41 protein-coding genes (1 of these 41 running past the window's edge) are annotated in these 47,239 nt (G+C 71.6%); 17 read left to right on the plus strand and 24 right to left on the minus strand.

What is annotated here, in order from left to right:
• On the minus strand, positions 1 to 248 hold the beginning of the coding sequence (gabT, locus tag AB0N29_RS17505) for a 4-aminobutyrate--2-oxoglutarate transaminase (RefSeq protein ID WP_364868645.1). Its footprint begins 1,102 nt before the window's first position; only the first 248 of its 1,350 coding nucleotides appear in the window; it begins with the start codon at positions 246 to 248; its stop codon lies off the left edge, out of view.
• 98 nt (positions 249 to 346) lie between these two features.
• On the opposite strand from gabT, the gene AB0N29_RS17510 reads away from it, so the two are divergent.
• Complete coding sequence (locus AB0N29_RS17510; protein WP_364868647.1) at positions 347 to 1,234, plus strand: LysR family transcriptional regulator; 888 nt, start codon at positions 347 to 349, stop codon at positions 1,232 to 1,234.
• Between the two features lie 9 nt (positions 1,235 to 1,243).
• On the opposite strand, the gene AB0N29_RS17515 is transcribed toward AB0N29_RS17510, so the two are convergent.
• The 3 genes from AB0N29_RS17515 to AB0N29_RS17525 all read right to left on the minus strand — a co-directional run bounded on the left by AB0N29_RS17515 (position 1,244) and on the right by AB0N29_RS17525 (position 7,392).
• A complete protein-coding gene (locus tag AB0N29_RS17515) occupies positions 1,244 to 2,611 on the minus strand; it encodes an SLC13 family permease (protein ID WP_364868649.1) in 1,368 nt (455 codons plus the stop codon).
• A 153-nt stretch (positions 2,612 to 2,764) separates the two neighbouring features.
• A complete protein-coding gene (locus AB0N29_RS17520) occupies positions 2,765 to 4,723 on the minus strand; it encodes a helix-turn-helix domain-containing protein (protein WP_364868651.1) in 1,959 nt (652 codons plus the stop codon).
• Positions 4,720 to 7,392, minus strand: coding sequence for a DNA translocase FtsK (locus AB0N29_RS17525; RefSeq protein ID WP_364868653.1), 2,673 nt, complete (start codon positions 7,390 to 7,392; stop codon positions 4,720 to 4,722). The genes AB0N29_RS17520 and AB0N29_RS17525 overlap by 4 nt, the downstream gene beginning before the upstream one ends.
• A gap of 247 nt (positions 7,393 to 7,639) precedes the next feature.
• On the opposite strand from AB0N29_RS17525, the gene AB0N29_RS17530 reads away from it, so the two are divergent.
• Positions 7,640 to 10,528, plus strand: coding sequence for a M4 family metallopeptidase (locus tag AB0N29_RS17530; protein WP_302266979.1), 2,889 nt, complete (start codon positions 7,640 to 7,642; stop codon positions 10,526 to 10,528).
• A gap of 161 nt (positions 10,529 to 10,689) precedes the next feature.
• Here AB0N29_RS17530 and AB0N29_RS17535 read toward each other — a convergent pair whose 3' ends face one another.
• From AB0N29_RS17535 to gcvT, 9 genes are all read right to left on the minus strand, one after another.
• A complete protein-coding gene (locus AB0N29_RS17535) occupies positions 10,690 to 12,375 on the minus strand; it encodes a ribonuclease J (RefSeq protein WP_364868656.1) in 1,686 nt (561 codons plus the stop codon).
• 13 nt (positions 12,376 to 12,388) lie between these two features.
• Positions 12,389 to 13,312: a 4-hydroxy-tetrahydrodipicolinate synthase gene (dapA, locus tag AB0N29_RS17540; RefSeq protein WP_364868658.1), complete on the minus strand. Its 924-nt coding sequence runs from the start codon at positions 13,310 to 13,312 to the stop codon at positions 12,389 to 12,391.
• Positions 13,313 to 13,321: 9 nt separating this feature from the next.
• Positions 13,322 to 14,269 (minus strand): LLM class F420-dependent oxidoreductase, encoded by a 948-nt coding sequence (locus AB0N29_RS17545; protein WP_364868660.1) that lies wholly within the window; start codon positions 14,267 to 14,269, stop codon positions 13,322 to 13,324.
• Positions 14,270 to 14,343: 74 nt separating this feature from the next.
• Positions 14,344 to 14,838, minus strand: coding sequence for a dihydrofolate reductase (locus tag AB0N29_RS17550; RefSeq protein ID WP_364868662.1), 495 nt, complete (start codon positions 14,836 to 14,838; stop codon positions 14,344 to 14,346).
• A gap of 7 nt (positions 14,839 to 14,845) precedes the next feature.
• Positions 14,846 to 15,655, minus strand: a complete 810-nt coding sequence (locus tag AB0N29_RS17555; RefSeq protein ID WP_302266985.1) for a thymidylate synthase — start codon at positions 15,653 to 15,655, stop codon at positions 14,846 to 14,848.
• A 27-nt stretch (positions 15,656 to 15,682) separates the two neighbouring features.
• Positions 15,683 to 16,507, minus strand: a complete 825-nt coding sequence (locus tag AB0N29_RS17560) for a PhzF family phenazine biosynthesis protein (RefSeq protein WP_364868665.1) — start codon at positions 16,505 to 16,507, stop codon at positions 15,683 to 15,685.
• 22 nt (positions 16,508 to 16,529) lie between these two features.
• Entirely contained in the window at positions 16,530 to 18,026 is a 1,497-nt protein-coding gene (locus AB0N29_RS17565) for a hypothetical protein (protein ID WP_364868667.1), read from the minus strand.
• Between the two features lie 24 nt (positions 18,027 to 18,050).
• Positions 18,051 to 18,308, minus strand: a complete 258-nt coding sequence (locus tag AB0N29_RS17570; RefSeq protein ID WP_302266988.1) for a hypothetical protein — start codon at positions 18,306 to 18,308, stop codon at positions 18,051 to 18,053.
• Entirely contained in the window at positions 18,308 to 19,420 is a 1,113-nt protein-coding gene (gcvT, locus tag AB0N29_RS17575; RefSeq protein WP_364868669.1) for a glycine cleavage system aminomethyltransferase GcvT, read from the minus strand. The genes AB0N29_RS17570 and gcvT overlap by 1 nt, the downstream gene beginning before the upstream one ends.
• Positions 19,421 to 19,459: 39 nt before the next feature.
• On the opposite strand from gcvT, the gene AB0N29_RS17580 reads away from it, so the two are divergent.
• Complete coding sequence (locus AB0N29_RS17580; protein WP_364868671.1) at positions 19,460 to 20,971, plus strand: leucyl aminopeptidase; 1,512 nt, start codon at positions 19,460 to 19,462, stop codon at positions 20,969 to 20,971.
• Positions 20,972 to 21,002: 31 nt separating this feature from the next.
• Here AB0N29_RS17580 and AB0N29_RS17585 read toward each other — a convergent pair whose 3' ends face one another.
• The 3 genes from AB0N29_RS17585 to AB0N29_RS17595 form a co-directional block, all read right to left on the minus strand.
• Entirely contained in the window at positions 21,003 to 21,464 is a 462-nt protein-coding gene (locus AB0N29_RS17585) for a hypothetical protein (protein WP_364868673.1), read from the minus strand.
• A 73-nt stretch (positions 21,465 to 21,537) separates the two neighbouring features.
• Positions 21,538 to 22,827: an HNH endonuclease gene (locus tag AB0N29_RS17590; protein WP_364868675.1), complete on the minus strand. Its 1,290-nt coding sequence runs from the start codon at positions 22,825 to 22,827 to the stop codon at positions 21,538 to 21,540.
• 393 nt (positions 22,828 to 23,220) lie between these two features.
• Positions 23,221 to 23,544 carry a hypothetical protein gene (locus AB0N29_RS17595; protein ID WP_302266992.1) on the minus strand — a complete coding sequence of 108 codons (324 nt, stop codon included), beginning with the start codon at positions 23,542 to 23,544 and terminating at the stop codon, positions 23,221 to 23,223.
• A 154-nt stretch (positions 23,545 to 23,698) separates the two neighbouring features.
• On the opposite strand from AB0N29_RS17595, the gene lpdA reads away from it, so the two are divergent.
• The 3 genes from lpdA (at position 23,699) to AB0N29_RS17610 (ending at position 27,994) form a co-directional block, all read left to right on the plus strand.
• The gene (gene lpdA, locus AB0N29_RS17600; RefSeq protein ID WP_364868678.1) at positions 23,699 to 25,078 is read left to right on the plus strand and encodes a dihydrolipoyl dehydrogenase; all 1,380 of its coding nucleotides are present in this window, start codon (positions 23,699 to 23,701) and stop codon (positions 25,076 to 25,078) included.
• A 31-nt stretch (positions 25,079 to 25,109) separates the two neighbouring features.
• Positions 25,110 to 27,014: a 2-oxoglutarate dehydrogenase, E2 component, dihydrolipoamide succinyltransferase gene (gene sucB / locus AB0N29_RS17605; protein WP_364868680.1), complete on the plus strand. Its 1,905-nt coding sequence runs from the start codon at positions 25,110 to 25,112 to the stop codon at positions 27,012 to 27,014.
• A gap of 89 nt (positions 27,015 to 27,103) precedes the next feature.
• Positions 27,104 to 27,994: a TIGR01777 family oxidoreductase gene (locus AB0N29_RS17610; RefSeq protein WP_364868682.1), complete on the plus strand. Its 891-nt coding sequence runs from the start codon at positions 27,104 to 27,106 to the stop codon at positions 27,992 to 27,994.
• Between the two features lie 3 nt (positions 27,995 to 27,997).
• Here the strand turns inward: AB0N29_RS17610 and AB0N29_RS17615 are convergent, their stop codons facing one another.
• From AB0N29_RS17615 to AB0N29_RS17625, 3 genes are read right to left on the minus strand one after another with little or no spacing between them, the layout of a single operon-like run.
• Positions 27,998 to 28,624: a maleylpyruvate isomerase family mycothiol-dependent enzyme gene (locus tag AB0N29_RS17615; RefSeq protein ID WP_364868684.1), complete on the minus strand. Its 627-nt coding sequence runs from the start codon at positions 28,622 to 28,624 to the stop codon at positions 27,998 to 28,000.
• A gap of 22 nt (positions 28,625 to 28,646) precedes the next feature.
• The gene (locus tag AB0N29_RS17620; protein WP_302266998.1) at positions 28,647 to 29,159 is read right to left on the minus strand and encodes a GNAT family N-acetyltransferase; all 513 of its coding nucleotides are present in this window, start codon (positions 29,157 to 29,159) and stop codon (positions 28,647 to 28,649) included.
• A gap of 32 nt (positions 29,160 to 29,191) precedes the next feature.
• On the minus strand, positions 29,192 to 29,689 hold the full coding sequence (locus AB0N29_RS17625) for a hypothetical protein (protein ID WP_364868687.1): 498 nt from the start codon (positions 29,687 to 29,689) through the stop codon (positions 29,192 to 29,194).
• Positions 29,690 to 29,750: 61 nt separating this feature from the next.
• Here AB0N29_RS17625 and lipB point away from each other — a divergent pair, with 61 nt between their 5' ends.
• The 3 genes from lipB to AB0N29_RS17640 are packed head-to-tail and all read left to right on the plus strand — an operon-like array spanning position 29,751 to position 32,422.
• Entirely contained in the window at positions 29,751 to 30,479 is a 729-nt protein-coding gene (gene lipB, locus AB0N29_RS17630; protein ID WP_302267001.1) for a lipoyl(octanoyl) transferase LipB, read from the plus strand.
• A 54-nt stretch (positions 30,480 to 30,533) separates the two neighbouring features.
• Positions 30,534 to 31,469, plus strand: a complete 936-nt coding sequence (locus AB0N29_RS17635; protein ID WP_364868690.1) for an ATP-binding cassette domain-containing protein — start codon at positions 30,534 to 30,536, stop codon at positions 31,467 to 31,469.
• On the plus strand, positions 31,466 to 32,422 hold the full coding sequence (locus tag AB0N29_RS17640) for a hypothetical protein (protein WP_364868692.1): 957 nt from the start codon (positions 31,466 to 31,468) through the stop codon (positions 32,420 to 32,422). Before AB0N29_RS17635 ends, AB0N29_RS17640 begins: the two co-directional genes overlap by 4 nt.
• A 22-nt stretch (positions 32,423 to 32,444) precedes the next feature.
• On the opposite strand, the gene AB0N29_RS17645 is transcribed toward AB0N29_RS17640, so the two are convergent.
• Positions 32,445 to 32,933, minus strand: coding sequence for an SRPBCC family protein (locus AB0N29_RS17645; RefSeq protein WP_302267005.1), 489 nt, complete (start codon positions 32,931 to 32,933; stop codon positions 32,445 to 32,447).
• A 76-nt stretch (positions 32,934 to 33,009) separates the two neighbouring features.
• Here AB0N29_RS17645 and lipA point away from each other — a divergent pair, with 76 nt between their 5' ends.
• Positions 33,010 to 33,954 (plus strand): lipoyl synthase, encoded by a 945-nt coding sequence (gene lipA, locus AB0N29_RS17650; protein WP_302267006.1) that lies wholly within the window; start codon positions 33,010 to 33,012, stop codon positions 33,952 to 33,954.
• A gap of 50 nt (positions 33,955 to 34,004) precedes the next feature.
• A complete protein-coding gene (locus tag AB0N29_RS17655; protein ID WP_302267007.1) occupies positions 34,005 to 34,754 on the plus strand; it encodes a DUF4191 domain-containing protein in 750 nt (249 codons plus the stop codon).
• Positions 34,755 to 34,911: 157 nt separating this feature from the next.
• On the opposite strand, the gene AB0N29_RS17660 is transcribed toward AB0N29_RS17655, so the two are convergent.
• Together AB0N29_RS17660 and AB0N29_RS17665 are read right to left on the minus strand one after the other, a co-directional pair.
• On the minus strand, positions 34,912 to 35,820 hold the full coding sequence (locus AB0N29_RS17660; RefSeq protein ID WP_302267008.1) for a hypothetical protein: 909 nt from the start codon (positions 35,818 to 35,820) through the stop codon (positions 34,912 to 34,914).
• Between the two features lie 160 nt (positions 35,821 to 35,980).
• Complete coding sequence (locus tag AB0N29_RS17665) at positions 35,981 to 36,400, minus strand: RDD family protein (RefSeq protein ID WP_302267009.1); 420 nt, start codon at positions 36,398 to 36,400, stop codon at positions 35,981 to 35,983.
• 204 nt (positions 36,401 to 36,604) lie between these two features.
• Between AB0N29_RS17665 and glnA the strand changes: the two genes are divergently transcribed.
• Positions 36,605 to 38,029, plus strand: coding sequence for a type I glutamate--ammonia ligase (gene glnA, locus AB0N29_RS17670; protein WP_302267010.1), 1,425 nt, complete (start codon positions 36,605 to 36,607; stop codon positions 38,027 to 38,029).
• Positions 38,030 to 38,286: 257 nt separating this feature from the next.
• Here glnA and AB0N29_RS17675 read toward each other — a convergent pair whose 3' ends face one another.
• Together AB0N29_RS17675 and AB0N29_RS17680 are read right to left on the minus strand one after the other, a co-directional pair.
• Positions 38,287 to 38,784, minus strand: a complete 498-nt coding sequence (locus AB0N29_RS17675; RefSeq protein ID WP_364868698.1) for an abortive infection system antitoxin AbiGi family protein — start codon at positions 38,782 to 38,784, stop codon at positions 38,287 to 38,289.
• A 204-nt stretch (positions 38,785 to 38,988) separates the two neighbouring features.
• Positions 38,989 to 40,296 (minus strand): site-specific DNA-methyltransferase, encoded by a 1,308-nt coding sequence (locus AB0N29_RS17680; protein ID WP_364868700.1) that lies wholly within the window; start codon positions 40,294 to 40,296, stop codon positions 38,989 to 38,991.
• 125 nt (positions 40,297 to 40,421) lie between these two features.
• Between AB0N29_RS17680 and AB0N29_RS17685 the strand changes: the two genes are divergently transcribed.
• From AB0N29_RS17685 to AB0N29_RS17705, 5 genes are all read left to right on the plus strand, one after another.
• The gene (locus AB0N29_RS17685) at positions 40,422 to 41,279 is read left to right on the plus strand and encodes a Dam family site-specific DNA-(adenine-N6)-methyltransferase (RefSeq protein WP_364868702.1); all 858 of its coding nucleotides are present in this window, start codon (positions 40,422 to 40,424) and stop codon (positions 41,277 to 41,279) included.
• Entirely contained in the window at positions 41,276 to 43,120 is a 1,845-nt protein-coding gene (locus tag AB0N29_RS17690; RefSeq protein ID WP_364868704.1) for an AAA family ATPase, read from the plus strand. The genes AB0N29_RS17685 and AB0N29_RS17690 overlap by 4 nt, the downstream gene beginning before the upstream one ends.
• 68 nt (positions 43,121 to 43,188) lie before the next feature.
• The gene (locus tag AB0N29_RS17695; RefSeq protein ID WP_364868706.1) at positions 43,189 to 44,439 is read left to right on the plus strand and encodes a hypothetical protein; all 1,251 of its coding nucleotides are present in this window, start codon (positions 43,189 to 43,191) and stop codon (positions 44,437 to 44,439) included.
• Positions 44,440 to 44,632: 193 nt separating this feature from the next.
• Entirely contained in the window at positions 44,633 to 46,057 is a 1,425-nt protein-coding gene (locus tag AB0N29_RS17700) for an ATP-binding protein (RefSeq protein ID WP_364868708.1), read from the plus strand.
• A 680-nt stretch (positions 46,058 to 46,737) separates the two neighbouring features.
• Positions 46,738 to 47,190: a hypothetical protein gene (locus AB0N29_RS17705; RefSeq protein ID WP_364868710.1), complete on the plus strand. Its 453-nt coding sequence runs from the start codon at positions 46,738 to 46,740 to the stop codon at positions 47,188 to 47,190.
• Positions 47,191 to 47,239: the final 49 nt, after the last annotated feature.

Genomic DNA, 47,239 nt, shown 5'->3' on the forward strand with positions numbered 1-47,239 from the left:
CGCGGGGCGCTGTTGCCCACGGTCGTGACGGCGATGCCGGAGCCCAGGTCGATGAGGTGGTTGCCGTCCACGTCGACCACCACACCGCCCCCGGCCCTCGCGGCGAAGACCGGCATCGTGGTGCCGACGCCGGCCGCGACGGCGGCGGTCTTGCGCTCCATCAGCGCGCGCGAGCGGGGGCCGGGGAGGTCGGTGACGAGCGCCCGGTGCTGGGTCACGCCGGCGGTGCTCGGGGGCTGGGTGGTCATGGCGGTGCCCTTCTGTCGGTGGGGCTCCAGCCTCCGCCCGGGCTCGTATGCTGTCCAATACTTGTTCCTTCTCGTTCCCATGCCCAGGAGGCATCGCTGTGGAGCTGCGCCACCTGCGGTACCTGGTCGCCGTCGCCGACCACGGCACGGTCAGCCGCGCCGCCGAGCGCCTCTTCGTCACCCAGCCCGGGCTCTCCCGCCAGCTGCGCCAGCTCGAGCAGGAGCTCGGCGTCGCTGTCTTCGAGCGCTCCGCGGGCCGGTTGACGCTCAGCAGCGCGGGTCGCTCCCTGGTGCCGCTGGCCCGGGACCTGCTCGAGCGCGTCGACGCCTTCGGGGTCGCGGCGACGTACTACGCCGAGGGGCGGCTCGACCGGGTGGTGATCGGCGCGCCGACCGTCACCCTGACCGACGTCGTCGCGCCCTTCATCGCCACCCTGGCGCCCGACGACCCCACCACGGACGTGGTCGGGGCGGACGGGCTGTCGACCGCCGAGGTGCTCGGTCGCGGGGCGGACCTCGCGATCGGCACCGCGCGCCCGGCCGCGCCGTACCGCTCCCGGCCGCTCGCCGTGCTGCCGGTCTGGGCCTACGTGCCACGTGACCACCGCTGGGCCCGGCGGCAGCGGGTGACCGTGGGCGACCTGGTCGGCGAGCCCGTGATCGGGCTGCCCGCGGCCTTCACGGCCCGCCAGGCCCTGGAGGCCGCCGTGGTCGGGGCGGGCGTGGCCGGCGGGACGTTCGTCGAGGCGGCCAACGGCACCGTCGCCCAGGCGCTGGCCGCGGCGGGCCGCGGGGTCGCGGTGGTGTCCGACGACCCCCGCTACGACCTGGTGCCCCTGGCCGTGGAGCTCCCGGACCGCGGCACGCTGAGCGTCCGCCTGCTGGCCGTCTGGGACTCCCGCCACGTCGCGGCGCCGACCCTGGAGGCCCTCTCGAGCCGGCTCAGTGCCTTCGTCTGCGACCGGTACGGCGTCCCGCCGGCCTGACCGGCGCGGTCAGGTGGCCGCGGCGACCAGGCTCGCCACCAGCACGAGCGGCAGCGAGACGACCGCACCGAGCGAGGTGGCCAGGGTGAGCGTCTTCAGGCTGCCCTTGGTGGACAGGTCGAGCAGCGTGGTGAACATCCAGAAGAAGTTGCTGTTCACGTGCAGCGCGAACATCGCACCGGAGGCGATGGCCAGGGCGATGACGACCGGGTCGACCCCGAGCGAGCCGACGACCGGCGCGATGATGCCGGCCGCGGTGATCGCGGCGACGGAGACCGAGCCAATCGCGAAGTGCAGCACCGCCGCGATGAACCACGCGAGCAGGATGCTGAGGACGACCGGTGCGTTCTCGTCCGCCGCGAACAGGTCGGTGAGCGTCGCGTCCAGCCCGCTCCCGGCGATGACCGCACCCAGCGAGCCGCCGACGCCGGTGACCAGCAGGATCTCGCCGGTCGTGTGGAACCCGGACGTCAGGACCTTGCCGACCCCGTCCGCGCCCAGCGACGGGCGGACCATGAAGAACGCGATCAGCAGGCCGAGGAAGAGCGCGATGTTGGCGTCGCCGAGGAACGCGAGCGCCGCGGGGAGGTCGCCGACGACGTCGACGATCGCCGCGGACGCGATCAGCACCAGCGGCACCAGGATCGGCAGCAGGCGCACGAGGAGCGGCAGCCGCGCCGCGCTCTCGGCGTGCGGGACCTCCTCGGCCTCCACGTCCGGGTCGTCCCCACGGGCGACCACGTCGGGGTCGAGGTCGGTGTCCTCCTTCCACAGCCCCCAGCCCAGCAGCAGCCGGAAGAGGACCGTGGTGATGAGGGCGGTCGCCAGCCCGATCGGCACGCCGTAGAGCAGGTAGGTGCCCAGCGGCACGTCCATCAGCCCGGCGATGGCGACCGCGGCGAGGCCCGGCACGACGAACACGTAGCCGGAGAAGATGCCGATGCCCATCGCGCCCGCGAGCCACGGCAGCCCGTGCCGACGGTCCACCGCCGCCGCCGACTCCTTGGCCATCGGCGCTGCCAGCACCACCTGCACGTCGACGTAGATCGACGGGAAGATCGTCGAGAGCGTCGCCGCCATGGCGTACGGCAGGCGTCGGCCGACCCGGCGGGCCAGCAGGTCGACGAGGTCGCGGAACGTGCCCATCGAGTGCAGCAGCGCGCCGATGAGCACGCCGAAGCCGATGAGCAGGCCGACCTCCGCCATGATCTCGCCGAAGCCGCCGGTGATCTCCCCGACGGTGCCCTCGGCGCCCTGCCCGGTGGCGAGGCCGAGGTAGACGCTCGCGACGAGCAGCGAGATCACCGGGTCGATCCCGAACCGGATGATCAGCAGGATCGCCGCCAGGATCGCGATGGCGGAGTGCACGATCTCCATGGGGTTCCGTTCTGTGGGGCGCGGTGGGGCCCGGGGATCGTCCCACGCGGGTCCGGGTCCGTGCCGGAGGACCTGCCGCGCGTCGGGCCGGGACGCACGACGGCGCCGGGGGCGTCAGCCCCCGGCGCCGTCGGCCTTGCCGCTGCGCGTGACCTAGTCGGCGGCCGGGGCGACGAAGGTGCCCTTGGCCGGCTGGCCGGTCTCGCCGACCGCCTCGGGCTCGCCGCCGGCGACGCCGACCTCCAGCGAGCCGTCGGAGGACTGCACCCGCACGGGCGGGGCGACCTTGAGCTCCTTGGACTCGCCGAAGGCGAGGTCCCCGGAGAAGACGATCTCGTTCGAACCGTCGCGGACCACGACGTTCGTCCCGCCGCCTGCCGCCGTCAGCAGCACCGACACCGGCTTGCCGACCTGGCTGCTGCCGTTGTCGATCCCGCGCGACCCGTTGAGGACCAGCGCCTCGCCGTTGAGGTCGACCGGGCTGTCCATCACCAGGCGCGCGACCGACCAGGCCAGCACGAGCGCCATGACGGCGGCGACCAGGACCGACCAGTTCGGCCCGCCGCGGGTCCCCCGGATCGACCCGTTCGCGCCGGTGGCCAGCTCGGCCTCGAAGACGCGGCGCGGGTCGATGGGGGCGTCGGCGTACCGCTCGTCGTACGACGCCAGCAGCGGCGCCACGTCGACGCCCAGCACGCGGGCCAGCGTCCGCAGGTGGCCGCGGGCGTAGAAGTCACCGCCGCACGGCGCGAAGTCGTCGACCTCGATGGACTCGATGACGTGCGGGCGGATCCGCGTGCGGTCGGCGAGCTGGTCGACGCTGAGGCCGATCCGCGCGCGCGCCGCGGCCAGCTCCGGGCCGATCACCGGGTCGGCGGCCGGCTGCACCGGCGCCTCGATCGCGAACCCGTCGATGACCACCGGCGTCGGCGTGGCCGCACCCGCACGGGCGCCCCACACCTGGGTGTCCTCCACGAGGTCGACGCTGCCCGGTCGCCGCAGCTCCCGCGCCTCGGGCAGGGTCCGCGACACCGGGGTGACGCCGTCGCCGAGGTCGAGCGCGTTCGCGCCGTGGACCGCGTCCAGGGCCAGGCCGTCGTGGACGGTCTCGGCGCGGACGGCGGTCACCGGCGACCGCAGCGGGGTGGGGGTCGGGCTGGCCTGCGGCTGGTCGGCGGACTGGTCGGCGGGGTCGGCAGGCAGGTCGAGCGCGAACGGCGCGACCGGCACCGGCTCGGCCGCGGGCACGACCGGGCCGCCGTCGGACGACCGGCGCGAGAGCCGAGCGGCGATCGCACCGATGCCGCGCGCCAGGGCCGGTCGCGGGTCGTGCAGCCGCGGCCCCGCGGGCTCGCGGTCCTCGTCCTCCTCGTGCGCCTGCTCCGCCGCCGGCTCCGCGGGGACGACCGGCTCGCTGACCGGCTCGTGCGGGACGGGCTCCCGGGCGACGAGTGCGTCCTCCTCGACGTGCCCAGCGACGTCCCCGGCCTCGGCCTCGGCCGGCTCCGCCGCCCCGTCCTCGTCCTCGGCCTCGTCCTCGGCCTCGTCCAGCGGCAGCGTCGGGTCGAGCTCGACGACCTCGGTCCGGCCGTCGGTGAGCGCGAGCAGCGCCGACGTGAGGTCCGGGTCGGTGCTGGTGACCCGCGTCGACATCGACAGCGGCACCGAGAGCACCTGCTCGGCGCCCTCCGGCCCGGTGAGCACGACGTCGAGACGGCCGTCGTGGAGCATCCCGCGCCGCGGGAGGTGCTCGATGGAGAGCAGCGAGTCCCAGGTCATGCCGTGCCAGGCCCGGCCCTCGCGGATCCGCACCCCGTGGCCGTCGGCGACCAGGAGCGGACCGCGGGAGTCCAGCAGCCCGAGCAGGTGGACGGCGGCCAGGCCGCCCATGACGAGGAAGAGCACCCAGTCCAGCCAGGCCCCCGTCCCGGTCGCCCGGGCGAGGTAGGCGATCGCGACGGCCGAGGCGAGGCCGCCCACGACCGCCGACAGGGCCGCGTTGCGCCGGACGACGATGCCGTCCTCGGGACCGGTGGCCGCCGGGTCCTCGAACCCGCCGTACTGGTCGTCGAGCTGGAGGTCGTCGTTGTCGAGCACGTTCGATCCGTTCACATCTCCCCCTGCAGGGTCGCGATCACGCCGTCGATCTCGTCGGGCTTCACGAGCACGTCACGGGCCTTGGAGCCCTCGCTCGGACCCACCACCCCACGGCTCTCGAGGATGTCCATGAGCCGGCCCGCCTTGGCGAACCCGACCCGGAGCTTGCGCTGCAGCATCGAGGTGGACCCGAACTGCGTGGAGACCACGAGCTCGATGGCCTGGATGACCAGGTCCATGTCGTCGCCGATGTCGTCGTCGAGCTCGCGCTTGGCCGCGGCCGGAGCGGTGACGTCCTCGCGGTACGTCGGCTCCAGCTGCGCCTTGCAGTGCTTGACCACCAGCGCGATCTCGGCCTCGGTGACCCACGAGCCCTGCACGCGCACCGGCTTGGAGGCGCCCATCGGCAGGAACAGCCCGTCACCCTGGCCCACCAGCTTCTCCGCGCCCGGCTGGTCCAGGATGACCCGGCTGTCGGCGAGCGAGGAGGTCGCGAACGCCAGCCGCGAGGGCACGTTGGCCTTGATCAGGCCGGTGACCACGTCGACCGACGGGCGCTGGGTGGCGAGCACCAGGTGGATGCCGGCCGCACGCGCGAGCTGGGTGATCCGGACGACGGCGTCCTCGACGTCGCGCGGGGCGACCATCATCAGGTCCGCGAGCTCGTCGACGATCACCAGCAGGTACGGGTACGGCGTGAGCTCGCGCTCGCTGCCCGGGGGCACCTCGACCTTGCCCGCCCGGACGGCCTTGTTGAAGTCGTCGATGTGGCGGAACCCGAAGTTGGCGAGGTCGTCGTAGCGCATGTCCATCTCGCGCACGACCCACGCCAGCGCCTCGGCGGCCTTCTTGGGGTTGGTGATGATCGGGGTGATCAGGTGCGGGACGCCCTCGTAGGCGTTCAGCTCGACCCGCTTGGGGTCGACCATGATCATTCGCACCTCGTCGGGCGTCGACCGCATCAGGATCGAGGTGATCATCGAGTTGATGAACGACGACTTTCCCGAGCCGGTGGCACCGGCCACGAGCAGGTGCGGCATCTTCGCCAGGTTCGCGACGACGAAGCCGCCCTCGACGTCCTTGCCGAGGCCGGCCACCATCGGGTGGTGGTCGCCGCGGGCGGCGCCGGAGCGCAGCACGTCGCCGAGGGAGACGATCTCCTTGTCGACGTTCGGGATCTCGATGCCGATGGCGGACTTGCCGGGGATCGGGCTGAGGATGCGCACGTCGGCCGAGGCCACCGCGTAGGCGATGTTCTTCGACAGCGCCGTGACCTTCTCGACCTTGACCGCGGGGCCCAGCTCGACCTCGTAGCGGGTGACCGTCGGGCCGCGGGTGTAGCCCGTGACCTGGGCGTCGATGGCGAACTCCTCCATCACCTGGGTCAGCCGGTCGACGACCGCGTCGCTGGCCTTGGAGCGGGCCTTGTGGACCGATCCGGGCTTGAGGACGTCGTTGCCCGGCAGGGAGTAGACGACGTCGCCGGAGATCGCCAGCTGCTCGGCGCGCTCGGGGAGCGGCGTGTGCGGGGGCGGCTGGATGTCGCCGCGGGCGAGCTCGCCGGTCGCGTCGGAGACGGCCTCGGTGAGCACCGTGGCGTCGGGGTCGGAGAGGTCGGGGAACGAGGGGACCTCGTCGGCGTAGGGGTCGAAGACCTCCGCGCCGGCGTCGGCCTCGGGCTCCTCGACCGCCGCGGCCTTGCGGCCACGACGCTTCTTGACCTCGCGGTCCTCCAGGACCGGCGTGTCGTACGCCGGGTCGCCCATGTCCGGGTCGATCTCGTCGTCCTCGGGCGCGCCGCGGCGGCGGCGCGCGGACCCCTCGTCGGCCGGGTCCTCGACCCCGCGACCGAGCAGCCGGTCGCGCAGGTCGGCGAGCCGCTCGGGCACGAGGTAGACCGGCGTCGAGGTGATCACCAGGACGCCGAAGGCGGAGAGCAGCAGGAGCAGCGGGACGACGACGTACGCCGTGCGCAGCAGGTCCAGCAGCAGGGAGGAGACGACGAACCCGATCGCCCCGCCGGCGCCCTGGAGGTCGCTGGCGTCGCCGGCGACGGGCTGCGGGTTGCCGTTGGCGATGTGGACGATGCCGAGCACGCCGAAGGCGAGCGCGGTCCAGCCGATGACCTGGCGGCCTGCGGGGCCGTTGCTGATCGGGTCGCGCATCGTGCGCAGGCCGACGTAGGCCACGGCCATCGGGACGAACCAGCCGACCTTGCCGACCGTGCCGGAGACCGCGGTGCGGGCCAGGTCCATGACCCCGCCCGGGACCTGGAACCAGACCGCTGCGGCGACGACCAGGGAGAGGCCGAGGAGCAGCAGGCCGACGCCGTCGCGGCGGTGCTCGGGGTCGATGTCGCGGGCGCCGTGCCCGATGCCGCGGGCGACGGCGCCGACGCCGTGCGCGACGCCGAGCCAGACGGCGACGAGCCCCCGGGCGAGGGCCTGGAAGAGACGGGCGACCGGCCCCGGCCCCGAGCGGACCGCCCGTGGGGCCGGGCGGGCCGCCGGGCGGGCAGGCTTGCGGGCCACGGGACGCTTCTTGCTCGCGCTCGCGGCGGGTCGTCGGGTGGGCGTACTCCGGGATCGGGTGCTCGAACTCCCACGGCCGCTGCTGCTGGCTGACCTGGACGTGGACGTGCTCTTGCTCCGCGACCCCGGCGGGGAAGACGTACGGGTCGCCATGGTGGTCAACCTACTTCGGCGTCACACCAGTCACAGGGACCACAGGAGTGCGTGTCGTCCCCGCCCGGCCGGCCCGTCCGGGGCGCCGGGTGGACCGCCGTCACGCCGCGTGCACGCCTTGCGGCCTGATCACGGAACGGCGACGAATTGTCCGGCGCCTCTGGACCTGCGCGGGGAGCCGTCCCTAGGGTGCCCGGGTCGGCCCGGAGACGTGGCCGGCGCCACCCATACTCGGAGGGTTACCTAAGTGAAGATCCTGAAGACGGGGCTGAGCCTCGTTCTGCTGGGTGCCGGCGTCGCCGCCGTTCCCACCCAGCCGGCCACCGCGGCGGAGCCGATCGCTCCGGCGGACGGCCGGTCCCTCGTGCAGCGCCTCAAGAGCGACGCCGAGGGCGCGGTCCGGCTGGCCACCGAGCCAGCCACCGGAAAGATCGGCTTCGCGCGCGCCGCGCGCGGCGGCGACCTGCTGCCCGACGTCCGCGCCTCCGGACGCGCCGGCGCCGTCGAGAAGGCGAACGCCTTCCTCGACCGCCACGCCCGCGTGTTCGGCGCCACCGCCGACCAGCTGCGCGAGTCCTCGGTCCAGGAGACCGCCCGCGGGTGGGCCGTGCGGTTCGACCAGACCTACCGCGGGCTGCCCGTCTTCGGCGGCCAGCTCGTCGCGAGCGTGGACGACGACGGCGACCTCACCGCGGTCAGCGGGTACGTCGCGCCCGACCTGCGCCTGGGCACCACGCCGCGCACCAGCGCGGCCGAGGCCGGGCGCCGCGCCGTGGCCACGGTGCGGGAGGACCCGCCCGGCGAGACGCCGCTCGACCTGTCGGGGTTGCGGGTCACCGACAACACCCTCTCGGTGTACCGGATGGGCTCGGTCAAGGGCGAGACCGGTCCGGCGCGCCTGGTCCACGTGGTCGGCGTCGGCAACGGCACCACCGTGCGCGAGAAGGTCTTCGTCGACGCGCTCACCGGCAAGTTCCTCAACCGCTACTCGATGATCCACACCGCGCTCAACCGCGAGCTGCGCGAGGCGAAGCTCGAGAGCGACGGCGGCACGCCCGACGACGTCAGCGACGACAAGATCTCCTACACGACCGTCTACCGCGAGGGCGACCCGCTGCCCGGCTCGCTGGACGAGGACCAGCTCAACGAGGTCAACGGCACCGGCGAGGCGTACTGGTTCTTCAAGAACACCTTCGGCCGGGACTCCTTCGACGGCAAGGGCGCGAAGATGGTGACGGTCAACAACGACCCGACCATCGCCTGCCCCAACGCCAACTGGAACGGCAAGACGACCAACTACTGCTCGGGCGTCAGCTCCGACGACACCGTCGCCCACGAGTGGGGCCACGCCTACACCGAGTACACCTCCGGGCTGGTCTACCAGTGGCAGTCCGGAGCGATGAACGAGGCGTTCTCCGACATCTGGGGCGAGACCGTCGACCAGATCAACGACCGCTACAACGAGACCCCGGACGTCAAGCGGGCCGACGGCCTCTGCTCGGCCTACACCGGCGCCATCCCGGTGCTCACCATCACCGCCCCGGAGTCGATCGCCAAGGAGTGCGCCACGGGCGGCACGCTCGGTGAGATCGACGGGCCGATCACCGGCCAGGTGGTCGCCCCGACCGACGCCGAGGAGGAGGGCGGCACCACGACCGACGGCTGCTCGCCGTACGCCGACGCGTCCGCCGCCGCGGGCAAGATCGTCCTGGTCGACCGCGGCCTGTGCACGTTCGTCGAGAAGGCCCAGGTCGCCAAGGCGGCCGGTGCGAAGGCCGTCATCATCGGCAACCGCGAGGAGGCCCCGATCGGCTTCACCGACGCCGACAAGAGCCTCCCGCCGACGGTGTCGATCGGCCTGACCGACCGCGAGACGATCCGGAAGACCCTGGCCGACGGCCAGCCGGTCGAGGTCGAGATCATCGACGCCGGCGGCGACCGGTTCGACTCCTACCGCTGGCTCTCCGGCGAGGGCGACCCCGCCTTCGGCGGCGCGATCCGCGACATGTGGAACCCCACCTGCCTCGGCGACCCGGCCAAGGTCTCCGACGCGGAGTACAAGTGCTCCACCGACGACAGCGGCGGCGTGCACAGCAACTCCGGCGTGGTCAACCACGCCTACGCCCTCCTGGTCGACGGCGGCACGTCCAACGACGTCACCGTGGCCGGTCTCGGCCTCGACAAGGCGGCGAACATCTTCTGGCAGACCCAGGTCGCGCACCTGACGCCCACGTCGAACTTCGTCGACCTGGCCGACGGGCTCGAGGCCTCCTGCACCGAGCTGGTCGGCAAGGACATCAACCGGGTGTCCACCGACCCCGGCGGCACCTCGCAGCCCGCGGCGGAGATCGTGGCCGGCGACTGCGCGTCGGTCTCGGCCGTCGTGGCCGCCACCGAGCTGCGCAAGGACCCCACGCAGTGCAACTTCCGCCCGCTGCTGCGCAAGGGCGGACCGGCGACCTGCGGCGGGGGCACGACCTCGAAGGTGCTCTACAAGGAGGACTTCGAGGACGGCCTGGCCGGCTGGAAGAAGTCCGAGCGCGTGGCGTTCAAGGGTGGCAAGGGCATCCCGTGGCGCGCCAGCCGCGAGGTCACCGGCAACCGGTCCAAGGTCGCCTTCGACCCCAGCGACGACCGCGGCACCTGCACCTACGACCGGTTCGACCGGTCGAGCGCCAACGCGATCACCAGCCGGGCGATCCGTCTCCGTGGCGGCGGCACGGGCATGCGCCTGCAGTTCCGGCACTACGTCGCCAGCGAGCTCGACGTGGACGGCGGCAACGTCAAGGTCAAGCTCGGCTCGGGCAAGTGGAAGGTCGTCAAGCCGGCCGCCTACCTGTTCAACGCGCCGAACACCACCCTGCTGACCAAGGCCGAGGGCAACACCAACCCGATGGCCTCCCAGCCGGCCTTCTCCGGCACCGACGGCAACGTCGCCGGCGGGTCCTGGGGCCGCTCGATCATCGACCTGAAGAAGATCGGCGCCAAGCCGGGCACGAAGATCAAGCTGCGCTTCGAGATGGGTCGTGACGGCTGCGGCGGCCTCGAGGGCTGGGCCGTCGACGACGTGAAGATCGTCGCCTGCGGGAAGAAGGGTGGCACCAAGGGCCGCCAGGAGGCCTCCGACGTCCGCTGACCCAGCGGCAGGAGCAGCACCCGCAGCACCGCAGAGGCCCCGCCCGGAGCGATCCGGGCGGGGCCTCTCGCCGTCCTCAGGACGTCCGGCCGTCGTACGCCGCACGCTCGGCCAGGACGTCGTCCACGTGGGTCTCGGCAGGCCCTCGGCTCGTCGCGGCCTCAGGACTCGATGACCACCGGGATGATCATCGGCCGCCGGCGGTGCGTGCCGCTGACCCAGCGGCCGATCACGCGCCGTACGGTCTGCTGCAGCTGGTAGGTGTCGGTGTTGCCCTCGGCGACCGCCCGGTCGAGCGCGTCGATGATGGGCTGCTTGATCTCGTCGAAGTCCACGGCGTCCTCGACGAAGCCCCGGGCGTGGATCTCCGGCCCGCCGGAGACCTTGCCGCTGACGGAGTCCATCACCACGATCACCGAGATGAACCCCTCCTCGCCGAGGATCCGGCGGTCCTTGAGGTCGGACTCGGTGATGTCGCCGACCGAGGAGCCGTCGACGAAGACGTAGCCGCACTCGACCTTGCCGGTGATGCTGGCGACGCCGTCGACCAGGTCGACCACGACGCCGTCCTCGGCGACGACGACGTTCTCCACGCCGGTCGCCCTGGCCAGGTCGCGGTTGGCCAGCAGGTGCCGGATCTCGCCGTGGACGGGCAGCACGTTGCGCGGCTTGACGATGTTGTAGCAGTAGAGCAGCTCGCCGGCGCTGGCGTGCCCCGAGACGTGGACGAGCGCGTTGCCCTTGTGCACGACCCGGGCACCCCAGCGGGCGAGGCCGTTGATCACGCGGTAGACGGCGTTCTCGTTGCCCGGGATGAGGCTCGAGGCGAGCAGCACGGTGTCGCCCTCCTCGAGGTGGACGAAGTTGTGGCTGCGCTGGGCGATCCGGCTCAGCGCCGACATCGGCTCGCCCTGGGAGCCGGTGGAGATCAGCACCTGGTGCTGCGGCGGGAGGTCGGCGAGGTCCTTGGTGTCGACCAGCGTCCCCGGCGGCACCTTGAGGTAGCCCAGGTCGCGCGCGATGGCCATGTTGCGGACCATCGAGCGGCCGACGTACGCCACCTGGCGCTCGTGGGCGTGCGCCGCGTCGAGCACCTGCTGGACGCGGTGCACGTGGGAGGCGAAGCAGGCGACGATGATGCGCTGGGAGGACTCGCGGAACACCTGGTCGATGACCGGGGTGATCGACTTCTCCGCCGGGGTGAAGCCGGGGGTCTCGGCGTTGGTGGAGTCGGTGAGGAAGAGGTCGACGCCCTCCTCCCCCAGCCGGGCGAACGCCCGCAGGTCGGTGATTCGGCCGTCCAGCGGCAGCTGGTCCATCTTGAAGTCGCCGGTGTGGAGCACCATCCCGGCGCCGGTCCGGATCGCCACCGCGAGCGCGTCCGGGATCGAGTGGTTGACCGCGACGAACTCCAGGTCGAAGGGACCGAAGCTGATCCGGTCGCCCTCGGAGACCCGGTGGTGCACGGTCTCGCGCAGGCGGTGCTCGCGCAGCTTGGAGTCCAGCAGCGCTAAGGTGAGCTCGGAGCCGACGAGCGGGATGTCGCCGCGCTCGCGGAGGAGGTACGGCGTCGCGCCGATGTGGTCCTCGTGCCCGTGGGTCAGCACCAGGGCCTCGATCCGGTCCAGCCGGTCCCGGATCGGGCCGAAGTCCGGCAGGATCAGGTCGACGCCGGGATGGTGGTCCTCGGGGAACAGCACGCCGCAGTCGACGACCAGCAGGCGGCCGTCGTACTCGAAGACGGTCATGTTGCGGCCGACCTCGCCGAGGCCGCCGAGCGGGATGACCCGGAGGCCTCCCTGCGGCAGTACCGGCGGTTCGGACAGCTCAGGGTGCGGGTGGCTCAAGCGCGTCGGTCCTTCACGTGAGTAGACCGGCGGCCACGAGGCCGACGCGCAGCGCGGCCACCTCGTCGTCGTCCAGCTCCACGAGGGGAGAGCGGACCCGCCGGTTGTCGAGGACGCCGAGGAGCTGGAGCGCTGCCTTGGCGGTGGTCGCTCCGTAGTTGGCGACGCCCATGACGGCGTCGATCGCGGGGAGCATCCGCGTGTAGACCTGGAGCGCCGTGGCGGGGTCGCCCGCGGCGTAGGCGTCGACCATCGCCCGGAGCTGGTCGCCCGCGACGTGGCCCACGACGCTGACGAAGCCGACTGCGCCGTGCGCGAGCCAGCCGAGGTTCGCCGCGTCGTCGCCGGAGTAGACCGCGTAGCCGAGCTCGCGGATGCGCACGCCCCGGGCGAAGTCGCCGACCGCGTCCTTGACGGCCACCACGCCGTCCCAGGCGATCGCCTGCTCGTAGGTCTCGAGTGCGATCGTCGAGCCGGTGCGGCCCGGGACGTCGTAGAGCATCACGGGCAGCTCGGCGGCGTCGACGACCTGGCGGAAGTGCTGGAGGATGCCGCGCTGGCCCGGCTTGTTGTAGTACGGCGTCACGAGCAGCACGCCGTCGGCGCCGTTCTTGCGCGCCTGGTGCGCGAGGCCGACCGACGTGCGGGTGTCGTTGGTGCCCACGCCGGCCACGAGGTGGATGTCGGCGCCGACCGCGTCCCGCACGGCCGCGAGGGTGTCGCCGTCCTCCTCGGGCGTGGTGGTCGGGGACTCCCCCGTCGTGCCGGAGACCACGAGCCCGTCGTGCCCGTGGTCCACCAGGTGCCGGGCGATGCGCTGGGTCGCCTCGAGGTCGACCGCCCCGTCGGGGGTGAAGGCCGTCGCCATCGCGGTGAGGACGCGGCCGAAGGGCGCTGCGGGGGTCGCTGCCGGGGTCGAGGTGGCCGAGTCGGTCATGGGTCCAGGCTATCGCCCGACGTGCGGCATCACGTCGCGCGCCACCAGCCGGAGGTGGTCGAGGTCCGTGAGGTCGAGCACCTGGAGGTAGACCCGCTCGGCGCCCAGCGCGGCGTACCGCCCGATCTTGTCGACGACCTCCTGCGGCGTGCCGGCCAGGCCGTTCTCCCGCAGCTCGTCCTTGTCGCGGCCGATCGCGGCGGCCCGGCGCTCCACCTCGGCCTCGTCGGCGCCGACGCAGAGGACGAGCGCGTTCGACCAGGTCATGGTGGCCGGGTCGCGGTCGGCGGCCTCGCAGGCGGCACGGACGCGGCCGAACTGCGCCTCGGTGGTCGCCTCGTCGACGAACGGCAGGTTGAACTCGTCGGCGAAGCGCGCCGCCAGCGCCGGCGTGCGCTTCTTGCCCAGGCCGCCGATGAGCACCGGCGGCCCTCCCCGGCGACCGTCGGTCTGCACCGGCTTGGGCAGGCCGGGGCTGTCGGTGACCTGGTAGTGGCGACCCTCGAAGGAGAAGCCGTCGCCTCCCAGCGGGGTCGCCCAGAGGCCGGTGACGACCTCGAGCTGCTCCTCGAACCGGTCGAAGCGCTCACCGGTCGGGGGGAACGGGATGCCGTACTTGGTGTGCTCGGCCTCGAACCAGCCGGCACCGATGCCCAGCTCGACCCGGCCGCCGCTCATCTGGTCGACGCCGGCGACGCTGATCGCGAGCGGCCCGGGGTGGCGGAACGTCGCGCTCGTCATCATCGTGCCGAGGCGGATCGTGCTGGTGTCGCGGGCGAGCCCGGCCAGCGTCACCCAGGCGTCACTGGGGCCCGGCAGGCCCTCGGTGCCCATGCCGAGGTAGTGGTCGGAGCGGAAGAACGCCCCGAAGCCGAGCTCCTCGGCGGTCCTGGCGACGGCGAGGAGGTCGTCGTACGTCGCACCCTGCTGGGGTTCGGTGAAGACACGCAGCTCCATGCGCCCAGCCTCCCAGACGCCTCCAGGTCAGCCGCCCCCGAGCCCCGCGACGGCGCCGAGGAGCGGCCGGCCGGCTAGCGGCGGTCCCCGGACCGCGCGCGGAACACCCGGTCGTACCCCTCGTGGTGCTCCCGCGCGGTCTCGGGCCACTCGGCGGCGTCGTACGCCGGGAAGTGCGCGTCACCCCGCGGCTCGAGGTCGATCTCGCTGAGCACGAGCTCGTCGGCGTGCGGGAGCAGCGCGGCGTACACCTCTCCCCCGCCGGCGACCATCACGTCGCCGGGCAGCGTGGCGGCCAGGTCGAGCGCCTCCTCGACGCCGTGGGCCACGAGCACACCCTCGGCGCTCCAGGCCGGGTCACGGGTCAGCACGACCGTGGTCCGGCCCGGGAGCGGCCGGCCGATCGACTCGTAGGTCGTCCGGCCCATCAGCAGCACGTGCCCGAGGGTCAGCTCCTTGAAGAGCCGCTGCTCGCCCGGCACCTTCCAGGGGATGTCGGGTCCGTCGCCGATCACGCCGTTGCGCGCGACCGCGGCGACCAGGACGACCCGCTTGCCGCCCGGCGTCACAGGAGCGTCATACGGCGATCGGCGCCTTGATGCCCGGGTGCGGGTCGTAGCCGGCGACCTCGATGTGCTCGAGCTCGAAGGCGTCGAGCTCGGTCACCGTCGGGTCCAGCACCAGCCGCGGGAGCGGCCGCGGCTCGCGCGTGAGCTGCAGCCGGGCCTGGTCGAGGTGGTTGAGGTAGAGGTGCGCGTCGCCGAGCGTGTGGACGAAGTCGCCCACCTCGAGCCCGGTCACCTGGGCGACCATGTGGGTCAGCAGCGCGTAGGAGGCGATGTTGAACGGCACGCCGAGGAAGACGTCGCCCGAGCGCTGGTAGAGCTGGCAGGAGAGCCGGCCCGGGCCGTCGGCCTGCGGTGCGACGTAGAACTGGAACAGCGCGTGGCACGGCGCGAGGGCCATCTCGGGGATGTCCGCGACGTTCCAGGCCGAGACGATGTGCCGTCGGGAGTCCGGGTCGCGCCGGACCTGCTCCACGACCTGGGCCAGCTGGTCGACGTGGCGGCCGTCCGGCGTGGGCCAGGAGCGCCACTGGTGCCCGTAGACGGGCCCGAGCTCGCCGTCGGCGTCGGCCCACTCGTCCCAGATGCTGATGCCGCGCTCCTGGAGCCACCGGACGTTGGTGTCGCCGCGCAGGAACCAGAGCAGCTCGCCGAAGACCGAGCGGGTGTGCACCTTCTTGGTGGTCACCAGCGGGAAGCCCTCGCTGAGGTCGAACCGCATCTGGTGCCCGAAGACGCTGCGCGTGCCGGTGCCGGTGCGGTCACCCTTCTCGACGCCGTCGTCGAGGACCCGGCGGAGGAGGTCGAGGTACTGCTGCACGGAGGCGAGCCTAGACCGCCGCGGCGCTCACAGGTCGATCGTCCCGAGGACGGTGGTCCGCGTGGCGCCGCCGACGCGGACGACGTCGCCGTCGCGGGCCACGTGCACCCGGCCCCGGCGCCCGACGGCGGTCCCCTGCGCCGCGACGTACGACGCGGGGAGGGTCGTGCCGGCGAGCCACCGGCCGAGCCCGGCGTTGAGGCTGCCGGTGACCGGGTCCTCCGGGACGCCGTACTGCGGGCAGAAGGCGCGGACCTCGACGGCGACCGGCCCGTCGGCGTACGTCCCCACGACGCCGATCTTGAGCTCGCCGAAGGCGGCGAAGTCCGGTCGCAGGTCGAGCACCGCCGCGGCGTCGCGCAGGAGCACGCCGACCCAGCCGGGGCCGTTGTCGATCCACGCCGCGTCCACCAGGTCGTCGCGGTCCAGCCGCAGCGCGGTGGCGATCGCGTCGAGGTCGGCGGCGTCCACCGGCCCCGAGCGGAGCAGCGGGGGCGCCTCGAAGGCCAGCACCTCCTCGCGGCGCAGGCGCACCAGTCCCGCCCCGCACTCCTGGACCAGCTCCGCGCCGGCCGGCGCTCCCCCGGCCTCCAGCCAGGCGTGCGCGCTGCCGAGGGTCGGGTGGCCGGCGAAGGGCAGCTCCCGGCCCGGCGTGAAGATCCGCAGCCGGTAGTCGGCCGCCGGGTCCGTCGGGCGGAGGAGGAACGTCGTCTCCGAGAGGTTCGTCCAGCGGGCCAGCGCGGCCATCTGCTCGTCGCTGAGGCCGTCGGCGTCGTGGACCACCGCGACGGGGTTGCCGAGCAGCGGCTCGGTGGAGAACACGTCGACCTGGCGGAACACACGGCTGCTCACGGCGCCGACCCTAGGCCGATCCTCAGGACGTCGCGAGCAGGGGCGCGCTGCCGACCCCGTAGGGGCCACCGTCGAGGGTGGCGTCGACCCGGCAGGCCCCGCGCCCCGGCCCGGGCACCCGGCAGGTCACCAGCTCGACGGCCTCCGGTGACCGCCTCAGGAGGTGGGTGAGGGTGCGGCCGGACGCGCCGAAGGCGGACGCCAGCACGACCGCGTCCACAGCGTCCCCAGCGTCCCCGGCGTCCCCGGCGAGGCCGGTGGCAAGCACGCGACCGCTGGCCGCGTCGCGCAGGCGCAGCGCAGAGGCCGGCCCGCCGACGGTCGTCGGCGCGGTGAGGACGTGGCGACCGTCGGGCGAGACCTGGCCGGCGCGCCCGCGCACGGTGAAGCCGACGCTGAAGAACGGCTGCTGCATGCGCAGCCGGCGGCCGTCGAGCCGGGTCAGCACCGTCCCGGCGGCGCGGTCGAGGAGGACCGGTGGCTGCTCGATCGCCGAGACCGCGCTGCCGCCGAGCCACCGGACGTCCCCGAAGGAGGAGGTGAGCAGCACCGCGCCGCCGTCCACCGCGACCACCCGGCCGGAGTCGGCGTCGAAGATGTCCAGCGTGTGCCGGCCCACGTCGCGCCCGGCCGCCAGGTCGTGGAGGACGACGTCGTGCTCCGGCTCCACCCAGGCGACCAGCGCCGACCCCGGCTCGACGGCGAGCCCGCTGCCCGGCACCTGGCGGCCGAGGACGGTCCGGCCGCCGTCGAACCGCACGTGCACGACGCGGTGGTCCTCGTCGGTCACCACCGCGCCGTCCGGGACCTCGACCAGGTCGATGACGCCCGGGAGCTCCACGGACGTCCGCGGCAGGTGCAGCACGCCGTCGGCCCACCACGCGAGCGGTGCCGGGTTCGCCTCCCTCCGCACCGTCACGGCCGGGAGCCGTTCCTCCCGGTCCGGGTCGGGCGGGTCGCCCCGGACCACACCGAGGAGGTACGTCGCGGCGACGAGGAGCGCGAGGACGGCCGCCCCGGCGGCCAGCCACCGGCCGGTCCGCGGCGGGCGCAGCCGCGTGGGGAGCGAGTCCGCCGGTGGCGCGCCGCCGACGAGCAGGTCGGCGGCGGCGCGCCGTACCTCCTCCTCCAGGGCGGGGTCCGCCGGCACGGCACCGGTCCCGACGAGCGCGCTCACCACGGTCCGCTGGCGCTCGGCGTCGGACAGCGCGCCCAGGCGCCGACCCACGCGATCGAGGTCCTCGGACGCGGGGACCTCGACGGCGGGTGCCTCGACGGCGGCCGTCGCGTCGGGCTGGTGCCGCCGCGCGTCGGCCCAGGTGGCGAGCAGCACCTCGACGACCTCGGCGTCGAGGTCGGCGGCCGTGCGCAGCTCCCGCCAGTCCCGACGGGCGCGTCCCAGGGCGACCGCGGTGACCTGCTCGGCCACCGGCCGGGGCGCGCCCAGCAGCAGGACGACCCGGACGAGCGTGGTCCAGCGCGCGGCGAGGTAGTCCGGGAAGTCGTCGGCCGCGCGCATTCGGTCCTCCCGGTCGCCCCGGTGCTAGGGGTGCAGGGACATCGGGCCGTAGACCCGGCGGTCGAGCTCGAAGAGGGTGACCGCGTCGACGCCGTGGGCGGCCAGCTCGGCGAAGACCTCACCGACCCACGACTCCGCGTCGGACTGGTTGGTGAAGCGCTCGGCCCCGAGCTCCCCGGCCACGCTGACCTCCTCGCCCGCGGCGTTCTCGAGCCGCCAGAACCAGGGCCGCTCGGTCGGCGGCGGGGTGCGGAACGTGGTGGGCTGCTCGGGGAGGTTCATCAGCTGCTCCGGACGTTGGTGCGCACGAACGGCGGCTTGGTGAGCTGGAAGATCTCGCGACGGCCGCGGACGTCGACGCCCACCTCGGCCTCGGGGTCGACGAACGACGGCAGCAGCGCCATCCCGATCCCGGTGCGCAGCGTCGGGGAGAAGGTGCCCGAGGTGACCTCGCCGAGCAGCACGTCGCGGGTCAAGGAGACGCTCATGTGCGGGCGCGGGATGCCCCGGCCGGTGGCGACCAGCCCGCGCAGCACCCGCTTGGGCCCGGCCTCGCGCTCGGCGAGCAGCACGTCGCGGCCCCAGAACGCCGGCTTGGACCAGCCGACGGCCCAGCCCAGGCGCGCCTCGTTGGGGGTGACGTCGAGGGAGATGTCCTGGCCGTGCAGCGGGTAGCCCATCTCGGTGCGCAGGGTGTCACGCGACCCGAGGCCGCAGGCGAGCATGCCGTGCGGCTCGCCGGCGGCCAGGAGCGCGTCCCACAGGGCGACGGCGACGCCCGCGGGGGCGATCAGCTCGTAGCCGCGCTCGCCGGTGTACCCGGTGCGGCAGACCACGACCTCGGCGTCGGCGAACGGCGCCACCACGAACGACATGTAGTCGTGGCCGGCGGGCAGGCCCACCCCGGCGAGCACCTCGTCGGAGAGCGGCCCCTGCACGGCCAGCACGGCGTGGTCGCGGTGCTGGTCCTCGACGGTCACGCCGTCGGGCGCGTCCGCGGCGAGCCGGCGGACCACCTCGGCGGTGTTCGCGGCGTTCGGGACGAGCAGGACGTGCTCGTCGTCGTGGAGGTAGACGATCAGGTCGTCGACGATCCCGCCGGTCGCGTCGTCGCAGCACAGCGTGTACTGCGCCTGGCCCGGCGCGATCCGGCCGAGGTCGTTGGTCAGCGTCGCGTTCACGTACGCCGCCGCGCCCGGCCCGGAGACGAGCGCCTTGCCGAGGTGGCTGACGTCGAAGACGCCGACCGCCTCGCGCACGGCGGTGTGCTCCTTGACCGTGCCGGCGGCGTACTCCAGGGGCATCGACCAGCCGCCGAACTCGGCCATCTTGGCGCCGAGGGCGACGTGACGGTCGTGGATCGGTGACCGCAGCAGGGTGGGGTCCTCAGCCATGCCCGGAACCTACCGCAGCGTCTGTCTATCCTTCCTCGGGTGACGTCGTACACGCTCCGGAACGCCAGCCCTGCCAAGACCAAGACCGACGCGGTGGTGGTCGGTGTCCTGCAGGGCGGCGACGGGCCCGAGCTCGCCGACGGCGGCGCCGACGTCGCCAAGGCCTACGGCCGCAAGCTGCGGCCGCTGCTGTCCACGCTCGGTGTCACCGGCAAGGCCGGCGAGGTGGTCAAGGTCCCGACCGGCGACGCCGTCGCGAGCCCGCTGCTGGTGCTGGTCGGCCTGGGCAAGGACACGACGCCCGCCGGCGTGCGCCGTGCTGCCGGCGCCGCCGCCCGCGCGGTCACCAACGCCGCCTCGATCGCGCTCGCGCTCCCGGCCGGCACGCCCGAGCTCGTACGTGCCGTGGTCGAGGGCCACCAGCTGGGCGGCTACTCCTTCACGGCGTACAAGAAGGACGCCAAGGACCCCCACGACTCCGCGCCCGCCGAGGTCGTCGTGCTGACCGCCGCCGCACGGCGCAAGGAGGCGACGTCCGCCCTCGAGGAGGCGCAGGTCGTGGCGGCCGCCGTCGCCGCCACCCGCGACTGGGTCAACACGCCTCCCGGCGACCTGCGCCCGCCGGCGTTCGCCGACGCCGTGGTCGCCGCCACCAAGGCCGCGACCAAGGGCCGGGGCACCCCCAAGATCGGGATCACCGTCCACGACGAGGCGTCGCTCGCCGAGCTCGGGTGCGGCGGCCTCCTCGGCGTCGGCGCCGGCTCGGACGCACCGCCGCGCCTGGTCGAGCTGACCTACTCCCCCCGCGGTGCCAAGCACCACCTCGCGCTCGTGGGCAAGGGCATCACGTTCGACTCCGGCGGCCTGTCGATCAAGCCGGCCCAGGGCATGCACGAGATGAAGTCCGACATGGCCGGTGCCGCCGCCGTCGTCCAGGCCACCCTCGCGATCGCCGCGCTCGGCCTGCCGATCCGCGTGAGCACGTTCGTGCCGATGGCCGAGAACATGGTCTCCGGCGGCGCGACCCGCCCCGGCGACGTGCTGCGGATCTACGGCGGCACGACCGTCGAGGTGCTCAACACCGACGCCGAGGGGCGCCTGGTGCTCGCCGACGCGATCGTCCGGGCCACCGAGCAGCAGCCAGACACCATCCTCGACGTCGCCACGCTCACCGGCCACATGGTCGTCGCCCTCGGGGACAAGGTCGCCGGCGTGATGGGCAGCGAGGCCGTCGTCCAGGACGTGCTCGACGCGGCGGTCGTCGCCGGCGAGGAGTTCTGGCCGATGCCGATCCCCGAGCACATGCGCGAGCGGATCACCTCCAGCAAGATCGCCGACCTCGCCCAGCACGACTGGATCCGCTGGGGCGGTGGGCTGTACGCCGCCGCGTTCCTCCGCGAGTTCACCGCGGGCCTCCCCTGGGCCCACCTCGACATCGCCGGCCCCGCCTTCGCCTCCGGCGGGCCCTCGGGCCACGTCACCTCCGGCGGCACCGGCGTCGCCGTGGCCACGCTGGTCGACTACGCCCGGGCGGTCGCTGCGAAGGGCTGACCTGGCCGGGCTCCGGCGGCCCCTCAGCGGCCTACTCGACCCGGAGCACCGTGACGTCCGGGTCCAGCGCGTCGACCCGGTCCTGCACGTCCGCGACGAGCCGGGCGAGGCCGGTCCGCCTCGGGTGCGGAACGCGGGGCACGACGTCGAGGTCCCGGTCGTCGGCGACGTCCTCCTGCTGGTGGGCGAGCGCGAGCAGCACCTCGTGCGTCACCCGCACCTCCACCGGGCCGGCGTGCTCCCGGTCGACGAGCACCCGACCCGGCCTCGTCTCGACCCCCATCCGCGCCACGAACGCGGGCGACAGGCCCTCCGGCGCCAGGTCGGGCTCGGACGTGAGCGTCACCTCGGTCCCGATCCCGGCCGCACGGACGTCGTCCGCCGCGTCCTCGGCGTCCGCGAGCCGCTCGTACGACCTGGCCCGCTCGTGGGTGCGACCGTCTGCAGCGATCCACCTGACCACCCAGGCGTACGTGGTGCGCTCGTCCGGCATGGGTCCATCGTGCCCGTGACGACGTGCCTGTGCCCCGCCGGTTGGTTGCTCCGGCGGGGTGTGGGCGGGGCGGCTAATGGTCGGGCGGGTCGGTGGTCTCGTGGGTGCCGTGGTGGTCGACGCGGTAGGTCATCCCGGTGGGGCTGCGCCACAGGTAGGTCCCGGGGCTGGGTGACTGTTGGTGCCAGCCGGTGTGGGTCTTGACGCGGTGGTGGCGTCGGCACAGTGGGGCGATGTTCTCGGTGGCGGTGGGCCCGCCCCTGCTGTGGGGGATGACGTGGTCGTCGTCGACTCTGCTGGTGGTGTGGGCGGGGCGGGTGCACCAGGGGAAGACGCAGTGGTGGTCTCGCAGCCGGGTCTGGACGGAGAGGCGGTCGGGGACCTCGTAGGCCTCGACGTGGATGCGTTCGTTCAGGTCGATCACGGGCTTGATGGTGATGGGTGCGCCGTCGCGGGCGGCGCGGGTGCACCACTCGGCGAGCTGGGTGGTGAGCACGAACCCCCTCGTGGCTTCGACCCGGGTGATGCCGTCGAGTTCACCACCCGCCTTCTGGTGGACGTGGACGACGAGGGGTGTGGGGTCGGTGTCGAACTGCAGCTGGAGCTGGCGCCGCGCCATGTCGCCGGCGGCCATCGCCCGCCGTGCGCCTTCGGCCTCTGTTGACCCGAGTTGCGCGAGGCGGGCGGCGCCCTTGGTGATCGCGTCCTCGAGGTCGAGGGCGTCGGCGAGGTCGAGGGTGCCCCAGATGTCGACGTGGCCGTCGTAGGAGACCTGTCGGGTCTGGATGGTGAAGTGGCGGGCTTCGGTGCGTTCGTACCGGACCCGTTCGGCCTCATCAGGGTCGAACCGGACGAGTGCTTCGTCGAGGAGCCGGTCGAGCGCGGCGGGGCCGATGGTGGCGGCGACGGGGGCGACGTGGGTGTCCACGAACCCTGCACCGGCCTTGGGCAGGTGCAGGGTGCGCCGCGCGATGGACCGGGCCTTCCACGCGGGGAGGGCGAGGTTGGTGACCTTCGCCCAGGTCCGGGGGAGGCGGTAGCGCAGCTCGAGGGCCTCGGCGAGGTAGGTCCGGCCGGCGTCCTCGGACTTCCCGATCCCGGCGGCGAACTCGATGACCGCGAACTCGCTCACCAACGGTGCACCCTCCCCGGCGAGGCCGATCGCTTTGTCGCCGAACCCCTTCAGCGTCGACCACGCCGAAGAGGTGCCGATTGATTCGGCGGGGTGCATCACGCACCACTGCACTGCGGCTTGGAGGAGTTCGGCTTCGGCGGCGTTCGCCGCGCGTTGGCTCGCACGGGCAGCGGCGAGCACGTCGGCTGGGGTGTCCAGCGGGTGCTCGAGCGTCGCGGTGAGGGCCATGGCCTTATTCTACTCGTACGTGTGTTCGAATGGAAGGTTCGTGCGCACGGTTGTGGAGTGGCGACAGGGGTCTCGACGACGCTCGCCAGGGCTCGCTGCTCGACCAGCGGTGGGCCGGCGACGGCGCGGGACCCACGGCGTACTTGTCCTGTAGCTGCCACCACCGCGACCACCCACCTCCCGCAGGCCGCAGGTCGGCTGCCGGGGGTCTCGACGACGCTCGCCGAGGCTCGCTGCTCGACCAGCAATGTGGGGTCTCGACGACGCTCGCCGGGGCTCGCTGCTCGACCAGCAGTGCGCGGGTCTCGACGACGCTCGCCGGGGCTCGCTGCTCGACCAGCAATGCGGGGTCTCGACGACGCTCGCCCTTCGACCGACAGACCGGCGACGGACCTACAGGCCCTGCTGCTTGCGGCGGCGGTTGTAGTCGCGCATGCGCTGGGGGACGCCGACGACGGCGGCGTCGTAGGAGGGGACGCGGTGGTCGTTGCAGAAGCGGTGGGCCCACTCGACCGAGGGCACGCGACGACGGGTCCACTCACCGTCGTGGGCGACGAGCAGGAGGGTCACGTCGCTGACGGCGGTGCGGGGCTCGACGAACCCCTCGACACCGCGTCGTTCCTGGACCCAGGTGCGCAGGTGCTGCTCGTCCACCTTGTCCGACGCGCGCACCCGCGTCGAACCGGTGCGCGCCGCGTCGCCCGCGGGCTTGCTCATCCGCGGGCCGCGTCGGAATCGGTCGGTCCATGCCATGGCACCAGTCTGCCGGGAGCCACGCGACCCGGTGTGGACACGCCCGGGAAGGGTGCAAAGATGGTCGGGCGCTCCTCTGCGATCCAGAGGGGCCGAGGCCGACAAGGGAAGGACCACGGTGGCCGACGCCGACTACGACGTACTCATCCTCGGTGCGGGTTCCGGCGGCTACGCGTGCGCCCTCCGCGCCGCCCAGCTCGGGCTCACCGTCGGTCTCGTCGAGAAGGGCAAGGTCGGCGGCACCTGCCTCCACGTCGGCTGCATCCCCACCAAGGCGCTGCTGCACGCCGCCGAGGTCGCCGACAGCGCGCGGGACTCCGAGCAGTTCGGCGTCCGCGCGACGCTCGAGGGCATCGACATGGCCGGCGTGAACTCCTACAAGGACGGGGTCGTCAGCCGGCTCTTCAAGGGCCTCACCGGCCTGGTCAAGAGCCGCGGGATCACCGTCATCGAGGGCGAGGGCCGCCTGACCGGCCCCAAGCAGGTCACCGTCGACGGTCGCACCTACTCCGGTCGCAGCGTCGTGCTGGCCTCCGGGTCCCACTCGCGCAGCCTCCCCGGCCTCGAGGTCGACGGCGAGCGCGTCCTGACCTCCGAGCACGCCCTGCGCCTGGACCGCGTCCCCCGCAGCGTCGTCGTGCTCGGCGGCGGGGTGATCGGCTGCGAGTTCGCCAGCGTGTGGCGCAGCTTCGGCGCCGAGGTCACCATCGTCGAGGCCCTCCCCCGGCTGGTCGCGGCCGAGGACGAGGCCAGCTCCAAGGCGCTCGAGCGGGCGTTCCGGAAGCGCGGCATCGTCTTCCGCACCGGCACCCGGTTCGAGTCGGTCGAGCGCACCGACGACGGCGTCGCCGTGACCGTCGAGGGCGGCGACCGGATCGAGGCCGAGCTGATGCTCGTCGCCGTCGGCCGCGGCCCCGTCACCGACGGCCTGGGGTACGACGAGCAGGGCATCACCCTGGACCGCGGCTTCGTGGTCACCGACGAGCGCTGCCGCACGAACGTCGAGGGCGTGTACGCCGTGGGCGACATCGTCCCCGGCCTGCAGCTGGCCCACCGGGGCTTCCAGCAGGGCATCTTCGTCGCCGAGGACATCGCCGGGCTCGACCCGCGGCCCGTCGACGAGACCGCGATCCCCCGCGTCACCTACTCCCACCCCGAGCTGGCCTCCGTCGGGCTCGACGAGCGCACGGCCGCGGAGAAGTACGGCGCCGACGGCATCGAGAGCGTGACCTACGACCTCGGTGGCAACGGCAAGAGCCAGATCCTCAAGACCCAGGGGTTCGTCAAGCTCGTCCGCCGCACCGACGGACCCGTCGTCGGCATCCACCTGGTCGGCGACCGCGTCGGCGAGCTCGTCGGCGAGGCTCAGCTCATCTACGGCTGGGAGGGGTACCCGGAGGACGTCGCTCCGCTCGTCCACGCCCACCCCACGCAGAACGAGGCGCTGGGCGAGGCCCACCTCGCCCTCGCCGGCAAGCCCCTGCACGCGCACTCCTGACCACCGCAACCACCGAAGAGCGAAGGAACTCATGGCCACCGAAGTCAACCTCCCGGCCCTCGGGGAATCCGTCACCGAAGGCACCGTCACCCGCTGGCTGAAGGCCGTGGGTGACTCGGTCGCCGTCGACGAGCCGCTGCTCGAGGTCTCGACCGACAAGGTCGACACCGAGATCCCCTCCCCCGTCGCGGGCACCCTGCTCGAGATCAAGGCGCAGGAGGACGACACCGTCGAGGTCGGTGCCGTGCTCGCGGTCATCGGTGACGAGGGTGAGTCCGCCGGCGACGCGTCCGGCTCCGCCGAGCCCGAGGCGCAGCCCAAGGACGAGGAGCAGGCCGAGAAGAAGGCCGAGCAGGAGCAGGAGATCGCCGAGGAGACCGGCGACCTGCCCCCGGGCGACGAGACCCCCGAGGCCGAGAAGTCCTCCGGCTCCGAGCAGCCCGCAGCCTCCTCCGGCGGCAACGGCGGCGGCAGTGGCGGCGGCAGTGGTACGCCGGTCGTGCTGCCCGCCCTGGGCGAGTCGGTCACCGAGGGCACCGTGACCCGCTGGCTGAAGTCGGTCGGCGACGACGTCGCCGTCGACGAGCCGCTCTTGGAGGTCTCGACCGACAAGGTCGACACCGAGATCCCCTCGCCGGTCGCGGGCACCCTGCTCGAGATCAAGGCCGAGGAGGACGAGACCGTCGAGGTGGGCGCCGAGCTGGCGATCATCGGCGACAAGGGCGCCGCCCCGCAGAGCGCTCCCGAGCCGACCCCCGAGCCGGAGCAGGCCGCCGAGCCGAGCCCGGCCCAGGAGGAGACCAAGCCGACCCAGCCGACCGACGAGGGCGAGGCCGCGACCGAGCAGCCCGAGCCCGAGAAGGACCACCAGCCGGCCGCCGAGACCGCGCCCGCCCCGAGCTCGCAGTCGCCGAGCACCGGTGAGCGCTCCTCGTCCGACGACTCCGGGAACAAGGGCGGGGACCAGGAGCAGGCCCGCTCGGAGAAGACCGCCGACGGTGCCGGCTACGTGACCCCGCTGGTCCGCAAGCTCGCCGCGCAGCACGACGTCGACCTGTCGACCGTCGAGGGCACCGGCGTCGGCGGCCGCATCCGCAAGCAGGACGTCCTCGACGCCGCGAAGGCCAAGGAGGCACCGGCTCCGGCCGCCCAGCCCGCCGCCCCGGCCGCGTCCACCTCGTCGGCCTCGTCGGCCCGGCAGGCCCCGTCGGTCAGCCCCTCGCCGCTGCGCGGGACGACCGAGAAGATCAGCCGGCTGCGCAAGATCATCGCCGAGCGCATGGTCGACTCGCTGCAGACCGGCGCGCAGCTCACGCAGGTCATCGAGGTCGACGTCACCAACATCGCGCGGCTGCGCGACTCGGTGAAGGGCGACTTCCAGGCGCGCGAGGGCGTCAAGCTGTCGTACCTGCCGTTCTTCGCCAAGGCGGCGATCGACGCGCTCAAGCAGCACCCGAAGCTGAACGCCGGCATCGACACCGACGCCGGCGAGATCACCTACTACGACCGCGAGAACCTCGCGATCGCGGTGGACACCGAGAAGGGCCTGATCACCCCGGTGATCAAGGACGCGGGCGACCTGTCGATCGCGGGCCTGGCCAAGAAGATCGCGGACGTCGCGCAGCGCACCCGGACCAACAAGATCGGTCCCGACGAGCTGTCCGGCGGCACCTTCACGATCACCAACCTCGGCAGCGTGGGCGCCCTGTGGGACACCCCGATCATCAACAAGCCGCAGGTCGCGATCCTCGGTCCGGGCGCGGTCGTCAAGCGGCCCGTCGTGATCGACGACCCGAACCTCGGCGAGACGATCGCGGTGCGCCACATGGTCTACCTCGCGCTGACCTACGACCACCGCCTGGTCGACGGCGCCGACGCGGGCCGCTTCCTGCAGGACGTGAAGAAGCGCCTGGAGGCCGGCGTCTTCGACGTCTGAGCACCACCGCCTGACCACGAGGGCCCGGGACCGCACAGGTCCCGGGCCCCTGTGCGTCCATGGCTTGTCCGTCCTGGGAGGCTCGCAGCATGCGCATCGTCATCGCCGGCTCCTCCGGCTTCCTGGGCAGCCACCTCGTCGACGCGCTGCGCGACCGGGACCACCAGGTCACCCGGCTCGTACGGCGCGCGCCGGCCGCGCCCGACGAGGCGGCGTGGGACCCGGCGGCCGGCACCTACGACCGGGCCGCGGTGCACGGCGCCGACGTCGTGGTCAACCTGGCCGGCTCCCCCACGCTCGGCAACCCGCACTCGGACTCCTGGGCCCGCGAGCTGCGCGAGAGCCGGGTGACCTCCACCCGCGTGCTCGCGCGCGCGGTCGCCGAGGCGCCCCGCCCGCCGGCGTACCTCGCGGGCAACGGCATCTCCTACTACGGCGACCACGGCGACCAGGTCCTGACCGAGGCCTCCGACAGCCGGGGGCAGGCGCTGCTCACCGACGTCACCCGGGAGTGGCAGGCGGCGGCGCAGCCGGCGGTCGAGGCGGGCGCCCGGGTCTGCTACCTGCGGACCGCGCCGGTGATGGACCGGCGCGCGGCGCCGTTGAAGCTGCTCGCCCCGCTCTTCCGCACCGGGCTCGGCGCCCGCCTGGGCAGCGGCCGCCAGCACATGGCGATGATCTCGCTGCGCGACTGGGTCGACGCCGTGGTGTTCCTCGCCGAGCACGACACGGTCAGCGGTCCGGTCAACCTCACCTGCCCGGAGCCGCCGACCAACGCCGACTTCACCCGCGCGCTCGCCCGCGCCGTGCACCGGCCGGCGGTCCTGCCGGTCCCCTCGCTCGCGCTGCGCCTCGGCGCGGGCCGGATGGCGCCCGAGCTGCTCGGGTCGCTCAACGTCCGGCCCGCGGCGCTCGAGGCGGCGGGGTTCACCTTCTCCGACCGCGACGTGACCGCGGTGCTCACCGCCGGCCTGCGCTGAGGCTCACGCGAGCCGATCGCGCAGCGCCGGCAGGCCCTCCCCGTCGAGGTGCTCGAGGGCGGCGACCCGGCCGGTGAGCGCCAGCAGCAGGGCCTCGGCGCTCCCGCGCACCGTCGGCCCACGGCCGTGGGCCCACCCGACGTCGGCCGCCTCGAACCGCAGCCCGTCGGTCCTGCCGCGCGGGACGAGTCCGCCTCCGCGGGCGTCGGCCAGGAAATCCAGCGAGGTCCGCAGCCGCTCGGCCGGCACGTCCCGGTGCAGCCCGAGCGGCCAGCGGAGGTCCAGGCCGTGCACCAGCACGTCGGTCAACGGCGCCTCGGGGCCCGACCCGGGCGGGGTGAACCGCGAGCCGGCCCGCTGCCGCAGCACCTCCACGAGCTCCTCGAAGGGCCTGCGGGACTGCCTGCGGGCCAGCCGGACGTTCGCCCGGTCGAAGCTCCCGCCGCTCGTCAGCATCGCGAGCGCGAACCCGCGCAGGCCCACCTCCAGCGGCACGACGAGGTGGGCGACGACCTCGCGCACGCTCCACTCGGTGCACAGGCTGCGGGCGGCCTGCTGCTCGGGCGTCAGCCCGGAGACCAGGTCGGCCACGGCGCGGCGCTCGTCGGCGACCTCCTCGAAGATGTCCACACGGCATCGTCGCCCCGTCGTCTCAGTCGATCCAGTAGCGACGCTTCGCGACCGGCTCGCCCGGCTGCTCCACCACGTCCTCCAGGACGCCGCCGCACCGCTCGATCGTGGCGGCGGACGCCTGGTTGTCGTCGTCGCAGGTGACGAGCACCCGGTCCACCCCGCCGGCCCGCGCGATGACCAGCGCCTGGCGCAGGAGCTCGGTGGCGATGCCGCGACGGCGGTACGCCGGCCGCACGCCGTACCCGACGTGGCCGCCGTACGCCAGCAGCCAGTCGTTCAGCTCGAACCTGATCGACAACCGGCCGACGACCTCGCCGCCGAGGTCCGCGACCAGGAACGCCGCCGGCACGCGGCCCGCGGGCAGGTCGGTGCCACGGCGCTCGGCGTCGTACTGCGCGAGGAGGTCGGCCCAGGGGCGCTCCGGCGTCCAGCCGAGCAGGAACTCGAAGCCGTCTGCCTCCAGCTCGCGGTGGGCCTGGACGGCCGCGGCCTCGTCGTCGGTGCGCAGCGGTCGCAGTCTCAGGTCGCCCACGGGCACATCCTCGCCGACGAGGTGCCGGTCGCTCACCTGACTTCTTCGACCCGCCACGCGCCGGCGGTCCGCACGAGCGTCACCCGCCGCGTCGTCGGGCCGTCGGAGGGCAGGTTCCGGTCCACCCCGCGCCCGACGGCGCGGCCCGCGGCGACCCGGTCGGTGACCCGCAGCTCGAGCCGGTCGTCCCCGGTCCGCAGCTCGCTGACCTCCAGCAGGTCGAGCTCGAGACCGGTCACCCGCAGCCCCCGGGCGGCCCACCGCGCCAGCAGCGCGGCGTCGTGGCGGCCGGCCGCCGACCCGACGACGTACAACCGCCGCAGCGCGCCGACGTCGCCCGCCGCCCAGGCAGCCGCCCGCCGGTCGTCCCACGCCGCCAGCACCGACCGCGCGTCGGGCCCGACCGTGGCCACGGCCCGCAGGGCAGGCGGCGGGGCGGGTGGCGCGGGGCCGCCCGCGAGCAGCACGCCGGGCACCACGAGCCCGGCGGTGAGGAGGACGGAGGCGAGCAGCAGGAGCGGTCGGCGCACACCGGTCACCTACCCAGCACGGGCGGGTCGCGGCGCGTCGTCCACAGGTAGAGTCGAACAGGTGAGCAGCCTGACGTTCCGCACGGTCGGCCTCGGCGCCGACGCGGTCGACTACCTCGCCGCCTGGGAGCTCCAGCGCGACGTCCACGCGCAGGTCGCCGACGGGTCCCTCCCGCCGACGGTGCTGCTCCTCGAGCACCCGCCCGTCTACACCGCCGGCAAGCGCACCGAGCCGCACGAGCGCCCGCTCGACCCCGGCGGCGCGCAGGTCGTCGACGTCGACCGCGGCGGGAAGATCACCTTCCACGGCCCCGGCCAGCTCGTCGGCTACCCGATCGTCGCGCTCCCCGACCACGTCAAGGTCGTCGACTACGTGCGCCGGGTCGAGGAGGCGCTGATCCGCGTGTGCGGCGCTCTCGGCGTCCCCACCGCGCGCGTCCCGGGCCGCAGCGGCGTCTGGCTGCGCGCCGACGACCGGGGCCCGGAGCGCAAGATCGCCGCCATCGGCATCCGGGTCAGCCGGGGCGTGACGATGCACGGCTTCTCGCTCAACTGCGACGTCGACCTCGGCTGGTACGACCGGTTCGTCCCGTGCGGCATCGCCGACGCCGGCGTCACCACGCTGACCGCCGAGCTGGGCCGCCGGGTCACCACGAACGACGTGCTCCCGCTCGTGGAGCAGGAGCTGGCGACGTACCTCGCCTGGGAGCCGTACGCCGCGACGCCGGACTACGACCCCCGGCCGGAGCCGGGCCGCGGACCGCGCATCGAGCTGCTCACCCCCAGGTAAAGGACCCTCGGCGCGTCCCCGGACAACCGGCCGGGTCGCTGCTTGACTCGCGAGGTGCCCGACCTCGCGATCGAGACCCAGGGGCTCCGCAAGGAGTACCGCACCCGACGAGGGCTGCGCGTCGCCGTGTCCGACCTGGACCTCGCGGTGCGTGCCGGCGGCGTGCACGGCTTCCTCGGCCCCAACGGCTCGGGCAAGACCACGACGATCCGGATGCTGCTGGGGCTCTCGCGCCCCACCCGCGGCACGATGCGGCTGCTGGGACAGCCGGTGCCCGAGCGCCTGCCCGCCGTCGTGGACCGGGTCGGCGCGGTGGTCGAGTCCCCGAAGTTCTCCCCCAACCTCACCGGCCGGCAGAACCTCCTGCTGCTCTCCCGCTCGATCGGCGCGCCCGACGCCCGCGTGGACGCCGCGGTCGACACCGTGGGGCTCACCGGCCGCGACCGCGACCGGTACAAGGCCTACTCCCTCGGCATGAAGCAGCGCCTGGCCATCGCCGCCACCCTGCTCAAGGAGCCGGAGCTGCTGATCCTCGACGAGCCGACGAACGGCCTGGACCCGGCCGGCATCCGGGAGATCCGGGAGACCATCCGCGGCCTCGGGGCCGCCGGGGTGACCGTCCTGCTGAGCTCCCACATCCTCGCCGAGGTCCAGGCGGTGTGCACGTCCGCCACGATCGTCGGCAACGGCCGGCTGCTCGCCAGCGGCACCGTCGAGGACCTGCTCGGCCGCAGCACGACGTACCGGGTGGTCGTCCCCGATCCGGCCGCGGCCACCGCCGCGCTCGCCGCGGCCGGCGTGACCGCCACCGTGCAGGACGGCGCCCTGCGGGTCGAGACCGAGGACCCTGCCGGCGTCACCCGGCTGCTCGCCGCGCGCGACATCTGGCTGACCGAGCTCACCCCGGTCCGGGCCGACCTGGAGTCGATCTTCCTCGAGCTCACTGCCGGGGCCGGGCTGAGCGACTCGGCGGAGGAGGAGGACCGATGACCTCCCTGGTCCGCGTCGAGCTCACCCGGCTGCGCTGGCGGCGGGCGGTGCTGCTCCTGCTGCTCGGCTGCCTGGTGGTGGCGGCCCTCATCGCCGCGAGCACCCTGTGGGGCACCCGCCCGGTGTCGGAGTCCGAGCTGGCCGAGGTCCGCGCGGGCGTCGCGGGCGAGATCGCCCGCTGCGAGCAGCGGCCGGGGCGGTACGGCGTGCCCCGGGCGGCCCCGGAGCGGTGCGAGCAGCTGCTCGTCGGCTGGAACGTCGGCCGCGAGCCGCTCAGCCTCGCCCGCGAGCGCGCCGGTTCCGGGATCGCCGTCACCGGTCTGCTGACCGTGCTGCTGATGCTGGCGGCGACGACGTTCGTCGGGCACGACTGGAACAGCGGGTCGATGAGCAACCAGCTGCTGTTCCAGCCACGGCGCGGGCGGGTGTGGGCGGCGAAGGCGCTCGCCGTCACCGGGCTGGCGGGCGTCGTCGCGGCGGCGGTGAGCAGCGCCTACTGGCTCACGCTCTGGTCGGTCGCGCGGGCCCGCGACCTACCCCTCAGGGACGGCGCGCTCGGCGACTGCCTGGAGCTGGGGCTGCGCGGCGCCGGGTTCGCCGCCGCGGCGGCCCTCGGCTGCTACGCCCTCACGATGCTGCTCCGCAGCACGGTCGCCACCCTGGGCGTGCTCTTCGCGGTCGCGGTGCTCGGCGTGCTCTTCGTCGGCGTGCTCGGCATCGGCGAGCGCTGGCAGCCCCAGGTCAACGTCGCCGCCGTGGTGCAGAACGGCACCACCTACTGGGTCGACGTGCCCGAGCGGTGCTGGACGAGCCGCGGACCGGTCCCCGACGGCTCCGAGTGCGACGACCGGCGTGAGATGGGCCCGGTGCACGGCGTGCTGTACCTCGGGGCCCCGCTGCTGGCAGTCGGCGCCGCGTCGGTGCTGTCCTTCCGGCGTCGCGACGTCCCCTGACCCGGGACCACCGCGGGCCCGCTCAGCCCAGCGACCGGTAGTGTCCGGCCATCGCCGGGTAGTAGTCGCGGTCGAAGTCGACGGCCGCGACGTCCCCGCCGGTCTCCGCGGCGACGAGCCGGTCGAGGTAGTACTCCCAGCCCGGGCCGACGCTCTCGGCGGCGGTGGGGTCGAGGCCCGGCTGCCGGAAGGTCAGGAGGGTGCCGCCGTCGGTGGCCGCGCCGAGCTCCAGCTCGAGGTCCCACCAGTCGTCGCCGACGCGGGAGACCAGCACCAGCCGCAGCGGCGGCTCGCAGACGCTGATCGTCATCTGCTCGGTGGGCGCGTCCTCGCCCTCCGCGGTCATCCGGAACATCACGCTGCCCTCGGCCGGGTCGCCGGTCCACGTCCCGATCCAGCGCTCGAGCCGGTCCGGCTCGGTGAGCGCCGCCCACACCTCCTCGGCGGGGAGCGGGAGGTGGCGGGTCAGGACCAGGGTGCCGCCGACGACGCGGCCGGTGGGGACGGGCATGCGCCCATCCTGCACCCGGCCCGCGCTCCCGCCGCCGAGTCGGGGTGCCGCACCCCTGCGGCGTACAGTGAAGGGCGTGACGCAGGCTCCCGCTCCCGAAGGAAGAAAGCTCCTCCGCCTCGAGGTCCGCAACGCGGAGACCCCGATCGAGCGGAAGCCGGAGTGGATCAAGACCCGGGCCAAGATGGGCCCTGAGTACAAGCACCTGCAGAGCCTGGTGAAGTCCGAGGGACTCCACACGGTCTGCCAGGAGGCCGGCTGCCCCAACATCTTCGAGTGCTGGGAGGACCGGGAGGCGACGTTCCTCATCGGCGGCGACCAGTGCACCCGGCGCTGCGACTTCTGCCAGATCGACACCGGCAAGCCGCAGGCGCTGGACCGCGACGAGCCCCGCCGGGTCGCCGAGTCCGTCCAGACGATGGGCCTGCGCTACGCGACCATCACCGGCGTCGCCCGCGACGACCTCCCCGACGGCGGCGCCTGGCTGTACGCCGAGACCGTGCGCGCCATCCACGAGCTCAACCCCGACACCGGCGTCGAGAACCTCATCCCCGACTTCAACGGGCGGCCCGAGCTGCTGGCCGAGGTCTTCGAGTCCCGGCCCGAGGTGCTGGCCCACAACGTCGAGACCGTGCCGCGGATCTTCAAGCGGATCCGGCCCGCGTTCCGCTACGAGCGGTCCCTCGACGTCATCACCCAGGCCCGCGACTTCGGCCTGGTCACCAAGTCCAACCTCATCCTCGGCATGGGCGAGACCCGCGAGGAGGTCAGCCAGGCGCTGCGCGACCTGCACGCCGCCGGCTGCGAGCTGATCACCGTCACCCAGTACCTCCGGCCCTCGGTGCGCCACCACCCCGTCGAGCGGTGGGTCAAGCCCGAGGAGTTCGTGGAGCTGGCCGCGGAGGCCGAGGAGATCGGCTTCTCCGGCGTCCTGTCGGGCCCGCTGGTGCGTTCGTCGTACCGCGCCGGGCGCCTGTACCGTCAGGCCATGGACGCCCGCGCGGGCGTCGCGACCGCCTGACCGGCGGCCTCCTCACCTCGGCACGACAGCAAAGGGCACGAACCTCCTCCATGGCCAAGGACGCTTCGAAGAACAAGAGCACCGGGGCGACCGCCGTCCCGACGGCGACCGCCGACATGAGCCGTCGGCAGCAGATCGTCGAGACCTACCGGATGACCCGGCGCAACGACTCGAAGGTCGGCCTGCTCACCTTCGGCTCGGCGCTGGTCGCCGGCTTCCTCGGCTTCCTCGTGTTCTGGGTGCTGCCGGGCGAGGGCGTCATCGGCTGGATCCTGGCCGTGGTCGGCTCGCTGCTCGCGGGCTCGCTGGCGGCGATGATCGTCTTCGGCCGCCGGGCGCAGAACGCGGCGTACCGCCAGATGGAGGGCCAGCCCGGTGCCGCGGCGGCCGCGCTGCGGATGCTGCGACGCGGCTGGAAGTCCGACCCGGTCATCGCCTTCAACAAGAACCAGGACGTCGTCCACCGCGTGGTCGGCCCTCCGGGCATCGTGCTGATCGGCGAGGGCACCAGCCCGACCCGGATCAAGCAGCTGCTCGTCAACGAGCACCGCAAGCACGAGCGGGTCGCCTCCGAGGTCCCGATCCACGAGGTCGTCTGCGGCAACGGCGAGGGCCAGGTCCCGCTGCCGAAGCTGATCCGCCACGTCCAGAAGCTCGGTCGCCAGGTCAAGCCGGCCGAGATCACCGACGTGCTCTCGCGGCTCAAGGCGCTGGACGCCACCCGCTCCAACATCCCGCTGCCCAAGGGCCCGGTGCCGACCTCGATGAAGGGCATGCGCGGCAACCTCCGCGGTCGCTGAGCACACTCCCCCGGCAGCACGGCACGGCAGCACGGCACGACACCACCAGCAGCAGCAGCAACAGCAGCAAGCGAAGCGCCCCTCGGCCGGTCGGTCGAGGGGCGCTCGTCTTCGTCGGTGCTCAGTCGGTGCTCGGTCGGTCCTGAGACCGGTGCGGTCAGCCCGCGACGCCGCCGCCCGCGCCACCGGGCATCTTCGGCATGTCGGTGACCTGGTCGGCCGGCGGGGCCTCGATCGTGACGTCGGTGCCCCAGTCGTCGAGGACCATCTCCGTGGTGATCTCCTGGCCACCCATCGGGATGTCCATCACCATCCGACCGAACCGGTCCTCCTCGTCGAGCCAGAGGTCGTAGGCGATCGTCTTGGGCATGCCCTTGGTCGCGGCGGGCGGCAGGTCGGTGCCGAGGGTCTCGAGCGAGGCCTGGAGGTCGACCGTCATCTCGTAGTGGTCCAGGTCGCGACCGTCGACGTCCTCCTCACCGACGTAGGTGACGGTGTCGATGCTGTCCTCCATGGCCTGCAGGGCCGCGAGGGGGTCGCTCTGCTGGAGGATCTTGTCCAGCCCCATCTCCGCGAGCGGGCCGCTGGCGTCGGCGGGGTCGAACTTCCAGTACTTGCCCTGGCTCAGCGCGCCGAGGTTCATGTAGGTGATGCCGTCGACGGAGACCACCTTGGTCTCGCCGCCGCCGGCGGGGTTGTCGTTGGTCATGGCGATCGACGGGGGCTTGGTCGTGTAGTCCACGACACCCTCGCCGCCGAACTCGGTGCCGCCGAAGGACGAGCGCTGGGTGACGTTGGCGGTCGTGGACGCCTCGACGCCGCCGGCGACGATGTCGACGAACGCCGACGGCTCGACGGTCTGGCCCTCCTCGAGGTCGCCGGTCCCGGCGTCCTCGGTCTCGGCCGCGTCGGTCTCGGCGTCGGAGGACTCGCTGGTCGAGCTGCTGGCTGCCGGGTCGCTGGCCTCCTCGTCGCCGTCACCGCCGCACGCGACGAGCGCGGTCGACAGGAGCGGGGCCACCGCGACGGCGGCGAGCAGGCGGCGGGTGCGGAGCGGACGGGTCACGTCGGGCCTTTCTGGTGATCGGGAAGGTCTCCCCCAGCATGGCCCCGAGCCGTCTGCCCAAACCTGCGCCGGCCCGATGCGACCAGGCCGTGACCCGGCGCCGGGGCAGCCGTCGGGGCAGCCGTCGGGGCAGCCGTCGGGGCAGCCGTCGGGATGGCCGTCAGCGGCCGAGCGAGCGGTACACCTGCAGGGTGACGGTGGAGGTCCCGGCGAGCACGTCGTGCAGCCCGCGGCCATCGGGCCGGTAGACCAGCGGCGGGATGACCAGGGCGATCGCGACCTGGCGGGCCAGCAGCACCGCGGGGTTCAGCGGCCGCGTGCCGGCGTCGACCCGCACCACGCGCAGGCGGGTCGCGAGCTTGCCGAAGCTGCCGCCGGCCAGCCAGGTGAGGAGCGCCGACTCCACGACGTACACGAGCAGGACGTAAGCCGGGGCCGGGCTGCCGGTCGCCGCGTAGTCGTCGATGCCGATGAAGGCGATGACGACCAGCGTGGAGGCGATCCAGTCCACGACGAGCGCCAGGATGCGCCGCGCCCAGGAGGCGGTCTCGATGCCTGGTCCGGGGGCTGTGCTCGTCACGGCCCGAGCCTAGGCGGCGGTCGCCGGCCGCCGACGACCGCCCGGAGCCGGGGCACCTGTTACACGCCGGAAACAATCTGGATATGGTCGAGAAACCGCCCCCAGCGAGGGTGGCGGCAGTCGTCCGGAGCAGTGCCGCCCCGGCCGTCACGACCCAGAGATTTTCGCCGGCTGGCGGCCCACGTCGCAGCCACAGGAGGACGAATGTTCCAGAACAGCGACGAGCTGCTCGCGTACATCAAGGACGAGGGCGTCGAGATGGTCGACGTCCGCTTCTGCGACCTGCCGGGCATCATGCAGCACTTCACGGTCCCCGTCTCGTCGTTCGACCAGAGCGTCTTCGAGGACGGGCTGAGCTTCGACGGCTCCTCGATCCGCGGGTTCCAGGCCATCCACGAGTCCGACATGTCGCTGTTCCCGGACCCGACGACGGCCTACATCGACCCGTTCCGGACCGCGAAGACGCTGGTGGTGAACTTCTTCATCCACGACCCGCTCACCGGCGAGGCGTACTCCCGCGACCCGCGCAACATCGCCCGCAAGGCGATGGCCTACCTCAGCACCACGGGCATCGGCGACACCGCGTTCTTCGCCCCGGAGGCGGAGTTCTACGTCTTCGACAACGTGCGCTTCGAGACCAAGGCGAACGCCGGCTACTACGAGATCAACTCCTCGGCCGGCGCCTGGAACACCGGCGACGCGTTCGAGAACGACAACCGCGGCTACAAGGTCAAGTACAAGGGCGGCTACTTCCCCGTCGCGCCGACCGACCACTTCGGTGAGCTCCGCGACGAGATGGTCATCGAGATGGAGCGCTCCGGCCTGCAGGTCGAGCGCGCCCACCACGAGGTCGGCACCGCCGGCCAGGCCGAGATCAACTACCGCTTCAGCGAGCTGCTCCAGGCCGCGGACGACGTCATGAAGTTCAAGTACATCGTCAAGAACGTCGCCTGGCGCAACGGCAAGACCGCCACCTTCATGCCGAAGCCGATCTTCGGCGACAACGGCTCGGGCATGCACGTCCACCAGTCGATCTGGAACGACGGCTCGCCGCTGTTCTACGACGAGACCGGGTACGGCGGCCTCTCGGACATGGCCCGCTACTACATCGGCGGCATCCTCAAGCACGCCCCGTCGCTGCTGGCCTTCACCAACCCGACGGTGAACTCCTACCACCGCCTGGTGCCCGGCTTCGAGGCCCCGATCTCGCTGGTCTACTCCCAGCGCAACCGCTCGGCCTGCGTCCGGATCCCGATCACGGGCTCCAACCCGAAGGCCAAGCGCATCGAGTTCCGCTGCCCCGACCCGTCGGCCAACCCCTACCTCGCCTTCTCGGCGCTGCTGCTGGCCGGCCTCGACGGCATCAAGAACAAGATCGAGCCCGCCGCCCCGATCGACAAGGACATCTACGAGCTCCCGCCGGACGAGATGGCCGACATCGACCAGGTCCCGACCTCGCTCAACGCCGTCCTCGACTCCCTCGAGGCCGACCACGAGTTCCTCACGGCCGGCAACGTCTTCACGCCGGACCTGATCGAGACGTGGATCGACTACAAGCGCGCCAACGAGATCGCGCCCGTCCAGGCCCGTCCTCACCCCCACGAGTTCGAGCTGTACTACGACATCTGAGCGAGCGTGGGCTGCGACACGCGCAGTCGGCGACATTAGTTGCCTCTGACCTGCGAGAACACCCCTGGTCGACCCTGGTCGATCAGGGGTGTTCTCTGTTGTCTTGTCAGAAATCTGTCAGAAGTCTTCGGATGCGCGACCCGAGCAGCGTCTCCGCCAAACCTGACGCCTACTCATCCTCTTGCGGATGTTCATCTTCTTGCGCCCGCCTGCCCGTTGGTCACTACGGCAGGCGAGGTTCCAGCGACCCCCCTGGGTCAAAGTTCCGCTCCAGCGAACACTGCCTGCAATCTCTCGTCAGGCCACAAGGGATCGAGGTACGGGCATTTATAGGACGGGCCGGTCCCCTCGGCCTCGTGGTCGTCGAAGAAGGCGCGGGCCGCTGAATGCAGGTTCTCAGGAATGAACAAGAACGCCACGTCTGCAGGTTGGAATGTCAAGCCGCCGGGCACGCGCCACTCGCGCTCCCACTCGAACTGATAGTCGTAAGCCTCGCTCGGGAAGTCGAAGAAGGGCGTCATCTTCCAGAACGTGTCGTCAACGTCCATGCCAGGAACGGCCCGAGCCGTGACCATCTCGCGGATTGATTGAGCGACTGCGCCATCGTTCTCGACATACCACACTCGCGCACCGCCGCGTTGAGTGAGGAACTCCTGCCGGAAGGCGACGCCGTACTTACTACGGCGCTCGACCAGGCGGTCAAGTCGGTCGAGCGGGACCTCTGAAAAGCACGCGGCCTTCTGGGTGTCGCCCAAGGCATTCAGCCTCCGCGCAGCCCCGAAAGGTCCACTTGGCATCACCTGTCGGTCCGAAAGAATCGACAAGACGGTGTCGTAGCCACTTTTTCCTCCCGCGACCTCGTGTCGTGGGAAGTGCACTACGTACTCCGACATGTCACGCCACGTGGCGTGTCCTCGGTAGCCAAGCATGAGACAACCCTAAGACTCCCCCTCTTCGAGTCAGGCCGTGCGGTCAGCGACCGTCGCAGCAAGGGCGTGTTGCATCAACTTGAGCGCAGGGACTGTCCCCAATCGAGGCTGGACCTGGATAACCCGGAATGCTCCGCCGCCAGTCCAACTGACGTGGCCGCTGATACCGCCGGTGTCGGTGCCGTCGACGACGCGCTTGAGGCGGGGAATAAGGACGTTCTCCGTTGTCGCGACGAGCCTTTCGGCCGCGACCCATCGTCGACCCATCTTGTGCGCGGTCGCAGCAGTGCTGCCCGAGCCCGCGAACAAGTCGACCACGAGTTCGCCAGGGTTCGTGGCGATGTGAAGGATGCGCTGTAGCAAGGTCTCGGGCTTGGGAGTGTCGAACAAGACGTCCTCGTCGGCGAACAGCGCCGCAAGGTGCTTCTTGGCCTCGTCGTTGGTGCCGACATCGCGCCCGCCCCAGATTGTGTTCGGAACCTGGAGAGCGTCGATGTCGAAGTTCTTCATGCGCGGCTGCCCGGCACCGTTCTTGGTCCACCAGATGCGGTCCTCGGCTATGAGTCGCTCGAAGACCGGCTGAGTGGCGAACCAAGAGCGCCCTCGCGGCGGCTGCAACTCGATCCCGGCTGGGTTGACGATGGTGTATTGCTGACCTGAGCGGTAGCCCGGTGCCGTGAAGGGTGCGTCCCGCCAGGGGCCGCGCGCATCGCCGTCGCGGTTCGAGGCCGCGACCCCGCCGGTCACGCGATTGCGGGCCTTCTTCCATGCCTTCGGCCCCGCCGGGGCGTAGACGAGCACCGGATCGTGCGCGAATGAGATGGCCGTCCGTGACTCCACCGTCAGCCGCTTCTGCCACACGATGGTGGCGACATAGGCGTTCGAGCCGAACACCTCATCGGCGACAAGTCGGGCCTTGTGGCTCATGGTCTCGTCAAGGTGGATCCACACCGACGCGTCATCAGCGAGGAGCGGCCGCAGGGCCAAGAGGCGGTCGCGCATCATCGACAACCACGCCGACTCCGCCATGGCGTCGCGGTAGTGACCGAAGGTCTTACCCGTGTTGAACGGCGGGTCGACGTAGACGCATCGAATCGACTTCTCCGTTAGCGCACCCTGGGCGACCAGCAGATCGACGGCATCGAGCCCGTCCCCGCATACCACGATGCCGGTCGGGGTGTCCTCGCCGACGACGCCGTAGTCGGTGACCTCGGGGAGGATGGCAGCCTGCGACTCGCTCCGGAGGTCGGCAGGGTCAACCCACTCGTAGTCCAGGCCGTTCTTTGAGACCAAGGTGCGGTGCTTGTTGGGCCACGAGAAGGTCGCCGAAGTGCTCACAAGGCGACAGTCAACCATCGCCCTCCGACAGTCTCGTCGGAGAAACTCCGGTCAGAACCACTTAGAGATCACCTCTTCGGCACGTCGCCCGGAAACGGTCGGAGCCTCCCTTTAGGCTCTCGCCCATGACTGCCGCCCTCCCCCCGGACGCCATCGCTGCTCCGTTGCGACCGTTCTTGAAGTGGGCAGGCGGCAAGACCCGACTGTTGCCCCGCATCCTCCCGTACGTCCCCGAGTCCTTCGAGAACTATCACGAGCCGTTCCTCGGCGGCGGCGCGATGTTCTGGGCCATACGTGAACGCATCAACGGCACTGCACACCTACACGACCTCAACGAGATCCTCATCAGCGTGTGGCAGCGCGTACAGCAGGACCCAAGCGGCCTGCACCAGGCCCTGGCCTGGTACATGGAGCGGGACTCGAAGGAGTTCTACTACGAGCAGCGCACTGCCGCCCCCGAGACCCTGCTGGGCCAGGCTGCCCGGTTCATCTACCTCAACCAGACCGCCTGGAACGGTCTGTGGCGGGTGAACAAGCACGGGATCTTCAACGTCCCGTGGGGTGATCGACCCTTTCGGGGCATCGACGAAGACACCCTGCACCGCCTCTCCGACGCGCTCATCGGGGCGTCTATCACCACCAACGACTTCCGCGACACCCTGGCCAAGCCCCAGGCAGGCGACTTCGTCTACCTGGACCCGCCGTACCTACCCATCAGCGACACCTCGAAGTTCTACCTCTACACGGAGAAACGCTTCCGTGCTCCCGACCTTGTCGGGTTGGCTGACCTCTGCCACGACCTGACGGACCGGGGCGTGCACTGGCTCATGTCGAACCGCGATACCGAGCAGGTCCGGGACCTCTTCCCCAACAATCACATCGTCCGCTTCACCACGAGACGCTCCGTTGCGGCCCAGAACCGGCGGGACGTCGAGGCCCTGGACTCTCCAGAGGCGCTCATTGTCGGCGGACCGGTCACGTGACCGCTCAAGTCGTCGACGCCGTCTTCATCTGGAAGATGGAGGCCGACTCTGTCTTCAAGCCCGTCTACGGGCGCAATCCAATGAGCGGCTCGCAGCCCGACCCAGTAACAGGCAAGAAGGAGGCCTCGTACACGAAGGACTACCTTCAGCCCGACGCCCCTGGATCGGCTGCCCTGGAGAAGGTCCTTGGCCGAGTCCCCGCAGCCGAGGACGGGGCGGTGCCCTTCGTTTGGCGATGGCCGGGAGGGGAGGTCGAGGGAACTCTTCGCCAGCACGACAAGAAGATGGTCCGCAAGGACCTGGCTTGGCCTAAGAACCATCCGCCCACCCCTTGGCGACTCAAGCCCTCGCCGCAGCCCGGCGACGTCGAGGTGCTGGCGGGCACGCCCGACCTCGGAACGCCGCAACTGGCCGACCAGCAGTTCCAGAACTTGGTCGCAACCGGCGAGCATCCCTGGCTGCTGGCTGTCCACCTTGCCGGGGAAGGCCCGGTGTTGCACACCCGCGTCGTATTCGAGAACCCCACCCCAGCACACGCCGACGCTTCCTTAGACCTCGTACCGCCCGAAGTACGAGCCGCGGTCAAAGCCTTCAAGGGCAGGCAGGTCATGGGATTCGTGGAATATCGGCAAGGAGCAGACATGAGCAATGAACTCGCATTGCGGATCATGGACGCGTTCGAGGACTCGCCTAACGTGCTCCTCGTGGGGCCGCCCGGTACCGGTAAGACCGTGGCAATGGAACTGGTCGCGAGCCTGTACTCCGGAGAGACTCTGGATGCACCCATGTTCGACCCCGACGTACTGCACAACGCGTTTGGCACCGCAACAGCAGCCCCTGCCGGTGAGCGACGCGCAGCCTCGCTATTGTTCCACCCTTCCTATGCCTACGAGCACTTCGTTATGGGCCTGCTTCCCGACGCCGGTCCCGACGGCGTCGTGGTCAAGCCGCACGTTGGTCCGCTTCTCGAACTTGCGCATTTCGCTTCGAAGGACGATCACGCCGCCCTGTTGCTGCTTGACGAGTTCAATCGCGGCAACGCTGCCGCGATCTTCGGCGACACGCTTGCACTTCTCGACCGCGACAAGCGGGACGTCGCTGTCATCGAGACTCCGTACGTCCACCTCAAGCCGACCGTCACCTACGGCGGCAACGAAGAGCCGCTGGGGCCTCAGACCACGCTCCCCGGCTCACTGCGCATCCTCGCGGCGATGAACTCTGCTGACCGCTCAGTGGCACCCCTTGACGCCGCGTTGCGTCGTCGCTTCGCCATCGTCCACGTCGACCCCGACATCAACGCGCTCAGCACCCACCTCGGCCCCGATTACGAGGACGGGTTCGTCGCGTCCGACCCGTCGACATGGACCACCCCTGAGCACGTGTATGCCGTCGCCATTCGGATATTGGAGACCCTCAACGAGCGTATTGGTTACATCCTGGGGCGTGACTTCCTGCTCGGGCAGTCGGTCTTCTGGCACGTCATCGGCGATTCTGTCGATGAGGCGTTGCAGTCGTTGGCCGCGGCGCTCGACAACCGGGTCCTCGGCACGCTGGCCCTGACGTTCACCGATGAGGACGAGGCGCTAGCGGACGTCCTGAACGTCACGGACACCACCACGACCCCTGCCGTCGCCTCATGGGCGCGTGGAACCGGTGTGTTGGAACGATACGGCCGCCGGTTGAAGGTCAACTCGATGCAGACGCTGTCCTTAGGTGACTTCGCGACGGCGTTAGTCAACCTCCTAGGAGCCTCGGCCGCCGCTGCCCTGGACGACGCCGAGGACGCCGAGGAGGTCGGACATATTGACGCAGCCGAGGATGAGGGCGCAGACGGGGCGTGACGTTTAAGCGTGTCACTGTCATCGAGGGTGAGCCCATAGCGGGTCTTACCCGCGAGGAAGCACGTCAGGTGCGGGCCGCACTCTCCGACCTGACGACCACGCTGAAGCCACGACTGCGGTTCCTCGGCGCCACCGGCGAGCAAGTGATCATTCGCAATCTGGCCGGGTCGCTGCAGGTCAACTCTCAACTCGTCCTCGACGTCGCCCCGAAGGTGCCGGTCGGAACCGACTGGGCCGGTGCACTCGTGGATCTGCTGACCGCACAGACACGAGCGCAGTACGGCGGCATCCACCATAAGGCCGAACGACGCCACGCGCGTGTCCTTCCCGATGCGTTCGCGGACCTCTACGCCACCCAACTCGACCGCGCCATCCGCCGAGAAGGACCGCTGACGCTGATTCGAGCCCATGACCTCACCGCTTCATCGCTCACAGGCAGGCTGGACGTGACCAAGTGGGTGACCTCCCGGCCGCTTCAGCCAGCGCAGTTTCCGCAGCATCGAACAAATCTGACCGTTGATAACGAGTTCACCAACGCGATGGCGTGGGTGGCCCAAACGCTCGCCTCCCGGACGAGCGACCCGCGCACATCGTCGCGACTCGTCCGCCTGGCCACCCGCCTTCGCCCCGGAATGCCGACCCACACCCGTCTCGCTCCCGGTGTTGCCCTGCGCGACATCCCTGCGCAATGGCGCGAGTATCGACCCGCATGGGAAACGGCGCGCGCAGTCATTCGCAAGATCACTCCGCTGCACCGCGACGGGTCCCTCCAGGGCATCGGCTTGGCGGTCGAGCCGTGGCCCCTGCTAGAGACACTCCTCGCCATCACCCTCGAACAGGTTGCCGCCCTCGCCAGCGCCGAAGGCGTCGTCGGTATCACTGGATACGGTCACGCTGGAAACTTCATAGTGCGCAAGCCGATCGGACGACGTGCCGACCGTGGTGACATCTCGCTGCAGCGTCTGGCGAAGCCGGGCTGGGTCAACCCCGACGGCGTACTCAAGCGGGGAAGCGAGGTCCTCGTCTCCTTCGAGGCCAAGTACGTTAAACCAAACGCGGCCGACCTGCGTAAACACACGTTCCAGGCTCTGACCACCGCAGCAGTGACAGGTGCTCGGCGTGCAGTCATCGTCTACCCAGAGGCCGGGCCGACACTCTCTTGGGCCGTCAACGGATTCGGTGACACCCCTAGCACCCTTCACGTCGTGGGCCTCGACATGTTCACGTACCGTCACGGCGACGAGAGCCGCGCACAGACGGTGTACCAACTCGTCCGCGACACGTTGAAAGCGCCCCCATCCGCTACGCCACCGGCCTGAAGCGCACCCGCGACGACGAAGGACTGCAGCGGTTCGCGTACTTCAAACTGCAGACTCACAGAAGCGGCTCACTTGCCGGGCGCCGGGCGCCGGGCGCCGGGCGCCGGGTCTCATCTCCCGGAACAATGGGCGTGACGGGCCCGTCTTCGGGCGAAGTCATCCACATCGGTAGCCGAAAAGAGGATCCACGCGTATGGCGATCGACTACGACACGTCCGCTTTGCCGAAAGGCACTATCGGCTGGACCAGCCTGCTCACCGCTGTCGAAGACGCACACCTGAACGACGAGAACCAGTGGATCGAGTTCAAGGCCAACCTCGACCCCACGACCGTTAACGGTCGCTTCGCGGTCGCCAAGGCCATCGTTGCTTTCGCGAACCGCGACCCCAAGGTCGCGGCTAAGTGGCTCGCGGGCCACGCCATCATCGTCGTGGGACTCGAACCGGGAAACCTAACGGGGTCCCGCGAGGTTGACCCTGCCGACCTCTACAACAACATCAATCAGTTGCTCGCAGCCCCCGCTCCGGCATGGGACCCGACGCCGGTGACCTATAAGGGTGAGCACGTCCTGATCATCACCGTCGACCCGCCCCACCAGGGCGACCCCATCGCCTGCATCGGTAAGAACTCCGGCGACGCCATCGACGGACACATCTACGTGCGAAAGCAGGGCAAGTCCGAAAGGGCGACCTCCGCGGACATCCGACGCCTCTCTGCCCGCCTGTCCAACGCCGGCAAGACCATCAGCGGCATCTCCATCGAGCACGGCACCGGCACGATTCCCGTAATTGATTACCCGGATACTTGGCTCGACGACTGGCTGCGCGCAGAAGAGCGTCGCCTCCTCGCCCCACTAGACCCGCCACCAGCATCTCGACCCGTCACGGACGCCGAACTCAAGGCTCTCGGCATCAGCAGGAAGATCATCGCCGACTACGCCGCCCAGGCAGACAAGGCGGCAGCCGCCATGGCGGCGACCCTGGGAACGGTCACCCACGAGGAGAGTCGCTCGGAGGAGGAGTACCGGGCCGAGGTGACTGTCTACCTTGAGGACTGCCGGAGACACCTCGTCGAAGCATTCGAAGACCTCCGCTCCACTGCCGCAACCGAGATCACCCTCAGCATCACGAACCAGACGAACCAAAACTACGAACAAACCTTCGTCGAACTGCACTTCGATGGGGATGTGTACGGCTATGAGTACGACGCCGAGTTCGCCAACCTCGCCGACTACCTGCCCGATGCGCCGCGACCTTGGGGACCTTGGACTGAGAACCGCTTGCTCGCCGGTATGCGCATGCCTGACCTCGGTTCGCTCTACTCGGCCCCCTCGTCGTCGTTTGACACCCTCCGCGCCGGTGACCCCTGGCCGAGCCCGACCATTCGCAACGATGGTTCCGTCACCGTCACGTGCGTGCCGGTCCATCTCTACCCCGTCAGCACCACAGATCTGATCACTCTTCGGCTCATCGCCAAGGCACCGTACGCCGAACCTGTCAGTGTCACTTGGACAGCAACGGCAGCGAATGTCGACGGGAAGATAAAGGGGTCTTTCACCATTCCCGTGGCAGGAGCGACAGTCGACATCGCCGACGTACTAAAGCACCGAGACGCATGACGGACTTGGTCCGAGCCCCCGTCCCAGACGGGCCCGGACCAACCGATACTCCTGCCCGTATGGTCTCCGCGATTGGGGTTCATCGAAGATGTGCCCCGGCTCGCACCAGCAAGCCAGCGGGGACCTCGTACTAGCGAATGTTCGACCGAGGCGAAGGAAGGGACACGACGCGGCGGCTTCGGAGGCAAGTCGTCACCGACGAGCAATGTACGAAGCGGCAGGAATCGAAGCGTCGAACGCGTAATCGCATCCGCCGCTCGGCGTCTCCCGCTGCGACTTCGATCGCGAAAGCGCGTGCCTCGGAGTTCGAGAGGAACAGCCCCGCCGTCCACGAACGAAGAAGTCAGACATGACTTACAACCAGTAGTGACAGGTGGCTGAAGGGGTGCCCTGCGGCTCTCGACCGGAAGGCACCCGATGAACATCCGTCGGCAGGCAAGGCGACCAGCGAGCGCTCACAGCGGACGTCGGCGGGGTCGGCAAAACGTGCGACCGTGCTGGCGGGCCGAGCGGTCCGAGCAGCGAAGGCACCGCAGTCCGCGGTGAAGTCCGTTCCGAAGGGGAAGGGCGCTACCGCCGAGGGCGACGGTGCAGGTTCAGCGGGCCTTAGCCGAACGACCTCGCAAGGGGTGTCGGTGGTGGCGCTTACCGTGCCGCGTCCAGCAGCGCAAGGAGGACGCATGGCTTACCGCGTGGTAAAGGACCGACCTCGGCTGAAGGGGGAGGTTCGGGTCGTCCCGGCTCGGGACGACGGCTCGCCGTTCGAGTGGGTGATGCGCTTCAGCGGGGGCGGGCGGCTCTGCTACTTCGACGATGTCATTGAGGCCGTCGGCGTCCTGACGGGTGAGCCGGCGTACGCGGAGGTGGACGAGCAGGCCCGGCTCGTCGCACGCATCCGAACGGCGATCCGCCTACAGGTGGCGACGCAGGCCGCGCTCGTGCTTGGCAGCCAGCAGCGCGGCGACTGGGACAGGCTCACCGCCGCCGAGCGCGAGGTCCTAATGGCACCGCGTCATGAGCAGCCGTTCGGCTGGTCCCGAGCCCTCCTCGGCTTTGATGCCTGGACTGCTCGCGAGTGCCCGCTAGTTGTACTGACCACGGACGTTAGGTACGGCGTGGTTGCTGGACCATGACGAAGACCTCCGGGTGAGGTGTGAAGCGACCAAGCATTCGCATCTCACA

Origin of the sequence: Nocardioides sp. NPDC092400, from assembly GCF_040684155.1 — a bacterium.
GTDB lineage: Bacteria > Actinomycetota > Actinomycetes > Propionibacteriales > Nocardioidaceae > Nocardioides.

Coding starts and splice junctions, on each gene's coding strand:
- AB0N29_RS17515 (WP_364868649.1), bottom strand. CDS start 2,611: ATGGAGATCGTGCACTCCGCCATCGCGATCCTGGCGGCGATCCTGCTG.
- AB0N29_RS17525 (WP_364868653.1), bottom strand. CDS start 7,392: ATGGCGACCCGTACGTCTTCCCCGCCGGGGTCGCGGAGCAAGAGCACG.
- dapA (WP_364868658.1), bottom strand. CDS start 13,312: ATGACCGACTCGGCCACCTCGACCCCGGCAGCGACCCCCGCAGCGCCC.
- AB0N29_RS17545 (WP_364868660.1), bottom strand. CDS start 14,269: ATGGAGCTGCGTGTCTTCACCGAACCCCAGCAGGGTGCGACGTACGAC.
- AB0N29_RS17565 (WP_364868667.1), bottom strand. CDS start 18,026: ATGCGCGCGGCCGACGACTTCCCGGACTACCTCGCCGCGCGCTGGACC.
- AB0N29_RS17570 (WP_302266988.1), bottom strand. CDS start 18,308: ATGAACCTCCCCGAGCAGCCCACCACGTTCCGCACCCCGCCGCCGACC.
- gcvT (WP_364868669.1), bottom strand. CDS start 19,420: ATGGCTGAGGACCCCACCCTGCTGCGGTCACCGATCCACGACCGTCAC.
- AB0N29_RS17585 (WP_364868673.1), bottom strand. CDS start 21,464: ATGCCGGACGAGCGCACCACGTACGCCTGGGTGGTCAGGTGGATCGCT.
- AB0N29_RS17590 (WP_364868675.1), bottom strand. CDS start 22,827: ATGGCCCTCACCGCGACGCTCGAGCACCCGCTGGACACCCCAGCCGAC.
- AB0N29_RS17595 (WP_302266992.1), bottom strand. CDS start 23,544: ATGAGCAAGCCCGCGGGCGACGCGGCGCGCACCGGTTCGACGCGGGTG.
- sucB (WP_364868680.1), top strand. CDS start 25,110: ATGGCCACCGAAGTCAACCTCCCGGCCCTCGGGGAATCCGTCACCGAA.
- AB0N29_RS17610 (WP_364868682.1), top strand. CDS start 27,104: ATGCGCATCGTCATCGCCGGCTCCTCCGGCTTCCTGGGCAGCCACCTC.
- AB0N29_RS17640 (WP_364868692.1), top strand. CDS start 31,466: ATGACCTCCCTGGTCCGCGTCGAGCTCACCCGGCTGCGCTGGCGGCGG.
- AB0N29_RS17645 (WP_302267005.1), bottom strand. CDS start 32,933: ATGCCCGTCCCCACCGGCCGCGTCGTCGGCGGCACCCTGGTCCTGACC.
- AB0N29_RS17655 (WP_302267007.1), top strand. CDS start 34,005: ATGGCCAAGGACGCTTCGAAGAACAAGAGCACCGGGGCGACCGCCGTC.
- glnA (WP_302267010.1), top strand. CDS start 36,605: ATGTTCCAGAACAGCGACGAGCTGCTCGCGTACATCAAGGACGAGGGC.
- AB0N29_RS17685 (WP_364868702.1), top strand. CDS start 40,422: ATGACTGCCGCCCTCCCCCCGGACGCCATCGCTGCTCCGTTGCGACCG.
- AB0N29_RS17700 (WP_364868708.1), top strand. CDS start 44,633: ATGGCGATCGACTACGACACGTCCGCTTTGCCGAAAGGCACTATCGGC.
- AB0N29_RS17705 (WP_364868710.1), top strand. CDS start 46,738: ATGGCTTACCGCGTGGTAAAGGACCGACCTCGGCTGAAGGGGGAGGTT.